Genomic DNA, 54,809 nt, shown 5'->3' with positions numbered 1-54,809 from the left:
CGTGCTTCGCCTACGGCAAGCGCGTCCCCGTGGTCGACACCAACGTGCGGCGGGTGGTCGCAAGGGTCGTGCACGGACGGGCGGACTCGCCCGCGAGCGTGCGCGACCTCGCCGACGTGTCCGCGCTACTGCCCAATGACGCTGACGCACCGCGGTTTTCGGTGGCGCTGATGGAGCTCGGCGCGACAGTGTGCACGGCCCGGTCGCCGCGATGTGGGCTGTGTCCGCTGAGCACGTGCGCGTGGCGAGCCGCCGGATTCCCGCCCGCGACGACGCCAGCGCGTCGGCCGCAGCGCTACGCGGGCACCGACCGTCAGGTGCGCGGGCGCCTGCTGGACGTGCTGCGCGCGGGCGACGGCCCCGTCACGCGCGCACAGCTCGACGTGGCGTGGACGAGTGACACCGCGCAACGGGATCGCGCGCTCGACTCGCTACTGGTCGACGGTCTCGTCGAGCAGACCCAGGATGGCCGGTTTGCGCTCGCGGGTGAAGCGTCGTCACGACCGGGCGAACTCAACTAGCCTTCTGTCCGTGGCTGTGTCGCGGGCACCCCGAACTCGCTACGCGTCGCGTGGTGACCTGGACATCGCCTACCAGGTACTCGGCGACGGCCCAAGCGATCTGATCGTGATGCCTGGTCCATTCATCCCGATCGATTCGATCGACGACGAACCGTCCATGTACCGCTTCTTCCGGCGGCTGGCCTCGTTCAGCCGGGTGATCCGACTCGACCACCGCGGCATGGGCATGTCTTCGCAAATCGGATCCGCGGACACGATCACCCCGTCCTGCTGGGCAGAGGACGTAGTCACTGTCATGGATGCGGTCGGATGCGAACGTGCCACGATCTTCGTATCCGGCGTCACGTCGGTCAGTGCGCTGCTACTGGCCGCCGATCATCCCGAGCGGGTGGCCGGCCTGGTGATCGTGAATGGCACTGCCCGCCCGATGTGGGCGCCGGACTACGACCACGGCTCGCGCTCCAGCCCAGACACCTTCACGACCCAGGCGATCGACCCGGATGCCGTCGAGCAGGGTTTCGACGTGCTCCAGTTGGTGGCGCCGTCGGTCGCCGCCGATCCCGCGTTCCGCACCTGGTGGGACATCGCGGGCAACCGCGCCGCATCACCGAGCATGGCCCGCAAGTCGAATCAGGCCCTGACCGACGCCGATGCGCGCGCCAAGCTGCCTCTGATCACCGCGCCGACGCTGATCCTGCATCGCGCCGACTCCCCGTTCATACTGGCCAGCCACGGCCGCTACCTCGGCCAGCACATCGCGGACTCCCGCTATGTCGAATTGCCAGGCGCGGACTCGTTGTACTGGGTGGGCGACAGCGCCGCGATCCTCGACGAGGTCGAGGAGTTCATCACCGGCGCGCGGGCCGGCTCGGTCATCGAGCGCGTGCTCACCACGATCGTGTTCACCGACATCGTCGGTTCGACCTCACGGGCGGCCACCATGGGCGACGACCGCTGGCGGGACCTGCTCGACAGCCACGACAAGACTGTCCGGCACCAACTCGAACGCTTCCGCGGCCACGAAGTCAACACGGCCGGTGACGGTTTCGTCGCGACGTTCTCCAGTCCCAGTGGCGCCATCGATTGCGCGGAATCGATCGTCGCCGCGGTCCGCGAGCTCGGTATCGAGGTGCGGGTCGGCATTCACGCCGGCGAGGTCGAGGTGCGGGGCGACGACATCGCGGGCATGGCCGTGCACATCGGCGCTCGCGTCGCCGGGTACGCCGGAGCGAGCGAGATCCTCGTCTCGTCGACGGTGAGCGAGATCGTCACCGGCTCCCGTCACACGTTCGACGAACGCGGCGAGTACGAACTGAAGGGCGTACCTGGCAGCTGGCGGCTGTACCGCCTTGCTCGCGCTATGCGGTAGCGGCAACGCTTGATTCGCCGCACGAGAACCGGCGGCGGTAGTCCGACGGAGTCACGCCGATGACCCGACGGAAGTGGTGACGCAGCAGCGTCGCGGTACCGAAGCCGGAGCTGTCGGCCACGCGATCGATGTCGAGGTCGGTCTCCTCGAGCAGCCGGCGGGCGTACAGCACGCGCTGGTCCGTGACCCACTGCATGGGCGTCCGACCGGTCTCCTCGACGAACCGTCGCGCGAACGTCCGCGCCGACATGCTCGCCCGCTTGGCCAGTGTGGCGACGGTGTGCGGGTGCTCGAGGTTGGTCAGTATCCAGTCCAGGTGTGGCGCAAAGCCTTCCGAGCAGCGCACCGGGATCGGCTGATCGATGTACTGACGCTGTCCACCATCGCGTTGCGGCGGGACGACCATGCGGCGGGCGATCTTGTTGGTGACCTCGCTGCCCAGTTCGCGCCGTACCAGGTGCAGGCATGCGTCGATGCCCGCGGCGGTGCCCGCACTGGTGATCAGGTTGCCGTCGTCGACGAACAGCACGTTGCGGTCGACGCGTGCCGTCGGATAGAGCCGGGCGAGCTCGTCGGCGTGCATCCAGTGCGTCGTGCACGGCCGCCCGTCGAGCAGGCCGGCGGCGCCCGCGACGAACGCGCCAGAGCACACGGTCAGGATGATCGCGCCCGCGTCGGCCGCGGCCCGCACGGCGTCGAGTGCCTCCGGTAGGTACTCCGAGCCGCCGATGGCCGGGATGGCCACCAGGTCCGCGCCGACGAGCGCGCTGAAGTCGTGGTCGGGCGTCAGGGAGGCGCCGACGGAGGTGCGCAGCGGCCGCCCGGCTTCGGGTCCACAGACCTTGAAGTCGAAGTTGGGCACGCCGTCTGCGGAGCGGTCGATACCGAACACCTCGCAGAGCACGCCGAACTCGAAGACCGCGAGGCCGTCGAGCGCCAGCGCCGAGACTGATTCAATCATGGCAGTATCTTATCGTAGGGAGTCAGTTCTGCCACTGTTGGCGGAATATGATTGGCCGAATAATTGCTGCCATGAACGTGATACTGACCTTCCTCATCCTCGCGGCCCCCTTCGCCATCGCTGCGGCGCTCAGTTGGGCGTCGCACCGCTCGAACCCGATGCGGTCGTATTTGGCCGGTGTGGCCGACGACCCTGACTGGTATCGCATCCAGCACGACGCAGACGCCGCAAGGACTCGTTTCGAGCAGGCCCCGGCCTGGCCGGTGTCAGGCGTGATGGGCGAACGACGTTAAAAACGTCTCGACAGCGCCGCGGTATTCCTGTGGCGCGTCGTCGTGCACCAGATGGCCGGCACCGGGCACCCGCACGTAGGTAGCCCGGTGACCGGTCTCGTGCATCTGCGCCATCTGCCCCGCGGGCGCCACTGAATTGCCCGCCTCGATCAACAGCGCCGGCGCACTCACGTCGCGCCACTGCCGCCAGTAGTCCCGCGTGCCCCACTCGGCCGCGATCTCGATCCAGCGCTCGGGGCGCCCGTGCAACCGCCACCCCGTCGCCGTCCGATCGAACGCCTCGGAGAAGTAGCGCCCGGCGACGTCCCCGAACTCCGCGAAAATCTCTTCCACAGAACCGAATTCGACGGGCAGCGCGTGCAGCCACGGCTCCCATGGCCCGGTGGTGCGGCCGCGGAAGTCGGGCGCCATGTCCTCCACCACCAGAGCCGCGACGAGTTCGGGCCGCACCGCCGCAAGACACCAGGCGTGCAGGCCCCCCATCGAATGCCCCACCAGGGTGGCCGGCGTGCCCAACGTCGTCACCGCGTCGCCGAGGTCAGCGACGAACCGCTCGGTGGCGATGGGCTGGTCGTCGGCGACGTCGCGGCCACGGTGCCACGGTGCGTCGTAGGTGTAAACGCTGCCATGCCCGGTCAGCCACGGAAGTTGACGCGACCACGTGCTGCCGCGGCCCATGAGGCCGTGCACCAGGACGATGGGCGGGCCGTCGCCGCCGCGCGCCGTCAGCAGTTGGGTGCCCATGCCGCAATCTTGCCGCCTCGGCTGGCAGAGAAGACGGCACGGTAACCTGAACCGCATGGCCGTGGTGAAGATCAATGCGATCGAGGTTCCGTCCGACGCAGGCCCCGAGTTGGAGAAGCGCTTCGCTCACCGGGCTCACGCCGTCGACAATCAGCCCGGATTCCTGGGCTTTCAGCTCCTCCGTCCGGTCAAGGGCGAGAACCGCTACTTCGTAGTGACGCAGTGGGAGTCCGAGGAGGCCTTCCAGGCCTGGGCCAGCGGGCCGGCGATCGAGGCGCACAAGGGGCAGCAGACCAACCCGGTCGCAACCGGTGCGTCGCTGCTCGAATTCGAGGTCGTGTTGGACGTTGCAGGGTCCAGCGCCCAGTAGTAGCGCAAGCCGGGCGCGACGCCGGGCAGCGGGGGTCGCAGCCGTCGTCTCGTTAGTCGTCGCCCTTGCTTGCAGCTGTTCCCCCACCGGTCCGCCGCCTGCTGAGGCCGCCTACGGCGTCCACATCGACACCAACACCCCGCAGGGACTGCGCGCCAAGCAGACCGTCGACATGATCAACTCCGACTGGCCCATCGGCACGGCCAACGTTGGGACGCTGGCCAGCCCCGAACTCGTCGACGCGGTCGCCGGCGCCATGGACCGGCTGTGGTGGGACCGCCCCGTCACGGTGACGGGCATCGACGTCGGCGCGGGTGCGGCCACGCTGCACGTGCTGAACTCCTACTCGGTCGCCCAGGACATCGTGTTGCGTACCAACGACGCCGGGCTGGTCGACCGTTTCGCGGTCAATCTGACGAAGCCGCGCGTGGCCCGGTGGCAGGACGTCGACGCGGAGTTGACCAAGTCGGGCGCGCGCTACTCGTATGCGGCTTCGAAGGTGAACGACGGCAAGTGCACCACCGTCGCGGGAAGCAACATCGACGAATCGCTGCCACTGGCGTCGATCTTCAAGCTCTACGTGTTGCTTGCCGTCGCCGACGCCGTGAACGCGGGCACGCTGAGTTGGACCGACCGGCTGACGATCACCAAGGAAGCCAAGGCCGTCGGCTCTGCCGGTTTCGACGAACTTCAGCCCGGCGCAAGGGTATCCGTGCGGGAAGCCGCACAGCAGATGATCTCGGCGAGCGACAACATGGCCACCGATCTGCTGATCGACCGGCTGGGCCCCGGCGCCGTCGAGCGCGCGTTGGCGGCGGCCCGGCATCACGACCCGGCCGCCATGACGCCCTTCCCCACCGCGCACGAGTTGTTCTCGGTCGGCTGGGGCAAGCCGGATGTGCGCGAACAATGGAAGCAGGCGTCCCCGCAGGTACGCGCCCAACTGCTCGAACAGACGAATTCGCGTCCCTACGAACCAGATCCGGAGCGCACCCACACCCCGGCCTCGCCATATGAGGCCGAGTGGTACGGGAGCGCCGCCGACATCTGCCGCGTGCACGCCGCGCTACAGGCCGCCGCGACGGGTCCCGCCGCACCGGTGCGGGACATCCTCTCCGCGATCCCCGGCATCGAACTCGACAAGTCGAAGTGGCCCTACATCGCCGCCAAGGGCGGAAACCTGCCGGGCGACTTGACCTTTAGTTGGTACGCCGAGGACCGCACCGGCCAGCCGTGGGTCGTCAGCTTCCAATTGAACTGGCCCGCCTATCGCAGCCAGACCGCCGCGTCGTGGCTACTCTCGATCGCGACGCAGTCCTTCGGCCTGCTACCCGCGCGCTGATGGCGCGCGTCATCCCGTGGAGCGCAGCGTCCACGCGTGCCCGCGCAGATGCATCACCGTCCGGCTCGCCGGACTCACGTCGATGCGCCAGAACGACTTCGGCGGCGCGTCGAGCGCGACCAGAACGGACGCCCGGATCACGGCCGGGTGCGTGACGGCGACGATCCGGCCGCGCCGCGTCCCGAGCGAGTCCATCCAGCGCCGGACCCGGACGATCAAACCGACGACGGACTCGCCACCGTGCGGAGCGGCTGCGGGGTCGGTCAACCAGATCGCCAGCTCGGCGGGTGGCACTCCACCAAGCACGTTGCCGCGCCACGTGGCGCAGTCGAGGTCGGCCAGCGCGTCGTCGACCTCGGCGCGCACCCCGAGCAGTTCCGCGGTCTGACGGGTTCGCTTCTCGGGTCCGCACACCGCGGCATCGATCGGTCCTAGCTCGACCGTGGCGTCGAGCTGTCGCTGCCCCAGCGCGTTGAGCGGCTCGTCGATGGGAAATCGTCCGGCTGCGATCGCGTCGGTCATGCCATGTGACACGAAAGTCAGCCGGACGACGTCACTCACGTGGTGAGACTCGCCCCAACGGCGTCACGCCGCTTCCCGCCCAGCAGACGCGAGACCAGTGCTGCGAACACCAATCCGATTGTCGCCCAAATGATCAGCTGTGTCGCGAAGGTGTACAACCGGAATTCGTACATGTCGACCGCCGAGAACCCCGGGAACACGATCACCCCTGCATCGCTGACGATGGGCCCGGGGGTTTCGTCGATCGTGGGCAGGATCAGCATCACGACGAACACGGCAACCAGATACGCCGCGCCGCCGACCAGGGTCGCATTCCAGGCGCCCAGCTTCGGGGCCAGCTGGCGGCCGAGGTACACCGCGGCGACCATGAACAGTGCCGAGAGCCCAACCATCAGTAGGTAGAGCAGAGTCCGCTGCGTGATGGTCTCGTCGAGACTGGTCGCAGGCGGATTCGGCGGATACTTCAGCGCTGGCACGATCCACAGTGAGATCAGCATGCCGCCAGCAACCAGCACGGACACCACCCGCGCCGACACGTTGCCCACGCGTCCGTAGGCGACCGCGAAGACGACGGCGAACAGCGCGCCCATGGCGACGCTGAACAGCAGCACCCCGAAGCCCATGCCGACGGTGGATTGGATTCCGCGGGTGAACAATTCGCCACCCTCCTCGCCGTGGCTGTGGCCACCCGCGGCGACGTCCATCGCTTCGTGCGCGGCAGATGTGCCGTCCTCGAAGTCGATCGCCCGGCCGATTACCGGCTCGAGGAAGATCTTCGCGAAGACGAAGGCGAACAGCCCTGCAAGGGCGCCGGCCAGAATGCCGCGCCCGATGATCTGCTTTTCCATTGTCTCGTCAGCTCCAGGCGCTCAGTGGCAGGGGAAGCCGAGGAGATGGCGGGCGTCATGTACGAACTCGTGGATGTACATGTTGTCGCCGAACACCGACGTCGCGCCCTGATCGACACCGACGAAGTAGAGCAGCACTAGCGCGAGGAACGCCGTCAACGACAGCCAAAGCGCGGCCTTGCTCGCGGAGAAGTCCAGCGCGCGTACAGCGCCCTTCTGAGCCTCTGAAGAAGTCATGTCGATCGTCCTTTCGGGATTTCGCGTCCCGTAGTGGGTGACGGACGTCGGGTCTGACTTTCACAGTGGCGCGACCGCTCTGGACTTGCACCAGATTCCTCTGTCCGTCGAGTACAGCAGCATCCTAAACCTTCGGGCAGCCAATCAGGTGCGGCCAACGCAAAGGGCCCCCGACAGAAGTCGGGAGCCCTTGCGTGTGGTGAGCGTTACTCGGCGGCGGTAGCCGTAGCTGCGCCACCCGCACCGGCGCCGGCCAGGTCGGGCTCGGCGTCGACGACTGGCCTGCGAGCCCCGACGAACGTGAAGACCGCGTCCTCGATGTTTCCGCTCTCGCCGTCCCAGTTGTCGACGTCGACCGTGACGAGCTGACCCGGTCCGACCTCGTCGAACAGGATCTTCTCGCTCAACTGGTCTTCGATCTCGCGCTGGATGGTGCGCCGCAACGGGCGAGCACCCAGCACCGGGTCGAAGCCGCGCTTGGCCAGCAAGGCCTTCGCCTTGTCGGTCAGCTCCATGGTCATGTCCTTGGCCTTGAGCTGCTTCTCGACCCGGCCGATCATCAGATCGACCATCAGGATGATCTCTTCCCTTGTCAGCTGGTGGAAGACGATGATGTCGTCGATACGGTTGAGGAACTCGGGGCGGAAGTGCTTCTTCAGCTCGTCGTTGACCTTCTGCTTCATCCGCTCGTAGTTGTTCTCGCCGCCGCCCTGGGTGAAGCCGAGGCCCACCGCCTTGCTGATGTCGGACGTGCCAAGGTTCGACGTGAAGATCAGCACGGTGTTCTTGAAGTCGACCGTGCGGCCCTGACCGTCGGTGAGCCGACCATCCTCGAGGACCTGCAGGAGGCTGTTGTAGATCTCCTGGTGGGCCTTCTCGATTTCGTCGAACAGCACGACGCTGAACGGCTTGCGGCGCACCTTCTCAGTGAGCTGGCCGCCCTCCTCGTAGCCGACGTAGCCCGGAGGGGCACCGAACAGCCGCGACGCGGTGAAGCGGTCGTGGAACTCGCCCATGTCGATCTGGATGAGCGCGTCGTCGTCGCCGAACAGGAACTCGGCAAGCGCCTTGGACAACTCGGTCTTACCGACACCGGACGGGCCGGCGAAGATGAACGAGCCCGACGGACGCTTCGGATCCTTCAGTCCGGCGCGGGTACGCCGGATGGCCTTGGACACCGCCTTGACGGCGTCCTCCTGGCCGATGATCCGCTTGTGCAGCTCGTCCTCCATGCGCAGCAGGCGCGTGGTCTCGGCTTCGGTCAGCTTGAATACGGGGATGCCGGTCCAGTTGCCGAGCACCTCGGCGATCTGCTCGTCGTCCACCTCGGCGACGACATCGAGATCACCTGAGCGCCACTGCTTCTCACGCTCGGCGCGCTGAGCGACGAGGGTCTTCTCGCGATCGCGCAGGCTGGCTGCCTTCTCGAAGTCCTGCGCGTCGATCGCGGACTCCTTCTCCCGGCGCGCGTCGGCGATCTTCTCGTCGAACTCGCGCAGGTCTGGCGGAGCGGTCATCCGGCGGATGCGCATCCGGGCGCCTGCCTCGTCGATGAGGTCGATGGCCTTGTCCGGAAGGAACCGGTCGTTGATGTAGCGGTCGGCCAGCGTGGCCGCTGCGGCGATCGCACCGTCGGTGATCGAGACGCGGTGGTGCGCCTCGTACCGGTCGCGCAGACCCTTGAGGATCTCGATGGTGTGCTCGACCGTCGGCTCACCCACCTGCACCGGCTGGAACCGGCGCTCCAGGGCGGCGTCCTTCTCGATGTACTTGCGGTACTCGTCGAGGGTGGTGGCGCCGATCGTTTGAAGTTCACCACGAGCGAGCTTCGGTTTCAGGATCGACGCAGCGTCGATCGCGCCCTCGGCTGCTCCCGCGCCGACGAGCGTGTGCAGCTCGTCGATGAACAGGATGATGTCGCCGCGGGTGTTGATCTCCTTGAGCACCTTCTTCAGGCGCTCCTCGAAGTCACCGCGGTAGCGGCTGCCTGCCACCAACGAACCAAGGTCGAGGGTGTAGAGCTGCTTGTCCTTCAGTGTCTCCGGGACGTCGCCGTGCACGATGGCCTGCGCCAGGCCCTCGACGACGGCGGTCTTGCCGACGCCGGGCTCGCCGATCAGCACCGGGTTGTTCTTGGTGCGGCGGCTCAACACCTGCATGACCCGCTCGATTTCCTTCTCGCGGCCGATGACGGGGTCGAGCTTGCCCTCCATGGCGGCGGCGGTCAGGTTGCGGCCGAACTGGTCGAGCACCAGCGAAGTGGACGGGTTGCCCGCCTCGCCGCCGCGGCCGCCGGTGCCGGCTTCCGCGGTTTCCTTGCCCTGGTAGCCACTCAGCAGCTGGATGACCTGCTGACGCACCCGGGTGAGTTCGGCGCCCAGCTTGACGAGCACCTGGGCGGCGACGCCCTCACCCTCGCGGATCAGCCCGAGCAGGATGTGCTCGGTACCGATGTAGTTGTGGCCGAGCTGCAGCGCCTCGCGCAGGCTCAACTCGAGGACCTTCTTGGCGCGTGGGGTGAAGGGGATGTGGCCCGACGGTGCCTGCTGGCCCTGGCCGATGATCTCCTCGACCTGGCTACGGACGCCCTCGAGGGAGATGCCCAGCGATTCCAGCGACTTCGCAGCGACGCCTTCGCCCTCGTGAATGAGTCCAAGGAGGATGTGCTCGGTGCCGATGTAGTTGTGGTTCAGCATCCGGGCCTCTTCTTGGGCCAGGACGACGACGCGCCGTGCGCGGTCGGTAAATCGTTCGAACATCGGTGGTTACCTGCTCTCCATCAAATAGCGCAGCTCGTTGCGCGGCACACCGCGCTCTGCACCTGCCGTCCACTGTAGTGGGCGGTGGCCCGGGCCGCCCCGCCTGTCGTCGTCTTTTGACGACCACGGCAGGGTCCAATCCGCGCTGCAGACGAGCAACGCAGAACTCAGGCCATTCGTTTCCCCAATACCCACGTCGTGATTGCGCCGTGGGCGAACGATTCACGATCACGACCGCAAAGGGTCGCGACCTGGCAACGTGCCTCTACGTTGCCGCGTGGAACGCGTCGATGACGTCGGCCGGAATGCGGCCGCGGGTCGACACATTGTGACCGTTGCGGCGCGCCCATTCACGAATGGCAGCGCTCTGTTCACGATCGATCGACGCACGCCCCCGACCCGATCCCGCCGAACGCCCCCTGCGACGACCGCCGACACGACGGCCCGCTTCGACCCAATGCTTCAGGTCGTTGCGCAACTTCGCGGCATTCTTCGACGAAAGGTCGATCTCATAGCTCACGCCGTCAAGGGAGAATTCGACAGTCTCGTCGGCAGCACCCTCACCGTCGAAATCATCGACCAAGGTAACGGTTACCTTCTTTGCCATTTGACCACACTGACCCTTCTCGCCTGAGCACGTTGTCGGTACTACCCGAACTCCGACCACAATGCTGACATATGAACGCAAATCATTCAACAAGTATGATAACCGAAGAACCGTTCAAACTTGCCTGCGGACAATCGGGAACAAAATCGTCTCCCGAATAGACAGCCCCGTCAGGGCCATCAACAACCTGTCGATACCCATTCCGGTGCCCGTCGTCGGCGGCATCGCATACTCCAATGCAGCCAGGAAATCTTCGTCGAGACGCATTGCCTCGTCGTCACCGGCCGCCGCTGCCCTGGCCTGATCCTCGAATCGTTCCCGCTGTACGACGGGGTCGATGAGTTCGGAATACCCGGTGGCTAGCTCAAAGCGGCGAATGTAGAGATCCCACTTCTCGGTGACGCCTGGAAGGCTGCGGTGACCACGTACCAACGGCGTGGTCTCGACGGGGAAGTCGCGCACGAATGTCGGTGCCCACAAGGTCTCTCCGACGGTGTGTTCCCACAGTTCCTCGACCAGCTTGCCGTGGCCATAACCACGGTCTCGCGGGATCTCGACCCCGAGGCTGGCTGCGATCGCGAGTAGTCGGTCGACGCCGGTTTCGGGCGTGATCTCTTCACCGAGCGCTTCCGACAACGACGGATACATTTGTATCGTCGCCCATTCTCCGTCGAGATCGTATGTGGTGCCATCCGGCAGCGGCAGGCTTCGCGTGCCAATCGCCTCGTCCGCGACCTCTTGAATAAGCTCACGCGTCACGACTGCGGAATCGTCGTAGGTTCCGTACGCCTGATATGTCTCGAGCATCGCAAATTCTGGTGAATGCGTTGAATCCGCGCCTTCGTTTCGAAAGTTGCGATTCAACTCGAACACCTTCTCGAAACCGCCTACCAAGCAACGCTTTAGGAACAACTCTGGCGCGATGCGCAGATACAGGTCGGCATCGAGCGCATTGGAGTGCGTCACGAATGGGCGGGCCGCGGCACCACCTGCAATGGTCTGCAGCATCGGGGTTTCCACCTCCAGAAAGCCCCGCCGTTCCAGCGCGGAACGCACCGCCCGCACGACCGCGATCCGCTGCCTGGCGATGGTGCGCGCCTCGGGCCGGACGATCAGATCGACGTAGCGTTGCCGAACGCGCGACTCCTCGCTCATCTCCTTGTGCGCCACGGGAAGCGGTCGCAACGCCTTGGAGACGATTTGCCAGGAATCGGCAAGCACAGATAACTCACCGCGCCGAGAACTGATCACCTCGCCGTGCACGAAGACGATGTCCCCGAGGTCGACGTCGGCCTTCCACGCATCGAGCGATTCCTGGCCGACGCCATTCAAACTGACCATCGCCTGCAGCTGGGTGCCGTCACCGTCCTGCAGGGTGGCAAAGCACAACTTGCCCGAGTTACGGGCGAACACCACCCTCGCGGCCACCCCGACCACCTGACCGGTCTCGGTGTCGGCGGCGAGGTCGGGGTAGGCCGCTCGCAGTTCGGCGAGCGTGTGAGTGCGAGCCACCTCGACCGGGTACGGGTCGCGCCCCTCGGCGAGCAGTCGCTCCCGCTTGGCCTGGCGGATCCGGAACTGCTCTGGCAGGTCGTCCTGATCGCTGGGGCCGGCCTCGGGGGTATCTGCAGAGCTCACGACGTGCCAGCTTAATGAACCCGGGACCACCCGAAGAAACCGTCCGCTCGCGACCACCGGATCACTCCTATCGATGACCGAGGCTCACCCGGAGCGCGGAACCGACGAAGGAGTGACCATGAAGATCAACCGCACCCGCAACACTGTCGTCGCAGCGCTCACCGCAGGCGCTGCACTGGCCGGCGCGTTTGGCGTGGCCGCACCGGCGAACGCAGCACCCGACATGTACATCGCGCTGTCCTACTCATTCCAGAGCGACGTCTCGGGAATTGCCGTCAGGCCCGACTCGGAGAAGGCCAGGATCGACTCGCTCGCGATCTGCCAGGACGGTGGCGGCAATCACTGTGTAACTTTCGCCATCGAGAAGAACACGTGCGCCGCCATGGCCATCGAGGGTGAGCAGGAGTGGAACACCGCGACGGGCGCGAGCCGCAAGGACGCCGAGGACCAGGCGCTGGCGCAGAATCCGGGCAGCCACGTCGTGGTCTCGGGTTGCACGTCGGGCAGTCCGCGCAAGCCGTTGGATCGCGTGCCGCTGGAGCCGTTCACCGTTCCGCTGGAACCGTTCACGAACTAGTGAACTCGGCGGCGCTAGCGGGCCGACTTCAGCTTGCCGCGTTGGTTGTCGAGGTTGCGTTCGAACACCAGGCGCAGCCCGTCGAGCGTGAGGTACTTGTCGTAGTGCTCGACGCTGTGCAGATCGGGCAATACCAGCGGCGCGGTGTGCCCCGTCGCCACCACCGCGACGTCGTCGCCCGCGAACCCGTCGACGTCCTCCCGAATCCGGTTGACCAATCCGTCCACCAGCCCAGCGAAGCCGAACACCGCGCCGGCCTGCATGCACTCGACCGTGTTCTTGCCGACGACCGAGCGCGGTCGCGTCAGTTCCACGCGGCGCAGCGCGGCCGAGCGGGCCGCTGCCGCGTCCGACGACACCTGGACGCCGGGAGCGATTGCGCCACCGAGGAATTCCCCTTTTGCCGAGACCACGTCCACACAGATGGACGAACCGAAGTCGACGACGATGCATGCGGACTTGAACTGCTGATAGGCCGAGAGGCAGTTGACGATGCGATCGGCACCGACCTCCTTCGGGTTGTCCACCAGCAGCGGAATCCCGGTCCGCACACCGGGTTCGATCAACACGTGCGGCACCGATGGCCAGTACTGCTCGAGCATCAGGCGGATCTCGTGCAGCACCGACGGCACCGTCGAAAGGCCAGTGGCACCGGTGAGGCGCTCGGCGTCGTCACCGATCAGCCCATCGATGATGAGCGCCAACTCGTCCGCGGTGACCTCGGCCTCGGTGCGGATTCGCCAGTTTTGCGTCACCTTGGCGTGGTCACCGGAGCCCGACACCAGCCCGACGACGGTGTGGGTGTTGCGTACGTCGATCGCGAGCAGCACGGGATTACCGCGGGGAGATCAGGTCGGAGACGTCGGCCGGCACGTACGCAGGATCGTGGCCCAAGTCGAGCTGGCGGTTCTGCGCGTCGACGAAGACCACCCGCGGCGCGTACTCACGGGCCTCGGCATCCTCCATCGTGCCGTAGGCGATCAGGATGACAAGGTCGCCCGGGTGCACCAGATGTGCTGCGGCCCCGTTGATCCCGATGACGCCCGAGCCGCGTGCGCCGGTGATCGCGTACGTCACCAGCCGGTTGCCGTTGTCGATGTCGACGATGGTCACCTGTTCGCCTTCGAGGAGGTCGGCGGCGTCCATCAGGTCGGCGTCGATGGTCACCGAGCCGACGTAGTGCAGGTCGGCGTGTGTCACCGTCGCACGGTGAATCTTCGACTTCAGCATCGTGCGTAACATCAATTCCTCCAAGGTAGTTCGTGATTCGCGGCCGAATCGACGCGCGGATGCCCGTCGATGCCGGCGGACGCGCCGATGTCGATGGCGATGTTGTCCAGGAGTCGGGTTCGCCCCAACCGGGCCGCGACCAGCAGCCGGCCCGCCCCTTCTGCGGGTGCGGGTCCAAGCCACGTGTCCCGCACCTCCACGTAGTCGACGTCGATCGCAGGCACCTCGTCGAGCACCGCACGCGCCGCGTCGAGCGCCTCCGAGGTGCCGCGCGCCGCGGCGTACATTCCGGCGAGCAGCGCAGCTGAAAGCGCACCAGCCTGTTCGCGTTCCACCTCGTCGAGGTAGCGATTGCGCGATGACAGTGCCAGCCCGTCGGGTTCGCGCACGATGGGAACGGCGACGATCTGGGTGTCCACGTTGAGGTCCGCCACCATCTGGTTGACGAGCACCAGTTGCTGGTAGTCCTTCTCGCCGAAGAACGCCCGATCCGGTCGGACGATCTGCAGCAGCTTCAGCACCACCGTGAGCATTCCAGCGAAATGGGTTGGCCGCGAATGGCCTTCGAGTTCGGCACCCAGCGCGCCGGGCAGTACCGTCGTCCGCGGCCCGTCGGGATACATGCCGGCGGCGGTAGGCGTGAAGGCCACCTCGACGCCTTCGGCGCGCAGCACGGCAAGATCGTCGTCAAGTGGGCGCGGGTACGCATCGAGGTCCTCGCCGGCTCCAAACTGCAAGGGGTTGACGAAGATCGAAACGACGACCACCGCACCCGGCACCCGCTTGGCCGCCCTCACCAGGGCCAGGTGACCCTCGTGCAACGCCCCCATCGTCGGCACCAGCAGCACCCGACGACCCGTCGTCCGCAGCGCCCGGGACACGTCCGACATGTCCCGCGGCTTGGAATAGACGTTGAGTTCGGTCGGCTCGAACTTCGGCGGTTTGCGCTCGCTCACGGACGTCCCCCTCGGTCGGACGGGCTGGCCAGCACCGCGAATACGTCGTCGGGGGCATGGGCCCGTTGCGCCGTGCGCAGTGAGTTCGCGCGATACGCCTCGGCCAGCTCGGCATCGACCTGTCCTAGCGCGTCCAGGTGACGGGCGACGGCGGTCGCGTCGCCGCGCGCGACGGGACCGGTGAGCGCACCCTGCCCGCGTTGCAGCGCATTCTCCAACGACGCGCGGGCCAGCGGGGCGATGACCCGCTCGGCGAGGCCGCCCGGCGCATCGTCGACCAGTTCCTGTCCCAACAGCTCCTGGCCCGCCAGCGCGGCACGCAACGCCTCGACGGCATCGAGCAGGACGGTGATCACGTGGTTGCCCGCATGCGCCAACGCGGCGTGATAAAGCGATCGCGCGTCCTCCCGCACGCCGAAGGGCTCGCCGCCGATCTCGAGCACCAACGATTGGGCGACCGCGTATCCAATCTCGTCGGCCGCGGTGATGCCGAAGCACGCATCGCGCAGCCGGGCGATGTCCTCGTCGGACCCGGTGAAGGTCATCGCGGGGTGGACGGCCAGCGGTATGCAGCCGAGCTCGGTGAGCGGTGCGAGCACCGAGATGCCATTGGCCCCCGACGTATGCACGACTATCGTGCCCGGACGAACCGCACCCGTGGTGGCCAGACCGGACACCAGCCCCGCGAGTTCTGCGTCCGGAACGGCCAGCAGCAACAACTCGGCGCGCGCCGCGACGTCGGGGACGGGCAGCACCGGGGTGTCGGGGAGCCTGCGCTGGGCCCGTTGCCGGGATGCGTGCGAGATGGCACTGCACGCCACGACGACGTGCTCGGCCCGTTCCAGCGCGACACCTAGTGCAGTACCCACCCGACCTGCGGAGATGACTCCAATGCCGAGCCTGGCCGGACGCAGTCCGTTGGGGGTCCCCATGGAGACGACCTCGCTGACGTCATGAGTTTCATTCGTTCCAGTCCCGCATCGCGGGTACCGGTCGGGCGCCATGAGACTAGCTCAATCCTCGCGGCGTCGGCGACGCCCGCCTCCCGTGGAACCGACCTGCAAACGTGCGAGAAGTTCGGATAGCGGCTGGCCGCCGGCGTGCTGGCCGGAGCTCGGCTCCTGCTCGGGCTCGTCGGCCCCACGGTGCCGTGCCCGCGGCGGTTCTGGGTCCGGGGGTGGCGGCGGCGGCGGCGGCGGCGTGGGCGGCTGAGGTGGGGTGGCCAGGGTGGGCGTTGGTCGGCCAGGGTCCTCCGCGTCGGCGGCCCAGTGCCTGGCCCGGCGACGTGCTTCACTGCCGTTGGCATCGGAGGTCGAGTGGCGGCTGCGCGGCGGTTCGGCGGGCGGCGGGACCATCGCGGGCGACGCGGGTGATACGGGCTCCGGTTCGGCGGGCGGAGGGGCCGGCGTCGATCCGTTGTCGAGCGACGGCGCCGTCCAGTTGCTACCCGGCTCCCCCGCCGGGATGAACTGTCCCTCGGCGGGAGCAGGCTGCCAGTCGGGTACCGCGGGAGCCGGCCTGGCAGGCGGCTCGGGCGACTGCCACGCCGGTGCGGGCGTCGGCGCGGGCGGGGGTGGCGGGGTCGACGCAGCCGCCGGGGGCGGTGCCGGAGCAGGAGCAGGCACCGGAGTCGGTGCGGGCGTCGGCTCGGGCGGCAGCCACGGCAGCCGAACCTCCGGCTTCGGCGGCACGGGATCGCGTGGCCGCGGAGTTGGCGGGGGCGGCGGCTCGGCCGGACGCCACCCCGTCGCGATCGGCTCGCGCTCCGACGGCCTACGGTGCGCGCCACCAAACTCGGGCGCCACCGACCAACCGTGCTCCGGTGGTTGCGGCTCCTCGGGCACGTCGATGATCGGGCTCTCGTCGGTGTTGGGCTCGGGGTCCTCGGCGTCCTCCTCATCGATCCGGCTGCTGATCACCCTGCCGAAGGTGTGCACCGCGGTGCGCTCGGTCTCCAGCGCGGGCCGATGCTGTAGATCGGTGTCGAAGAGGATCTCGAGGTTGGCCCGAAGCGCCGCCAACTCGGCCCGCAAGCTGGCGACCTCGTCGGAGGCCTGGTTCCGCAACTCCGACGTCAGTTCGCGCCGCAACTGGGACTCGACGGACAACTCGTACTCGCGGCGGGCGGAGATCTCCCGGTCGAGCTGTAGGTCGTAGACGAGTTTGAGGTCGCGTGCCCGCGCCTGGTCGACGTCGGCCTGCCGCCGGTAGATGAACGAGATGAACGCCGCAACAACCGCGGCCCACAACGCGATGATGACCGCAAGCTTGAGCAATTCCACCTTGTTGGTGAACACCAGGGCAGAGCTCGCGATGATCGCGAGCACCAGCAACGCCGTCAGCAAGAGCCATCCCGGCCTGCGGTTACTGCGCCTCTGGCGCACTCCGCGGGTCGGTTCGGTCATGGGCTGACTGTACCCGTCACAGGTCACCGAGCGTGTCGACCGGTTCGGCGATTCGGCAGGTCAGGTATGGCATCAGCTACTCCGGGACGCCGTCGGCGCTGTCCGGCGGCTCCTCCGGCGACTTGCAGCAATGCTGAAGCCACAGCGCCGCGACTACCAATGCCAGCGCACTGATCGCGGCCACGACCGCACCCGGGGTGTCCTCGCCCGCGACGCGATACGTGCCGCGGCGCGGAAGCAGGAATGCGAGCACACCGACCCACCACCCGAGCGCCACCGCACCCACCCAGGCCGATGCCTTGGCGACCACGACCGAGCGCGCCACCGCCAGCGGATGCAACCGACCGGCGCCGACTCCGATCTCACCTTCGCTGATCTTCGACCGGACGAAGAATGCCCAGCCGGCCTCCGCTGCGGCGACCACCAACAGCGACAGCCCAGTCCACATCGTGATCGGCGGGAACGAGGCGAAGTACAGGCCGTACGCCAGGGCATAGCTGACGACCGCCACCACGACGATCGCGGCGACGAGATCCCTCTTGCGCGTCGGCCCCATCAGGTCGCCAACACCAGATCGGTGAGCCGGACGCCGTCGCGCTCCCCGGGATCGAGGTCGGCGAGCAGCGCCGTGATCGGACGGGGATCGCCGCCGACCATCAGGGTCGCGGCGGGATCCACCGCCAACCACGGAATCAGCACGAACGCCCGCTCGTGCGCATGCGGGTGCGGCACCGTCAGCTCGTCGTCGCGGCTCATCTCGTCAGCGGCGCCGTTGCGACAGGAGATCACGTCGACGTCGAGTGTCCTTGGCCCCCAATGTTCTTCGCGCACTCGCTCAGCAGCGCGCTCGAACTCTTGGCCGCGATGCAGCCAGCCGCGCGCGTCCAGTTCGGGATCCTGCGCCACCAGCACGGCGTTGAGGAACGGACTCTGGTCGACACCACCCCACGGGTCCGTCTCGTACACGGGCGATACCGCAAGCACCGCCGGGCCGAGTCCGTCGATCACCGATTGAAGGTGAGCCAGCCGGTCCCCCATGTTGGACCCGATCGATAGCACCACCGTCGTCATTTGCCGCGCCTGGACCGACGAGCCACCACCGCGACGTCGTTGAACGTCAAGGGAATTGGCGCGTTGGGCTTGTGCAGCACCACCTCAACGGCATGCACGCGCTCGTCCGTCATCACGCTCTCGGCGAGCTCGGCGGCCACCGTCTCGATGAGGTTGCGCGGCGGTCCCGCGACGACGTCGGCTGCCCGTTGCGCCAGCGCGCCATAGTCCAGCGTGTCGGCGAGGTCGTCGCTGGCCGCGGCGGCGGCGAGGTCCATCCACACCGTCACGTCGACGACGAAGTCCTGACCATCCCAGCGTTCGTGGTCGAAGACCCCGTGGTGGCCGCGAACGGTCAAGCCGCGTAGTTCGATTCGATCAGCCACCCGATAACTCCCACGCCTCGACCACCTTCAGCGCGTCCACCGACGCGCGGACGTCGTGCACCCGCACCCCCCATGCGCCGCCCAGCGCGGCGAGGGCCGAGACCACCGCGGTGGCCGTCTCCCGGCCGTCCGGTGGCCGCGGCGCACCATCGGAATCCGCGAGCAGGGCACCGAGGAACCGCTTGCGCGAAGCGCCGACCAACACCGGGATGCCGGTGGCGACCAACTCGGGCAGCGCGTGCAGCAGCGCCCAGTTGTGTGCGGCCGACTTGGCGAACCCGAGCCCCGGGTCGATGACCAGCTTGGCCGGGTCGACCCCCGCCGACACCGCGGCGTCGACGCTGGCCAGAAGTTCGGCGCGCACGTCGGCGACCACGTCGGCGTATGCGGGCACCTCGTGCGGACGGTCCGCGCCGACCGAACGCCAATGCATCAGCACCCACGGCACGCCCGCGTCGGCGACCACGCGCGCCATGTCCGGATCGGCTCGCCCGCCCGACACGTCGTTGACGATCCTGGCGCCGTGCTCCAGCGCCGCGTGCGCGACCTTGGCGTGCATCGTGTCGATGCTCACCAGGAGTCCTTGAGCGGCAAGGGCTTTGACGACGGGTCGGACACGGCCGGTCTCGATGCCCGCGTCGATTCTGACGGCGCCGGGACGGGTCGATTCGCCGCCGACGTCGATGACGTCGGCGCCATCGGCTGCCAGCGCGAGCCCGTGTTCGACGGCGCGGTCGGCGTCGAGGAACAGCCCCCCGTCGGAGAAGGAGTCGTCGGTGACGTTGACGACCCCCATCACCTGCGTGCGCCTCGCGGGAGGGGGCATGGGGCTGGGTTGGTTCACTTGCGCAGGATCAGATCCAGCGCCTCGGACCGCGATGCCTTGTCGGTCTTGAACTGTCCGCGCACCGCCGACGTGGTCGTGACGGCACCGGGCTTGCGGATGCCGCGCATCGCCATGCAGAGGTGTTCGGCCTCGATGACGACGATGACGCCGCGGGGGTCGAGCTTGCGCATCATCGCGTCGGCGATTTGACCGGTCAGCCGCTCCTGCACCTGCGGCCGTTTGGCGTACAGGTCCACCACCCGGGCGAGCTTGGACAGCCCCGTGATCCGGCCGTCCACGCCGGGGATGTAGCCCACGTGCGCGACACCGTGAAACGCCACCAAGTGGTGCTCGCAGGTCGAGTACATCGGGATGTCCTTGACCAGCACCAGTTCGTCGTGCTGCTCATCGAACGTGGTGTTGAGCACGTCGTCTGGATTGGTGTAGAGCCCGGCGAACATCTCCTGGTACGCCCGCGCGACCCGCGACGGAGTGTCGACCAGGCCGTGCCGCTCCGGGTTCTCCCCGATGGCGATCAGCAACTCACGCACCGCAGCTTCGGCCCGAGGTTGGTCGAACGCAGAAGGGGTGAACGTGGCCGAATCAAGCTGCCGCGTCATCTAATTGGGACTCCGTTCTCGTCAGCCAGGCGGTGGCGCGTCGGGCCGGTCGTCGTGGCCCTTTTCGTCGTGCGGGGTCGGCGCTGGTGCACCACCCTGCGGAACGGGCGCCCCTGGCTGGGGATAGGTCTGATAGGGCGGGTAGTGGCCCGGTTGCGGTTGCGGTGGCGGCGCCCAGCCGTACGGCGGCGGATACCCGCCGCCCTGCGGTGGGTACTGGGCGTAGTGGCCCTGCTGCTGGGGCGGCTGCGGCGGGTACTGACCGGGCGGCGGAGGCGGCCACCCCGGTGCGTGCCAGCCGGCAGGCGCGCCGTAGTCGGGTTGCGTGGAACCGTTCGGGTTCGCGCCGTTTCCGGGCACCGTCGACGTCCCGTTGACGGGAGTTCCGTTGGCTCCGTTGGCGGACCCGTTGGTGCCGTTCTGCAGCGCCTCGACCTGTGCGGCCTTGGAAGCCTCGGCGATGGCGAGCTTGAAGGCAGGCTCCTTGACGGGCGGAGGCCATGGCTCGCCCCGTTCGATCGCGAGCTCACCCGGTGTCTTGATCGGCGGTTTGTCGGACGGCACGCGTCCGCCGAAGTCGTCGAACATCGTCAACCGCGGGCGCTTCTTGACGTCGGCGAAGATCTCGGCGAGCTCGACGCGGTGCAGCGTCTCCTTTTCCAACAGTTCGCCGGCCAGAATGTCGAGCACGTCGCGGTACTCGGTCAGAATGTCCCACGCCTCGGTGTGCGCTGCCTCGATGAGCTTGCGCACCTCGTCGTCGATGATCTGAGCGACCTCGTGCGAGTAGTCGGGCTGCGTGCCCATGGTGCGGCCGAGGAACGGATCACCGTGTTCGGTTCCGTACTTGACGGCGCCCAGCTTGGAGCTCATGCCGTATTCGGTGACCATCGCCCTGGCGATCTTGGTGGCCTGGTCAATATCGGACACAGCACCCGTGGTTGGCTCGCGGAACACCAACTCCTCGGCGGCGCGCCCGCCCATCGCGAAGACCAGCCGCGCGATCATCTCCGACCGGGTCATCAGACCCTTGTCGTCCTCGGGCACCGCCACCGCATGGCCACCGGTGCGGCCGCGCGCCAGAATCGTGACCTTGTAGATGGGTTCGATGTCGGGCATCGCCCACGCCGCCAGAGTGTGACCACCCTCGTGATAGGCGGTGATCTTCTTCTCGTGCTCGCTGATGATGCGGCCCTTGCGGCGCGGTCCACCGACCACCCGGTCCACGGCCTCCTCGAGTGCGGCTCCACTGATGACGGTGCCGTTCTCGCGAGCGGTCAGCAGGGCAGCTTCGTTGATGACGTTGGCCAAGTCGGCGCCCGACATGCCGACGGTGCGCTTGGCCAACCCGTCGAGGTCCGCGTCGGGTGCGATGGGCTTGCCCTGCGAGTGCACCCGCAGCACCGCACGACGGCCCGCGATGTCGGGATTGGACACCGGAATCTGACGGTCGAAGCGGCCGGGCCGAAGCAGCGCCGGGTCCAGGATGTCGGGTCGGTTGGTGGCCGCGATGAGGATGACGCCCTGGCGTTCGCCGAACCCGTCCATCTCGACGAGCAGCTGGTTCAGCGTCTGCTCGCGCTCGTCGTGCCCGCCGCCAAGCCCAGCGCCACGTTGGCGACCGACGGCGTCGATCTCGTCGACGAAGATGATGCAGGGACTGTTCTGCTTGGCCTGCTCGAACATGTCCCGGACGCGCGATGCGCCGACACCGACGAACATCTCGACGAAGTCCGAACCCGAGATCGTGAAGAACGGAACTCCGGCCTCGCCGGCCACGGCGCGGGCCAGCAGGGTCTTGCCGGTGCCGGGCGGTCCGTAGAGCAGCACGCCCTTGGGGATCTTGGCGCCGAGTGCCTGATACCGCGAGGGGTTCTGCAGGAAGTCCTTGATCTCGTACAGCTCTTCGACGGCCTCGTCGACGCCCGCCACGTCCGCGAAGGTGGTCTTGGGCAAGTCCTTGTTGAGCTGCTTGGCCTTCGACTTGCCGAAGCCGAAGCCCATCCGCCCGCCACTCTGCATGCGGGAGAACATGACGAACAGGCCGACGAGCAGCAACACCGGCAGCAGCATCATGAGCCACGAGGTGATGGCGCTGCCCTGGTTGACCACCGTGTTGATCTTGACGTTCTTCGCGGTCAGCGCGTTGAACAGGTCTACGCCGTACCCGGTCGGGTAGTTGGTGATGATCCGGGTCTTGCCCTCGGTGCCGCCGTTGCCGTTCTTCAGGTCCAGCCGCAGCCGCTGTTCCCGGTCGTCGAGCTGGGCGCTGTTGACGTTGTCGGAGTTGATCTGGGATACCGCCACGGACGTGTCGACGGGCGCGTAGTCGCGGGTGTCGTCACCGAGGTAGAAGAGGAAATAACCGAGCAGCAAAACGACCGCGACGGCGATGAGGGTGCGGACGACGTTCTTTCGATTCATTCTGAGCATTGGCCTCGGCGGGCCAGCTCCCTTCCGATCTGCGCAGCTGGTTAGTTCAGGTTACCGCTAGACCAACGTTCGATAGTTCCCGACGGTGCGTTCGCCGAGGTGCCGCGCTGTGCTTGGCTGAGCCCGTGGGCAATCCGACCGAGCGCTTCGTCGACACCAACGGCGTGCGGTTGCGCGTCATCGAAGCGGGCGAACGCGGGGCACCCGTCGTGGTGCTCGCGCACGGCTTCCCCGAACTCGCCTACACGTGGCGCCACCAGATTCCGGCCCTGGCCGACGCGGGCTACCACGTCCTTGCCCCCGACCAGCGCGGCTACGGAGCCTCGTCGAAGCCCGACGCCGTCGGGGCCTACACCGTGGTGGACCTGTCGGCCGACGTGGTCGGACTGCTCGACGACGTCGGCGCTGAGCGCGCCGTGATCGTGGGCCACGACTTCGGCGGCGTCGTGGCATGGGGCGCGCCGCTGCTGCATCCCGACCGCTTCTCCGGAGTCGTCGGCATCAGCTTCCCGCCGGTGCCGCGGCCGCGCATTCCGACCACCGAGGCGTTCCGGCGGATGTTCGGGGACAACTTCTTCTACATCCTGTACTTCCAGGAGCCGGGGCCCGCCGACGCGGAGTTGTCCGCCGACGTCACGACCACGATGCGTCGCATCATGGCGGCCGACCTGTCGGTACCTTCGCTCAACCCGGATCCGCAGGGCTTCCTCGACCGGATCGCCGAGCCCGGCAGTATTCCGCCGTGGCTGGAGCAGGATGAATTCGACCACTACGTAACGGAATTCACCGTCAACGGATTCACCGGTCCGCTGAACTGGTATCGATGCTTCGACCGCAACTGGGAGCTGACGGCCGCGCCCGCGGCGTCCGCGATCACCGCGCCTGCGCTGTTCATCGGCGGGTCGGCGGACCCGACGCTGGCCTACACACCGCGCGACCGCGCGCGCGAAGTCGTCGTCGGCGACTACCGGGAGGTGATGATCGACGGCGGGCACTGGCTGCTCGAGGAACGTCCCGACGACGTCAACGCGGCCCTGCTCGAGTTCCTCGGCTCTCTGTAGGGTGCCTGTATGTCGAATAGAGCGTGGGCGAAGATGCCGACCCGACTCCTCGTGCTCGCCGCCGCGGGACTGACCGTGGCGGGCCTCGCGGCGTGTGACGCGTCGTCCACACCCGCCCCGACCGGCGACGCCAACAGCGTCCGCCAGGTCACCGTCGTCGGCTCGGGCAAGGTGCAGGGCACGCCCGACACGGTCACCGTCAACGCGGCCATCGAGTCCATCGCGTCCGACGCCACCTCGGCGCTGAACCAGACCAACGAGCGCATGTCCGCGGTGATCGACGCGGTGGTGCAGCAGGGCATCGACCGCAAGGACGTCAGCACCACTCAGGTCAACTTGGCGCCCCAGTACGGCGACAACTCAGTCATCACCGGCTACCAGGCGAGTAACTCGATCGCGGTCAAGATCCGCAAGATCGACGCCGCGTCGCCGACGATCACCGCCATTCAGACCGCCGGGGGCAACGCCACCAGGATCAACTCGGTGAACTTCTCGATCGAGGACGATTCGCAGCTGGTCAAGGACGCCCGCAGCCGCGCCTTCAACGACGCCAAGGACCGCGCTGCGCAGTACGCCCAGTTGTCCGGCATGGATCTCGGCAAGGTCATCTCGATCACCGAGGCGGGCGCAACGGTCCCACCACCCACGCCGATGCCGCGGTTCGACGCCATGGCCGAGGCCGCCGTGCCGATGGAGCCGGGCCAGCAGACCGTCGGGTTCTCGGTGACGGTGGTGTGGGAGCTCGGCTGACGAACTGACCCTGACCCGTCAGGACTCTTCGTACACCTTCGGGTCGAGGGTGCCGATGTAGGGCAGGTCGCGGTAGCGCTCCGCATAGTCGAGGCCGTAGCCGACGACGAACTCGTTGGGGATGTCGAACCCGATGAAGTCGATGTCGAGATCGACGCGGACGGCGTCGGGCTTGCGCAGCAGCGTGCACACCTTCAGCGACCGCGGATGGCGGGTGGCGAGGTTGCGGAGCAACCACTTCAGCGTGAGCCCGGAGTCGACGATGTCCTCGACGATCAGCACGTCGCGGTCGTTGATGTCGCGGTCGAGGTCCTTGAGGATGCGCACGACGCCGGACGACGACGTCGACGACCCGTACGAACTGACGGCCATGAACTCCAACTGGGTGGGCAAGGGGATGGCCCGAGCCAGGTCGGTGACGAACATGACGGCGCCCTTGAGCACCGTGACGAGCAGGAGGTCTTGGCGGTCCTGGACGGCGTCGCGGTAGTGCACGCCCACCAGGTCGCCGAGTTCGGCGACGCGAGCCTGCACCTCTGCCTCGGAGAGCAGCACCGACTTGATGTCGCCGGGGTAGAGCTCGGCAGCGGAATGCGCAGGCACGGCATCAGCGTGCCATGTCCAATGCGGCACGACCAAGGCGAGGCCCTAGGCGACGGGTTCGCGTGTCAGCACTAGCCTGCCGTCGCGACGTCCCGCGAACAGGCGCCAATCTCGCATGGGTGATGCGACGGCGACCCCGCCCTGCCCGCGCCAGGTCGTCACCAGTGCGTCGACGGCCCTCAGCTGTTTGTCGGTGAGCCCGCTGGCGCCGCCATCGAGCAGCCAGCCGCGGATGATCCTGCGTCGGACGGCGGCGGGCAGTGGCACCAGCGCAGCGACCTCCAGTTCACCGCCGGACAGCAGGGCGCCAAGCGCGCGGGCGGCTTGGTCGTCGAGCGCGTCGGTGTCCTCGCGCAGCGCGGCGGCGGTGCGGGCCAGCGCTTCGGCCACGCCGCCGCCAAGCACGTCCTCCAGCAGCGGCAACACTTCGTGACGCAGCCGCGCCCGCGTGAACCGTGCGTCGGCGTTGTGCGGGTCATGCCACGGCGTCAGCCCAAGTTCGGCGCAGCCGGCATGGGTGGCCGTCCTGCGCACGCCGAGAAGCGGTCGGCACCACGGCGGATCGTGTGCCCGCATGCCTGCGATCGAACGGGGGCCGGAGCCGCGGCCGAGCCCGAGCAACACCGTCTCGGCCTGGTCGTCCAACGTGTGCGCAAGCAGCACGGGCGCACCATCGCGGGCGGCGTCCAACGCCGCGTAGCGGGCATTGCGGGCAGCCGCCTCCGGGCCACCGTCCGAGCCGACGTCGACGGAAAGCACCTGAGCGTCAACGCATCCCACGTCAAGGGCTTGCCGACGCGCGGTTTCGGCGACGCGGGCCGAGTCGGCCTGCAGCCCGTGGTCGACGATCAGTGCGGTCGTGCGGCGCTCCCCGACGGCGACGGCCGCGAGCGCCAGCGAGTCCGCACCGCCGGACAGCGCGACGCACCAGCGTTCCTCGCCTGGCAGGTGAGTACGGGCGAAGTCGGCGACCGCCTTGCGCAGGGTCGCTACAGAACCCGGTCGATCCATCGCTGCGGTTCGTCGACTTCCGTTGGAAGCGGAAGGGTTTCGGGGCCGGTCCAGACGGTGTTGAAATTCGCCATGCCGACCTTGGTGACGACGTGATCGACGAAGGCCTTGCCGCGCGTGTACTGGTTCATCTTGGCGTCGAACCCGAGCAGCGCTCGGATGACGCGCTGCAGTGGCGGCTGCTTGCGTTGGCGCCGTTCGTTGAACCGGCGCCTGATCGTGGCCACCGATGGCACCACCGCGGGCCCGACGGCGTCCATCACGTGATCGGCGTGGCCCTCCAGCAGCGTGCCGAGCACAAGCAGCTGGTCGAGCGCCTTGCGCTGCGGCTCCGACTGGATCGCTCGCATGACGCCGAGTATGCCCTCCGAATTCGGTTCGGCCGCAACACCGTTGCGCCGACTCCGGACGAGCTCGCTCAGCCGTCCGACCATCGCGGCGACGTCTTGGTCGGCGTCGTCGGTGACCACCGCAAGCGCGCTCGACATGTGGTCGGCGAGCCACGGGTTGGCCTTGAACTGGACGCGGTGGGTGACCTCGTGCAGACACACCCACAGCCGAAAGTCCGCGGGGTCTACCCGTAGCTGCCGCTCGACGGCGATGACGTTCGGATAGACCAGCAGGAGCTCGCCGCCGTTGGTCGCGAACGGGTCGTACTGGCCGAGGATGCCCGAAGAGACGAACGCCAGCACCGCCCCGGTCTGGGCTCCGGTGACGCGACCGGCGAGAAAGCCACCGGACTCCCCGGCCGTGCCACCCGTCATGATGCGCATGGATTCGGTTGCGGCGCGTACCCATTCGGCGCGGTCGATGACCCGGGCCTCGGCGACCGCGGCGCCCTCGTTGAGCAACGTGACGTCGCGGACGGGAAGTTCGGCCTTGCGTGACGATTCCGCGAGCTGCTCGATCGCCTGTGCACGGGTGTAGTCGGTGGCGGGTGGGGCCGGACGGACGAGTTTGGTGCCGACGGTCGCGGCGAACGCCCAGTCGACGGTGCGCCCCACGGTCGGGGTCGAGGCCGCGCTCACGTGCCGCATCCGCATGAGCGAAGGGTGGCGGCCAGCGCGTCGATCGACGTGCGCCCCGTCGGACCCGCGTTGTTCGAGATCAGCGAGAACGTCAACACCCGGCCGCTGGCATCGGTGACGATGCCGGCTAGGGCGTTGGTCCCAGTCAATGAACCCGTCTTGGCGCGAAGGAAACCCGCGGCGGCCTTGCCCGCGTCGGTGTCGAGGTAGCGATTGGACAGGGTGCCGCTGCCGCCGGCGATCGGCAGCAGGTCCACCAAAGGACGAAGTTTGGGAGTGTCGTCGCCTGCGGCCACGTTGACCACCTCGTCGAGTGTCAGGGCGGTCAGTCGATCGTCGACCGACAGTCCGCTGGAGTCGACCAGCGTCGCCCCCGACGTATCGATGCCCGCGCTGCGCAACTGGCCAAGCACGGCCTGCACCGCGCCGTCGAAGCTCTGAGGACGATCGAGTGCCGCGGCGACTTCCCGGCCGGTCGACTCGGCCATCACGTTGTCGGACTCGTTCATCATCTGACGCAACCGCTCGATCAGAGGCGGCGAGTGCACCTCGGCGACCTGCTTGGCGGTGGCCGGCGTAGTCCGCAGCAGTGTCACGGTCGCCGGGTCGACGCCGAGCGCGCTCGCCAGCGCGCGGCCTGCGTCGAGCGCCGGGGTGTCGGACCGCCACGATTCGACGCTGACCGGCTGGGTGCGCCCGCCGTCGAGCATCACCGACTCCATCGGCGCGATATCGCCGTTCTTGATGTCGAGCGGATCCCAGCCCGGCGCCATCGTCGGGCCGCTATAGGCGCTGACGTCCACCTTCACCGACGTGACGGCAAGGCCCGCGTCGCGGACCTGCTGCACGAGATCGCTGATCCGCGCTGCGCCGCGGTACCACGTCGGCTTGCCGGGCGCCGCGGCGGACAACGTGGGATCACCGCCGCCCTTGAGGATCACCAACCCCGGGTTGTCCGGGTCGGTCAGCACGGTGGTGTCCAGCGTCGCGTCGCGGTCGAGCGTCAGCAGCGCCGCCGCCGTGGTCAGCACCTTGTTGACCGACGCGGGCTGCATCGGCACGTTCGCCCCCTGCGCCCACAGCTGAGCACCCGTCAGCGCGTCGGTGATGCGTCCGGTGAGGAGCCCGAGGTTTGGATCGGCGACGAACGGGGCGAGCACGGCGGCCAGCCGGTCCGGCGTCGGCTTCGGCGCGGTGGCCGCGAGCGTGGCGACGCCCGGCGCAGATGTGGCGAGCGGGGGCTGCGGTGCGATGGGCTCCGCGGCGCTGGTGGACGGCCCGCCGGACGTGACGAACGCGGCCACGGCAACTACCGCGGCGACGGCCAGCAACACCGCCACGCCGATCAACACATGCGTGGACCGGCGCCACCTCGTGGGCCGCATGACTCTCCTGGGACGTTCGCCGGATTGGGCTGCCGAGCAACCCGTATAGGCCAGCGTATCGCTCGTCTATGGTGGAGCCGCGTTCGTCGTCCCGACGAGCACGAGACATGAAGGAGCCGCGGCGGTGGAGTTCGAGGTCGTCATCGAGATCCCGAAGGGTTCACGCAACAAGTACGAGGTGGACCACGAGACGGGCAAGGTCAAGCTCGACCGCTACCTCTACACGGCGTTCGGCTATCCGGCCGACTACGGCTTCATCGAGAACACGCTCGGCGAGGACGGCGATCCGCTGGACGCCCTGGTGCTGCTCCCGGAGTCGCTCTTCCCGGGCGCGGCGCTCGACGCCCGACCGGTTGCGATGTTCCAGATGACCGACGACGCGGGCGGCGACGACAAGGTGCTGTGCGTTCCTGCCGGTGATCCCCGCTGGGACCACATCCAGGACATCGGCGACGTCTCGACGTTCGAGCTCGACGCGATCAAGCACTTCTTCGTGCACTACAAGGACCTGGAGCCGGGCAAGTTCGTGAAGGCCGCTGACTGGACCGGACGGGCCGAAGCGGAGGCGGAGGTAGTGCGGTCGCTGGAACGGTTCAAGTCCTCCGGACACTGACTGATGAGCGCTTGCGCGAAGAAGCAAGCGGAATTATTACCGTCGTAACACGGGGTAACGCGTTCGCCCCTTCAGCCTTCGATCATGGCTTCTGTGTTGATGCACCAGGGGATCGGCCTCGACGCGTTCAACGCGTTGTCCGAACGCAAGGCAGTACACGCGCTGTACGAGTGCGCCAACAGTTACACGCTGGCGCGCGACCTCGCGCGCGGGCGGGCCTACGTCGACCACGATGCGCTGTTCCGCCGGGCTGACACGCTTCTGTTTGCACTGTCCGAGGACGCCGTCGACCAGATCCTCGAGACGTGCCCGCACGTCGGGCGCCGACCGCGCAGCGCCAAGTCCGCGGCCGAGCAGTGCTCGATCTGGGACGACGACCCGGCGGTCATGGGCGAGCTCAGTGAGGCCGCGCAACGGTACGCAGAGACGTACGGCTTTACCTTCGTGATGCACGTCGGGGGGCTGTGCGCCACCGACGTGCTGGCCGCGATCGCCGACCGCATGCACCACGACGTCGAGATGGAGCGCAAGGTCTTGCGCAACGAGCTCGCCAAGATCAACCGCACCAGGCTCGAGCGCATGCTGGGACCCGAAGGCGGTTACCACAACTGGTAGGCCACGCCTGCTCGCTTAGGCTCTACTGAGTGAGCACCCCATCCGAGCCGAACCGGGCGCATTCGCACTTCTTGTCGTTACCCGATCTCGCCGCCCGCCCGGCCGGTGGCGCCGTGTTGTGGGCCAACGATGATCTGTTCGCCGAGAAAGAGAACCTGATCAAGCCCGCGCCCGCCGAGTTCCGGCCTGCGACGTTCGGCCACAAGGGTCAGGTGTACGACGGCTGGGAAACCCGGCGGCGGCGCGGGGCGACGAGCGATTCCCACGATTCGGCGATCGTTCGGCTGGGCGTGCCCGGCCTCGTGCGCGGCGTCGTGGTCGACACGGCGTGGTTCACCGGCAACTATCCCCCGACGATCTCCGTGGAGGCGGCCTACGTCGAGGGCTACCCGACGCCAGAGGAGCTCGTCGACAAGGTCACGTGGACGACGATCGTCGAGCGCACCGGCGTCAACGGCGATACCCGAAACCCGTTCAAGGTCAACTCATCTCAACGCTGGTCGCACGTCCGGTTGTCGATCTACCCAGACGGCGGCGTCGCGCGCTTCCGCGTACACGGCGAGGGGCTGCTGAACCCGGACTTCGCCGAGGACATGACGCTGGACCTCGCGGCGATGGAAAACGGTGGCCGAATCACCGCATGTTCCAACATGTTCTACGGTTCCCCGAACAATCTGCTGCTCCCTGGGACGGCGAGGACGATGGGTGAGGGCTGGGAGACGTCGCGCCGGCGCGACACCGGAAACGACTGGGTGCAGATGCATCTTGCCGGTCACGGATTGCTGGACGCGGTGGAACTGGACACGTCGTACTTCGTCGGCAACGCACCAGGTGCCGCGCGGCTGTCCGGCCGCGACGACAGCGATCCCTCGGCCGAGTGGTTCGAGCTCCTGCCGACCATCGAGTTGCAACCCGATACGCGCCACCGGTTCCGCGTGCACGACGAGCGTCCGATCACGCAGGCGCGGTTGGACATTCATCCCGATGGCGGCATGGCGCGGGTCAGGCTGTTCGGCAAGCTGACGGCCGAGGGGCTTCGTGACATCCGGGCGGCCTGGACCGCCAGCAGCTGATCCGTCAGAACGCCCAGGCGCCGAACCGGCCCCACGCGACGACCAGCGCCAGAATCAACAGCACCAGGGCCGGAACTGATTCCTTGAGCTCCTTGCGGCGCAGATGAAAGACGACTGCTCCGGCCATCACGATGGCCACCCCGACCGCCGCGATCGGAACGAGCACCGGCGCAATGTTGACCAGCGCGGGTACGACGAGCCCGATGCCGCCGAGCACCTCGAGGGTGCCGATGCCCTTGATCGCCGCGGCAGGCAGGTCATCGAGGGTCATCCCCTTGGCCGCCAGGCCCTCCTTCGGCGTCACCAGTTTCATCGAACCTGCGCCGAGCATGGCCACCGCGAGTATGCCGGCCACGATCCACAACACCACGTTCATGACGGTCCTTCCTTCACTCCTTGACTTGAAGTGTCAACTCACCGTAGACCTCCGTGACTTGAAGCGTCAACTCATCGCCGGTACCGTACTCGGGATGGCGGACACTGGTGAACCGCATTGGCTCAGTGCACGAGAACTCGACGCGTGGAAGGCGCTGATGGCCGTGTTGCTCGTCCTGCCAGCGAGGCTCGACGCCCAACTGCGGAAGGACGCGCAGCTGCGGCTGTACGACTACCACGTCCTGGCGGCACTGTCTGATCAGCCGTCGCGCTCTATCGGGATGAAAACGCTGTCCGGGATGACGAACGGGTCGATGTCGCGACTGTCGCACGTGGTTTCCCGACTCGAAGAACGCGGGTGGGTGACGCGCCGACCGCATCCAGCCGACGGCAGGCTCACCGAGGCACACCTCACTGCAGAGGGCCATCGACAGCTCGTCGACGCCGCACCCGGGCATGTCGCAGTCGCGCGCGCGCTCGTCGTCGACCGACTGAAACCAGAACAGATTTCGCAGCTCTTCGACATCTGCTCCACCATTGCCGTCGGACTCATCGACGACGCCGAGCTCACGCCGCACCGGCGGTCCACGCCCACCTCGTAGTCAGACATTGCGCAATAGCCGACCCGGCCCCGCGTCGACCGGCGCATGATGGGCGCGTGAACGACGCGCTTGCGGGCCATTGGGACGCCCGTTTCGACAAGGTGGCCGACGCGCTCGGCCAGGCCATTTCCGACGGCGAGGAGGTCGGCGCCGCCATCGCCATCGACATCGACGGAGAGAACATCGTCGATGTCTGGGGCGGGCACGCTGACGCCGCGCGCACGAAACCCTGGACCGCGGACACCATCGTCAACGTGTGGTCGTCCACCAAGACGGTGACGGCACTCGCCGGGTTGATGCTCATCGACCGCGGGCTCATCGAGGCCGGCACCCCGGTCGCCACGGTCTGGCCGGAGTTCGCCGCCAACGGCAAGGACCTGGTCGAGTTCCGGCATCTGCTCACCCACTCGTCGGGGGTGTCCGGGTGGGATCAGCCCGTCGTCGTCGAGGACATCTACGACTGGGAGAAGTCGACGGCCATGCTGGCAGCCCAGGCGCCGTGGTGGGAGCCGGGCACCGCGTCGGGCTATCACGCGCTGACCCACGGGCACCTCATCGGTGAGGTGCTTCGCCGCGTCACGGGAACCACGCTGAAGCAGTTCGTCGCCGACGAGATCGCAGGACCGCTCGGCGCGGACTTCCAGATCGGCGCACGACCCGAGGATGCCGGCCGCATCGCGGAGATCATCCCCGCGGCGGACCCGATGGAGGGCGTGCCGCCGATGGATCAGTGGACCGAGCAGATGCTGAAGACGTTCACCGGTCCCGCGCCGGACCCCACGGTGGCCAACACCGACGGCTGGCGGGCCGCCGACATCGGGGCGGCCAACGGTCACACCAACGCCCGGGGGTTGACGAGGATCCTCTCGTCAATCTCGTTGGGCGGCAGCGTCGCTGGTGTACAACTGCTCCGGCCGGAGACCATCGAGCGGATCTTCGAGGTGCAGTGCGAGGGGCCCGATCTGGTGCTCGCGCAGCATCCGATTCGATGGGGGCTGGGCTTCGGGTTGCCCAACGAGTCCATCCCGTACGTCCCCGACGAGAAGATCTGCTTCTGGGGCGGCTGGGGCGGCTCCTGGGAGACCATGAACCCGGACCGGCGAACGACGATCGCCTACGTGATGAACCGGATGGGCGCGGGCATCGAGGGCTCCGAACGCACCGACAGGTACTTCCGGCTGATCTACGACGCCCTGTCCTGACCGGTCGCCAGGTCGGCGATCCGTCGCCCGATGGGTAGCGCCGCCGTCGCCGCCGGGGACGGCGAGTTGAGCACGTGGACCATCCGCTCGGTCCGCTCGATGACGAAGTCGTGCACCAAGGTTCCGTCCCGGCGCACGGCTTGGGCTCGGATGCCCGCTTCCCGCGGCAGCAGGTCGGCCGCAGTGAGCGCGGGTGCGTACTTGCGTACTTCGCGGAGATAGCTGCTCTTGGACAACGAATTTCGGATCTCGCGCAGCCCCGTCCGGATGTTGGCGCGCGCCACCCGCCACAGTCCAGGAAAGGCGGCCATCCGACCGGCGTCGCGCACGTCGAAGGAGAACTTCGGGTAGCCCTCGCGGGCGAGCCCGAGCACGGCACTGGGTCCGACGGTGATCGCCCCGTCGATGGTGGGGCTCAAGTGCACGCCGAGAAAGGGCAGCTCCGGATCGGGGACCGGGTAGATCAACCGCCGGACGAAACCCGCTCGCCCAGAGGGCAATTGGAAGTACTCGCCACGGAACGGAACGATCTGGACGTCGGCGCGCAGCCCCGCCATCTCGGCCAGCCGATCGGCCTGCAACCCGGCACACACCACCAGCCGGTCGCAGCGCAACGATCCGGACTCGGTCGAGACCGTCACCCCCGACGCGCCCTCGACGATGCCAACGACCCGCGAATCCGTGCGCAGCTCGCCGCCCGCTGCGGTGACGAGCCCGGCGAGTCTTCGGGCGACCAAACGGTAGTCGACGATGCCGGTGGCCGGAAGGTGAAGCGCCTGCAGCCCTGCGACGTTGGGTTCGAGCTCGCCGAGCTCACCGCGGTCCACTGGTCGGCAGGTGATGCCGTTGAGCTCGGCGCGCTGTTGGAGTCCGGCCATTCGATCGACCTCGGCGGCGTTGGTCGCCACGATGAGCTTCCCGCACTCCTCGTACGCGATGCCGTACTCGGTACAGAAGTCCTTGGTCGCCCGCTCGCCCGCCTTGCACAGCGTCGCCTTGAGACTGCCTGGCTCGTAGTAGATCCCCGAGTGGATGACGCCACTGTTGTGCGCCGTCTGGTGGGCGGCGACGTCGGACTCTCCTTCGAGGACGACGACGGAGGAGTCGGGCTGCGCCGAGAGCAGGTGATGCGCCGTCGAGAGCCCGACGATTCCGGCCCCGATCACGCAGTAGCGATACCGATCCATTGCACCGCACTGTACAAAGTCGGACGCAGGGTCAGGCTGCCACCACGGCCTTGGGCGCCCGCAGGCGCTTGGCGTAGTTCATCGCGGGCTTCTCGACGAGGTAGTAGGTGATGCTGGCGAACAGCACCGTCACGGCCAGCACGAGCACGATGTTCGCAAGCATGCCGGGCAGCGTGTCGCCCGCCATCCACCCGAGCCGTCCGAGCAGCAACAACACCGGGAAGTGCCACAGGTAGGCCGACAGCGAGATCTCGCCGACGAACCGGATGGGCTTGAAGTCCAGCGCGGTCGCCAGTCTCGACTTCCGGTGCTGTGCCAGCGGAACCACGATGACGAGGACCATGAGTGCCGCCACGACTCCGACGCCGGCCGTCACGAACTGAACGGCGACGATGAGCAGCACCCCCGATGCCAGCAGCACCGGCAGGATCGCGAGGACGCTCACCAGCCGGATGCGACGGGTCACCCGCTCGGGCAGTGCGCCGCGCTCGATGGCGACGAACAGGATCGCCGCGGCCATTCCGAGCGCGAAGTTGTCCGCGTTGGTCAGGAAGCTCTTCGTGAAGACGGCGGCCCAGTTCGGACCCCAGTTGAGCAGCATGAAGTCAGTGGTGCCCGCATGCGCGTTGACCAGCGGGACGAGGGCGCGGCCCGCCAATCCGAGCACCATTAGCGCGGCAGGTACCAGGCTCGCGAGCAGGTACGGGTTGATGTTGACCCGCTTCCGCAACTTGAACACACCGAAAAAGAGCAGCGGCAACGACGCATAGAACGCGTACTCGAGCGTCAGCGACCACGACGGATTGATTCCGGTCTGAATGTAAGCCGGGAAATACGACTGGGTCAGCGTCAAATTTGCAAGTAGTTGGCCGGGGTTGGTGATCATCCCGGTGCCCTGGTCCGTACCGACGGGCTGCAATGCGGGATTCTCGACGTAAACCAGACGAAGTGCGTAGTTGCAAATCAGGAAGATCACGAGGTACGCAGGCATGATTCTGGCAAGTCGATGGACGGTGTAATCCGTCACATTTGGCATGACCGACGACGTGCGGTCCTTGATCACATTCTTGATGAACGGCAACGACAGCAGAAAACCGCTCAGCACGAAGAAGTAGACGAGTGAGAAGCCGAAGAGGTTGGTCTTCCACACGCCCGCGGTGATCGGCGAATAGTGGCCAGTCACGTGGGTGATCGCAATGCTCAGGCACAAGATCCCTCGGACGCCGTCCAGTCCGATGATGCGGACGCGGGCGGGCCGGGTGGCCGCGGCTACCTGCTGTTCTGGATCCGGCTTCGCGGGCGGGGCGCTGGTGAGCTCCTGCGTCATGCGGCGTTGTCACCTCGTGGTTCGTCGGTGTCGTCATTCAGTTTCGCCGGCCGTCTGAGCGCAGCAAAACCAAGCCAGTCGTCGTACGATTCGGTCGGATTCGACCGTGCACATGGTCGCAGGATTCAGCGATCAAGGCTCGACTTTTGGACCTGATATTTGGCCGTCAGATACCGTTTAGTCGCGCCAGAAAAGGCTATCTGACGGGTGTCTTTTTTGCACGTCTGGAGCGTTTTTTAGGTGCTCGAATATTTGGCAAACTAAATAGTTTTCCGGAACGCGTTCCGTGGCTAACGACAGAAAACTGCGGCACCGTCAGTGACGTGCTGATTCAGCTCGATAAGCGGACTTATGGCTATGTTCCGTGGAACGCGAGTGACGGCGCGGTGCGAACACGCTGCCGACAGCGTCAATTGACTTCGTCGATAGCGGAGGCAACAGGCGGGCCACGGTGGGCTACGTCGATCACCGCGCGACGACGTTGCGCAGCGCCTCACCACGCGCCAGCCTGCCGATGTTGTCGGCGATGTCGCGGGCACGCCCGATGAACGTATCGGCCGTCACGCCCGACGAGTGCGGCGTCATCAGGACGTTCGCCAACTCGTGGAACGGGAAGTCGCTGGGGGCAGCCGGTTCGCCGCCCCCAGCCGGGTAGCGGTACCAAACGTCGATCGCCGCGGCGCCGATGGCCCCATCACGCAATGCTTCGTAGAGCGCCCGTTCGTCGACGATTGGCCCACGGCCGACGTTGACGAGCACCCCGTCCGGGCCGAGCGCCCGCAGCTCGGCCGCGCCGATCATGCCCGTGGTCTGCTCGCTCAGCGGGGCGGACACCACGACGACGTCGGATTCTCGCAACAGCTCCTGCAGCCGCGTCGTGTCGCCTGCCCAGGCCAGGTGGTGCGCTGCCGCGTCGACGCGCCCGGAACCGGTCACCGCGGCACCGGAGCAACCGATGCCACGCAGCAAGTCCCAGGAGAACTGTCCGATGTGGCCGAACCCGACGAAGCCGACGCGGGCGCCGCGCGTGGTGCGCGGTTGCGGGATCGAGTCGTCGTAGACCGAAGTCGCCCACACGCCGCGGCGCAGCGCTCGGTCCTGACCGAGGAAGTCGCGGGTGAGCATGATCGCCGCCGCCAGCACGTACTCGGCGATCGAGGCTTCATGGTGAAACGTGTTGGCCACCAGCACATCTTCGGGCAGGGCAGTGAAGTCGACCCGGTCGGTGCCTGCGCCGACGACGTGCACCAGCCGCAGCTTCTCCGCGACGTCCGCCATGTCGGCGGTGAACCGGCCCCCGACGTAGACCTCGGCGTCACGGAGGTCGTCGAGCAACGACGCGTGGCCGGCTCCGACCCGCCACTTCACGTCGACGCCTGCGGGCAGCGCCGCGGTGAACCGTTCGCGGTGGGGCAGCAGGTTGGCGTCGGTGACGATGATCCGCACGGCGCTACGCCCGGTGCAGCGCAGGGCGCTTGGAATCGAATGTCCAACCGGGGATCAGGTATTGCATGGCGACGGCGTCGTCGCGGACGCCGAGCCCCTCGGCGAGGTAGAGCTCGTGCGCTGCCGCGACGGCGTCCTCGTCGAGTTCCACCCCCAGGCCTGGCGCGTCGGGAACGTCGAGGTAGCCGTCGACGATCTGGTACGGCCGCTTGGTGATGCGCTGCCCGTCCTGCCATATCCAGTGAGTGTCGATGGCGGTGACGTCGCCCGGCGCGGCGGCCGCGACGTGGGTGAACATCGCCAGCGACACGTCGAAGTGATTGTTGGAGTGCGACCCCCACGTCAGGCCCCAGGCATCGCACAGCTGCGCCACGCGCACCGAGCCAGCCATCGTCCAGAAGTGTGGATCGGCCAGCGGGATGTCGACGGCGCCGGCGCGGATCGCGTGGCCCAGTTCGCGCCAGTCGGTGGCGATCATGTTGGTGGCCGTTGGCAGCCCCGTGGCGCGCTTGAACTCCGCCATCACTTCGCGTCCCGAGAACCCGCCCTCGGGACCGACGGGGTCCTCCGCGTACGCGAGGACGCCGGTCAGTTCGCGGCACGTCGTGATCGCATCGGCGAGCAGCCATCCACCGTTGGGATCCAAGGTGATTCGCGCGTCAGGGAAGCGATCGGCTAGCGCGATGACGGCCTTGGCCTCGTCGGCTGCGGGCAGCACCCCGCCCTTGAGCTTGAAGTCGCGGAATCCGTAGCGCTCCCGGGCGGCCTCGGCGAGCCTGACGACGGCCTCGGGGGTGAGCGCCTCGTCGTGGCGGATGCGGAACCATTCGTCGGCCGAAGGATCCTCGTCGGCGCCAGACCGGTAGGCGAGGTCGGTCTTGGTGCGGTCGCCGACGAAGAAGAGGTAGCCGAGCGCCTGCACGCGATCGCGCTGCTTGCCGTCGCCGAGCAGGGCCGCGACGGGCACGTCGAGGTACTGGCCGAGCAGGTCGAGAAGGGCGGACTCGACGGCGGTGACGGCGTGAACGGTGACGCGCAGGTCGAACGTCTGGGCGCCGCGGCCGCCGGCGTCTCGGTCGGCGAACGCGCGTCGGATGTCGGTCAGCACCGCGTGGTAGTCGCCGATGGGCCTGCCCTCGACGATGGCGCGGGCGTCCTCGAGCGTGCGCTGGATCGGACCGCCGCCGGGCACTTCGCCGACACCGGTGCGTCCGTCGGAGTCCTTGAGGATCACCAGGTTTCGGGTGAAGAACGGGCCGTGGGCACCGCTGAGGTTGAGCAGCATGGCGTCGTGTCCCGCGATGGGGACGACCCGCAGCTCCGTGACGACCGGGGTGCGATGCTGGGTCATGGCTTCCGTCTCCAAACGCTCGTTGATGGTTGTCGAACTGCTCGTCACTGCGCGAACCACTTGTCGCCGTTGGCGACGGGCCGCAGCACGCGAGTCACCTTGTCCCCCACCATGCACAGGGCCTCGACGATGTCCCGTTCGCGCTCGGGGGTCAGCCGCGCGACCGGGATCGACGCGCTGATCGCATCCTGCGCAGGCCGGGTGTAACGCAGTGCGACGGCGAAACAGCGCAACCCGTCGGTGTTCTCCTCGTCGTCGGTGGCGTACCCGCGTACCCGGGCGGTCTCGAGCGCCTCGGTGAGTTCGGCCTCGTCGACGATCGTGCGCGGGGTGAGCGCCTGCAAGGACTCCGGAACATGACGGGCGAGCTCGGGGCCGAAGCGTTCGGCGAGCAGCGCCTTGCCCAGCGCCGTGGCATGCGCTGGCAGCCGGCGTCCGACCCGGTTGGTCGTGCGCTGGTACTGCCGGGACTCGCGGGTGGCGAGGTAGACGATGTCGGAACCGTCGAGTCTGCCCACGTGGAACGTCTCGTCGAAGTCCCGGCGCAGGTCGTCGAGGAACGGCGTGATCAGCGGCAGGTAGGGATCGCTGTCGAGGTAGCTCGTGCCGACGAGCAGCGCCCGGATCCCGATGCCGTAGAGCGCTCCGGAGTCGTCGGAGCGCACCCAACCCTGCGCCATCAGCGTGCGCAACAACGCGTGGGCGCTGCTACGCGGCATGTCGAGTGCGGCGCTGATCTCGCGGATGCGCGCCGGACGGTCCTGGCGCGCGGCGAGGTACTCGAGGAGCTCGACGGTGCGCACGGCCGACTTGACGCCCGCCCGCGAGGAGGACGACAGCTCGGTCACAACACACCTACCTCACGCACGATCAACGCGGTGGCACCGACGGCCGACACGACGATGGCCGTCCAGCGCTGCCGCGGTGCGGTGAGAAGTCGGTTGGCCCAACGGGACAACGCGTAGCCGCCGATCGTCGCGGGGATCAGGAACGCGAACGCGCGGAAGGTCTCCGAGTCGACCGCTCCCGTCAGGGCCAGCATCGCGATCGACATGACCGAACCGATGAGGAAGAAGCCGCTCATCGTGCCGCGCAGTTCCGCCCCGCTGCTGCGTTGCCAGATGAGCGCCATGGGCGGCCCGCCGATCGAGGTCGCCGTCCCGAGCACGCCCGACGTCGCGCCTGCGAGCATCAGGTTGCGTCGGCGCAGCACCGGAATCCATCCCACGCTCGTCACGGCCACCCCGACGAGTACGACGCACGCGATCAGAATCGCCAGTGCGCGTTCGGGTATCGCGGCCAGAAGCAGCGCCCCCGCGATGGTGCCGGGCACCCGCCCGACGAGCGCCCAGCCGGTGCCCCTCACGTCGATCGCCGTGCGCTCACGGATCACCACCAGCAAGGTGACGAGCGTCGCCAGCATGATGAGGGTGCCGGGGATGAGGCTCGGGTCGATCAGCGCGACAACGGGTGCGGCGAGCATCCCCATGCCGAAGCCGATCGAGGCCTGCAGGCACGACGCCAACAGGACCGCGACCGCGATCACGGTGTAGTCGGCCACGCCCAAACCGCTCATGCCGTGCGAGACAACGCAGGCTCGTGCTCCGTCAGCGGATGGTGGCATCCGGCGGAGTGCCCAGTCACCTTGAGATCGAGTGTCACCGGCGGCCTTTCCTGCGCGCACACGTCGGTGGCCTTCCAGCACCTGGTCCGGAAGCGGCAGCCCGACGGCGGGTTGACGGGCGACGGCACCTCACCCTTCAGCAGGATGCGCTCGCCGCGCTGTGCCGCGTCCAGTTTCGGGGCGGCCGACACCAGGGCGGCGGTGTACGGATGCTGCGGCGTGTCGAAGACCGCCTCCGTCGCCCCGTTTTCGATGATCCTGCCGAGGTACATGACCGCGACGTGATCGGCGACGTGACGCACGACCGACAGGTCGTGGGAGATGAAGACGTAGGAGATCTTCAGCTCCTGCTGCAGTTCGTTGAGCAGGTTGAGTACCTGCGCCTGGATCGAGAGGTCGAGCGCAGACACCGGTTCGTCGCAGATGATCACGTCGGGGTCGAGCGCAAGCGCCCTGGCGATGCCGATGCGCTGACGCTGCCCGCCGGAGAACTCCTGGGGGTACTTGTCGGCGGCCTTGGCGCCGAGCCCGACCAGATCGAGCAGGCCCCGCACGCGCATGTCGCGGTCGCGCTTGGACTTGTACAGCCCCTTGTGGGTTCGCCACGGCTCGCCGATGATGTCGCCGGCCGTCATCCGACTGTTCAATGACGCGTAGGGATCCTGGAACACCATCTGCACCCGCCTGCGGAACTTCAGCAGGTCCTTGCCGCGCAGCGCGAACGGGTCGATACCGTCGAAAGTCACCGTGCCCGCCTCGGGGCGCTCCAGCATCATCAGCGTGCGCGCCAATGTGGACTTGCCACAACCCGATTCGCCGACAAGCCCAAGCGTCTGTCCGCGAGCCAGGTCCAGGTCGATCCCGTCGAGTGCGCACAGCTTGCCCTTGCTTCCGGGTACCCGGAAGGACTTGGTCAGGCCGCGAACGGACAGCAGTTGTTGTTCAGACATTGGTGACCTCCTCGGGGAAGTGGCATGCCGACTTGCGCCTGGCGCCGACGGGCGCAAGGGTGGGCCGCGTGCTGCGGCAGACGTCGCTGGCCAGCGGGCAGCGCGCCTGGTAGACGCAACCCTCCGGAATGGAGTGCAGGTCCGGCGGGGCGCCGCCGATCGACTTCAGGTGCGCGCCGCGTTCGGCGTTGACGGGGACCGAGTTGAGCAGCCCCTTGGTGTAGGGGTGCTTCGGGTTGGCGAATACCTCGGCCACCGAACCGGTTTCGACGACATTTCCCGCGTACATCACCGCGACGCGGTCGGCTTCCTCGGCCACCAGTGCCAGGTCGTGGGTGATGAGTACGACGGCCATGTCGTACTCGGTGCGCAGGCTCTTGAGCAGCGCCATGATCTGCGCCTGCACGGTGACGTCCAACGCCGTCGTTGGTTCGTCGGCGATCAGCACCCGGGGGTTGAGCGCGACCGCCATCGCGATCAGCAGGCGCTGCCGCATGCCGCCGGAGAACTGGTGGGGGTAGGAGTTCATCCGCTCCTGTGGCTGCGGAATCCCCACGCGCGCCATCAGTTCCACGGCCTTGCGCTTGGCCTCCTTGGCCTTCATGCCGTGGTGGATGCGGAACGGCTCGGCCAGCTGGGTACCGACGGTGTACAGCGGGTTGAGCGCGGTGAGCGCGTCCTGGAAGACGATGGCCAGCTCGGTGCCCGCCATCTGCCTGCGCTTCTTGCGGTCGAGGGCCAGCAGGTCTGCCGTTTCGTTCCGGCCGGCGAGCTCTGCCGTTCCCGAGGTCACCTCGGCGACAGGCTCGAGCAGCCCGACGAGCGCGGTGGCGGTCATCGACTTGCCGCAACCGGATTCGCCCAGCAGTGCCAGGGTTTCGCCGCGGTGGGCCGCGAACGTCACGTGGTCGACGGCGCGCACGGTGCCGGAGATGGTGCGGATGTCGACGGTCAGATCCTCGACCCGAAGGGCGGGGTCGGCGTCGACGCGTTCGGCGGACGGGTGTTCGGCGACAGCGGTCACTAGATGGCCTTTCCGGTCTTGGTGAAGCGGGACAGACGCTTCTGGGGAACCGTGAGCCTCCACCGCTGGGCTGGGTCCGTCGCAATGCGGGCCCACGCGGCGAGGATGGTGGCCGACACCGTCGTGATGACGATGGCCAGGCCGGGGAAGAACGACAGCCACCAGGCGGTGTGCAGGTAGGTGCGGCCCTGCGCGACCATCAGACCCCAGCTGACGTCCGGCGGCTGGATGCCGATGCCCAGGAAGCTCAAGGAGCTCTCCGCCAGCATGACGTAGCAGAAGTCGAGCGTCGCGACGGTCAGCAAGGTCGGCAGCACGATCGGCAGTACGTGCCGCGTGATGATCGAGGTGCCGCTGGCACCGAACGTCCTTGCGGCGTCGACGAACACCCGACTGGACAGTTCGGCCGACTCGGCACGTGCAGTGCGCAGGTAGACCGGGATGCGCGTGATCGCCAGCACCAGAACGATGTTCGCGGCGCTCGGGGAGAACACGTAGAGCACCACCACCGCGAGCAGCAGCGATGGGAAGCTCATGATGACGTCGGCCACCCGCATGGCGATCGTCTCCCGCCAGCCGCGGTAGTAGCCGGCCCACATCCCGATCACGGAGCCCACCACCCCTGAGATGACGACCGCGGGGATGGCCACCGACAACGTGGTCTGGCAGGCGACGATGAGCCGGGCCAGCATGCTGCGTCCGAGCGGGTCGGTACCCAGCACGTTGGCCCATCCATGCGCCAAGGTGAACGGCGCCTGATTCGAGTTGTCGAGGTCGATGTGAGTGGCCAGGTTGCCCATCACCATCGGGCCGATCAGGGCGGTGAGGAAGACCAGTGCCAGTACGGCCGCGGCGCAGGCGGCCACGCGATCGTTGATCAGCATGCGGAACCAGAGCGAGCGGCCGGACTTGCGCTGACCGGCGTCGTCCGCCCCGACGATGGCGGTCGTCGGCTTGACCGGGATCAGATCGATTTGAGTACTCATTCTTCTGTCTCCCTTAGACCTTCGCCGGTTCGCGGACACGGGCATCGAGCAGCGCGTAGCAGGCGTCGATGGCGATGTTCAGCACGAAGATGCTGACGGCGGTGAGCAGCACGGCGGCTTGGAGGACCGCGAAGTCGCGTTGCAGAATCGCGTCGATCATCAGCTTGCCGATGCCGGGCCATCCGAAGATCGCCTCGACGACCACGGCGCCGTTGATCAACCCGACGGCCAGATCGCCCGCGACGGTGAGCGCAGGCGCCGCGGCGTTGCGCAGCGCGTGGTGGGTGACGACCCGAAGGTCGCTGGCGCCCTTGCTGCGCGCCAGTCGCACGTAGGGCGCGGACAGCGCGGACACCATCGCCCCTCGAACCACCTGGGTGAGCACGCCGAGTGGACGGATCATCAGGGTGGCGATCGGAAGGATCCAGGACAGCACCCCGCTGTCGACTCCCGACGTCGGAAGGACGCCGAGCAGGACCGCGAAGAGCCACACACCGGTGATCGCGAACCAGAAGTCGGGGATGCTGGCGGCGGTCATCGACAGCAGGCTGGAGAACCGGTCGGCCAGCGAGTTGGGCCGGTAGGCGGCCCAGCACCCGATGACGATGGCACCGACGATGGCGAGAAGCATTGTGGTGAAGGCGAGTTGAAGCGTGGCAGGGAAGGCGCGGAACGCCATCTCCGATGCCGACTCGCCGGTACGCATCGACGTGCCGAAGTCGAGGTGGATGACACCCTTGAAGTAATCAACCATCTGCGTGAACAACGGCTGGTCGAAGCCATTCTTGGCGGCGAAGGCCGCGCGCTGGTCCGGGGTCGCAGACTCGGGCAGATAGAGGTTGGTGGGATCACCGGTGAGCCGGGCCAGCAGGAAGACACCCAATAGCACGATGATCAATGGCAGTGCGCTGGTGTACATCCGGCGGCGAACGAACGAAAACATGGGCTACGGCCTCCCGTTTGTCACTGCTGGTCGGTGCGGTCGGCGGACGCGAAACGCATCTCGGAGAGACGCATCTCGTCGCCGGTCGCGGAGTTGGGCTGATAGTCGACGCGCGCCGACTTGGCGAGCACACCGTTCATGTGCGCGATGTACGCGAACTGCGCGACCTCGTTGGGTTCCTCGGCGAACAGCTTGGCGTATGCGTCCTGCCGCTGTTGACCGGTGAGTTCTCCCGCCGCTTCGATCTCGCGGTCGAAAGCAGGTGTGCCGTAGCCGTTTTGCGCGCCGTCGGTGCGCATGTACTGGTCGACGCTGAACGCTGCATCACCGGCCTGGTTGCCGTGCATGATCAGCGCCACGAACGGGCCGCTGTTGTCCGGGAAGGGCCGCAGTTGATATTGCAATTGGCCCGCCGTGTCCATCATTTCGATCTTGACGTTGAGTCCGGCCTGGCTCAGCTCGTTCTGGATGACCTCCATGGTCTCCGTGATCTTCGGGAACTGTGCGGTACGTCCGATCAGTCGGATCTGCTTGTCGACGGGCACACCGGCGGCCCGCGCCTCGTCGACGAGCTGTTTGGCCTTCTCCGGATCATGCGGCCACAGCTGCAGATCCGAGTTGTAGCCGACGACCCCTTCGGGAATGAGTTGCGCGGCCGGCTCACCCATCCCCCGGAACAATGCCTTCACGATGCCGGTGCGGTTGATCGCGTAGTTGATGGCCTGGCGGACGCGGATGTCGTTCAGCGGCGCTTCGGTGCCCGTGATGCGCAGCGCGGTTGTTTCGTTGTTGGGGAACGCCACGCCGAGGTCGCCTGCCCCGTCCTCCGGACCGAGCAAGGTGCCGATGTCTGCTTCGTCGTTGACGACCATCGCTGCGCGCACACTTCCCTCGCTGCGCCACTGGTATTCGGCGTGGGCGAACTCGGGCTTCTTGCCCCAGTAGGTGTCGTTGCGCACCAGGCGCAGCTTCTGGCCGTACTCCCAGTCTTGGATGGCGTAGGGGCCGGTGCCGATCGGCTCTCGCACCTTCTGTGTGGTGCTCGTCGAGCGCGGCACGATCTCGACGAACGAAATCCGCAGCGGCAGAATCGGATCGACCTTCTCGGTGCCGACCGTCACGGTGGTGTCGTTGGGTGCGGCCACCACGAGCTTCTCGTCGCCGAACACGTATCCGTCCACGTTGCACTGCAGGTCGGAATTCACCGCGCGGTCGATGGAGAATGCGGCGTCGGCGGCGGTGAAGGGTGATCCGTCGGAGAAGGTGACGCCCTTGCGGATGTCGAAGGTCCATTCGGTCGGCGAGCTCTGACGCCACCCCGTGGACAGAAGCGGTTGCAGGTCACCGCTTTTCGGATCCCGTTCGACGAGCGGTTCGGTGATGTTGGAGCGGACGACGACGCCGGTCGACGTCAGCGAGCTCTCGCACGGCTCGAGGGTCGGCGGTTCCTCCTGCAGCACGATGCGCAGGGTGTTGACGTCGTAGCCACCGTGGCCCGAGTTGGCTACGGTGCAGCCGCTGGCGGCAACCGCGAGTCCGGCGAGGACTAGGGCCGCCGTGATGCGGCGGCGCCGCGGGATGCGTGCTGCGGGGCTCATGGATCCTCCGGGCTGCTGTTGTTACGTCCACGTATGTAGATGGAGCGTGTGATCGCAGACACACGGTAAGGACGGCGTCGAGAGAGCGTCAACCCCAGCGAAATGGCCCAAAACCGGCTCGGACCATTGCTGCCAGACCTGCTTTAGCGCGCTGAAAATGGCGACTGACCTGGGGGTTCGGACTTGACTCTGGATCGGCGATACCGTGCAGGCACTACGAAATGCATAGTCATGCCGTTTCGCTATAAGTCCATACCAATTCGGAGTTGGACGGGTATTCGCAGGTCGTCGTAGCGTGGTGCTCATCATGAGTACCGAACACGACACCCCGCAGGCTCGATCCGTCCTGCAAGTCGGGCCGCTCAAGCCGTCCCTGTCGCAGACCCTGATGGCCGAATACGGGGCCAGCGTGCTGCCCGACGAACCCGCCGCGCGCGACGCGTTCCTGTCGTCTCACGGCCGGGAGGTCGGCGTGGTGGTGACGTCGGGTCGAACGGGGGTGGACGCCGCATTGATGGCGGCACTGCCGAACCTCGGCGCCGTCGTGAACTTCGGAGTCGGATACGACACCACCGACGTGGACGCCGCCGCGGCGCGCGGGATCGGCGTCAGCAATACCCCCGACGTCCTGACCGACTGCGTGGCCGACACGGCCGTCGGGTTGACGATCGACGTGATGCGGCAGTTCTCCGCCGCGGATCGGTACGTGCGGGCGGGCCGTTGGCCTGCCGAGGGCAACTACCCGCTGACTCGGCAGGTGAGCAACACCCGCGTCGGGATCATCGGACTCGGCCGGATCGGAGGCGCTATTGCGCTGCGCCTCAAGGCTTTCGGTTGCACGATCTCGTACCACAATCGGCGTCCGGTCGACGGCTCGCCGTACGAGTACGTGTCGTCGCCGGTGGAGTTGGCGGAGCGCGTCGACGTGCTGGTCGTGGCCGCCGCCGGCGGCGCAGGCACGCAACGGCTCGTCGATCGCGACGTCATCGCGGCGCTCGGCGCGGAGGGGTTTCTGGTCAACATCGCGCGCGGCAGCGTCGTCGACGAGGTCGCGTTGGTGGAGGCACTCGAAGCGGGCCTGCTGGCCGGGGCCGGACTCGACGTGTTCGCCGACGAGCCGAACGTGCCCGAGGCGCTGTTGACGATGGACAACGTCGTGGTGCTACCGCACGTCGCGAGCGGCACCGTCGAGACGCGCGCGGCGATGGAGGACCTCACGCTGCGCAACCTCGACCGCTTTCTGCGTACCGGGGACCTGGTCACCCCGGTGCCGATGCCCGTTTCGACGTCCGGCTAGGGCGTCAGCTCACCTGACGTTGCAGCCGCTGGCCATGTTGTGGCAGTGCCCGCTCTGGCAGGTACCGCAGTTGCAACCGCACGCGACGTGCGCCTGTGGCGCGGGGCGCGGCGGCGGCTGCTGGATGTAGACGTCCCTGTCGCGGTCTTGTCGGTGTCGTCCCATGTCAACTCCCTAGAACACTGTCCATCCGACGCTAGCCCTGCATTCTTGCCACACAAGCGCTTTCGCCGTGTTCGTCGATGCGGATCAGCGGCCGCCGAAGAGCAGTTCGGTCAGCGCACGTTCGGCCAGCTCCTGCGGATCGTCGGTGATGCCGACGTGGGCAAAGTCGCTCCCGATGGCGAGCGTCGCGATTCCGTGGATCAATGACCACACCGGACCTGCGATCTCGCGCGGATCGCCGGCGGGCAGGAGGTTCGCCCGCTGACAGGCAGCGATGGCGCCCAGTAGGTCGTCGAAGGCGCGCTCACCCGCGATGAGCAGCTCGGGGTTGTGTACCTTGTCGAGCTCGGCGCCGAACATCACCTGGTAGTAGTCGGGGTGGGTGACCGCCCAGCGCACGTACGCCCGGCCCATGTCGAGCGTCTGCCGGACCAGGTCGGACTTCTCAGCGGCGACGGCGTCGAGCGCGTCGTGAAGCTGGATGAAGCCGGCAGTGGCGACCGCAGCCACCAGCTGAGCCTTGTCCGAGAAGTGGCGGTACGGCGCAGCGGGACTGACTCCGGCGCGCCTGGCGACCTCTCTGAGCGTGAAGCCCTTGGGCCCCTTCTCCGCGACCAGACCCAACGCCGCCTCGGTGAGCGCCCGCTTCAGATCGCCGTGGTGATAGGTGTTCCGCTGCTCGTCCGAGCGCTCGGGAAGCTTCTCTCGACGAACCATGTTATCGATGTTAACATCAACTTATGTGAACGTCGTCAACATCAATCAGGAGGGTTCGAACATGTCGAAGAAACAGGAAGCCGGCTGGGCCGTAGTGACCGGCGCGAGCTCGGGCCTTGGCGCATTGTTCGCCGAGAAGCTCGCCGCGCGCGGTGTGCCACTGGTGCTGGCCGGACGAGACGAAGTGCGCCTGACGGAGGTCCAGCGGCGGGTTCGGCAGCTGGCTCCTGGCGTCGACGTCGAGGTGGTCGTCGGCGACCTCGGCAGTGCGACTGGGGTGGACGCCCTCGTCGGCGTGCTCGGCGGGCGCACGGTCGACGTCCTGGTCAACAATGCGGGCTTCGGCACCTACGGCCCGCTGCAGGAGATCGACCCGGCCAGGGACCGCGACCTGATCGCCGTCAACGTCGACGCGTTGGTGCGTCTCACGCACGCGGTGCTGCCGGGAATGCTGGCCCGCGGCCATGGGCGGATTCTGAACGTCGCTTCGACCATCGCGTTTCAGCCCGGGCCGTACCAGGCCACCTACGGGGCATCCAAGGCGTTCGTCCTGTCGTTCAGTCAGGCGTTGTGGGCCGAGACGCGAGGCACGGGCGTCACCGTGACCGCGCTGTGCCCAGGTGCCACGCGCACCGGGTTCGTCGACGCACTGGAGGCGGACGTGTCGCAGACCGCGATCTACCAGCGACTCGCCGCACCCGAACCCGTTGTGGCCGCAGGACTTCGAGCGATGGACCGCGGCCGGCCGATCGTCGTGCCGGGACTGCGGAACCGGTTGCTGGCCACCGGCTCACGGCTCAGCCCCGGGTGGGTCGGTGCGCTCATCAGTGGCCGGATGCTGCGCCCCGCCCGAGCGCCTCGATCCGTCGCCGCAACGAAATGACCACCGGCAGCGTGGCGGACGTGGCCGGGCGCATGGTCGCCGAGGTGCGCGACGACCCCGCGGCTCGGATCCGACTTGCCGCCGACACCTACGCGTTTGGCCGCCGACGGTATCGGCCCTACCGGAAGGCAGTGGTCGCCTTCATGCGATGGCAGCAGGCGCGTGGGGTGCTCAACGCGATGGACGCCGACGCGCCCGGCAGCCCGTGGTGGCGCGCGGTCAACGAGGACCTGCTGCGCGACGCGGTCGAAGCGAAACTCCTCGTCCAGCGCGGCGGCGGGAGTCCATCGCGACCGACGGTCGGACGCTGGGTCGCGTTCTTCGAATCGCCGTCCGCACGGTCCTGGTACGGCGCACACAACGCGAGCGTCGTGGCCGGCTACCTGGCGCACTCGGCACTGGCCGCGCTCGAGTCGCCCGTCGAGCGCTTCTTCATGAACGTCGTCCTGATGCGGGTGTTGTACGCCCACGCGCTGGTGCTCGACGGCGCCCTCGCGCTGGGGCGGTTGTCGTTCCTCGCCCGGCTGATCGGTCATCCCAGGGCGCGCGGCCCACAGGCGTTGCTTTCGCTGAAACACGTACTGCCCGATCGCTATCCGATCGTCGGCCTTGGCGTGGCCGACGTCATCGAGCTCGAGAGCAAGATGGGCCGACTGATCGACCACGGGGTGATCCGCGCCAGGATCGACGACCTCTACACCTCGTCCGCGCGGGCGCTGAGCGAGCCACTGCTGGCCGACTTGATCCGGTATGGCGAGCCGGCCTACGCATGGCCGGTGAGTCAACAGAGCGTGTGGAGGCCACGGCGTCGGGGTTGGTTGACGCCGCTGCTCGAGTTCGCGACCCGTCCGGCACCTGCCGTCGCGTGACTTGCCCGCTAACCGACGACGTCCTCGACCAACTCGTCCGTCGTCCATTCACGTTGCGGCAGGACGTCTCTCAACAAGCGAAGCAACGCGGGGTTCGAGCTGTCGCCGCGCCACACCGCGTCGAGCTCCACCGGACGCTCCCGGAAGGCCCCGATCGAACGGAACACGACGCCGTCGGGATGAAGCGTCGCCGCCGACGCGGGCACCAGTGCCAGTCCGATCCCCGACCGGACGAGCACCAGCATGGTGTGCACCTGCGTGACGTACTGCACGTAGCGCGGTGTCGCGCCCGCGATGGTGAACGTGCTGATCAACAACTCGTTGAAGTACCTGGCCTGCACCGGCGAGTACATGATGACGTCCTGGCCGTCGAGGTCGCCCAGCGTCAGCTGCCGAGTGAGCCCTGCCAGCGGATGGTCCTGCGGAAGCGCGGCGATGAGCTGTTCGTGCAGCAGCGGCCGGGACACCAGGCCGGGCCGGTTCAGGGGCGGGCGCGCCATGCCGAGGTCCAGTTCGCCCGTCATCAGCCCTTCGATCTGCACGGCCGTGACCATCTCGCGCAGTTCGAGCTTGACGTCGGGCAGCTTCTCGCGCGCCCGCTCCAACAGGCGGGGCAGCACCGCGTGGGCCGACGCTGCCGTGAAACCGACGACGACGGTGCCGAGATCCCCTGCGGGGATGCGCTTCACGGTCTGCGCCGCCCCCTCGGCGAGCTGCAGGATGCGGCGGGCGTCGGGCAAGAAGGCCACCCCGGCCGGGGTCAGCATCACCGTGCGCGTGGTGCGATCGATGAGTTGCACGCCGAGTTCGCCCTCGAGCTGCTGTATCTGCCGACTGAGCGGCGGCTGAGTCATGTGGAGCCGTTCGGCGGCCCGTCCGAAGTGCAGTTCCTCAGCGACGGCGACGAAGCACGACAGCCTGGCCAAGGAAAACACCGATGCACTCCCAGTATGAGTCGGCGCGTCCGTCGCACCGATGGTGCATGAGTGTAGCTACCAGCGTGGGCTGACGGCCTCGAAATCCGGGTTGATGCCCTTCATGTAACCGGTGTCGTCCCGGTCGCGTAGTCCGCACTTGACGTACTGCTCGTGCAGCGCCGCGAGCGCGTCGTCGTCGAGCTCGATGCCGAGCCCGGGCGTCGTCGGGACGGCGACCGAACCGTCCCGGAACTCGAGCACGCCTGGTTTGACGACGTCTTCGGTCTTCCACGGCCAGTGCGTGTCGCAGGCGTAGGTGAGGTTCGGGGTGGCGCCCGCGAGGTGCACCATTGCGGCCAGGCTGATGCCCAGGTGGGAGTTCGAGTGCATCGACAGGCCGAGCCCGAATGTATCGCAGATGCCGGCCAGCAACCGCGAGCGCTGAAGGCCGCCCCAGTAGTGGTGGTCGGAAAGCACAACGCGCACCGACTGTTTGGCGACAGCGGGCGCCAGCTGATCGAACGCGACGACGCACATGTTCGTGGCCAACGGCATCGGTGACTGCGAAGCGACCTCGGCCATGCCCTCGAGGCCGGGAGTCGGATCTTCGAGGTACTCGAGGATCCCCGCGAGTCCGGAGGCCACCTTGATCGACGTCTGTGGCGTCCAGGCGGCGTTGGGGTCCAGCCGCAGCGGGTGGCTGGGAAACGCGTCGTGCAGCGCCTCGATGGCCTTCATCTCCTCGTCGGGCGGGAACACGCCGCCCTTGAGTTTGATTGCGGTGAAACCGTATTCGCCGATCATGCGCTGAGCCTGGGCGACTATGCCTGCCGGATCGAGGGCCTCCCCCCACGGATCGGCCTCACGGCCGGGATGGGCGGCCCACTTGTAGAACAGGTACGCGCTGAACGGCACGGACTCGCGGACGAGTCCGCCGAGCAGATCCGACACCGGACGGCCGGTGGCACGGCCCTGTACGTCGAGGCAGGCCACCTCGAACGGCGAGAGCACCTGGTCGACGGCACTCGCCGAGGTGATCATTCCGGCGGTACCCACGGCGGCGTCGTCACCGCGAAGCCGGTCGGCGATCGCCGCGCGGATCGCGTTGAGCGCGAACACGTCCAGCCCGGTGATCGCGTCGGCGGCGGATTGCAGTCGGCCCAGGTGCCGGGCGTCGGCGTAGGTCTCTCCGAGCCCCACCAGCCCCGCATCGGTGTCGAGTTGGATGATCGCCCGCAGCGCGAACGGCTGGTGCACGCCGACGGTGTTCAGCAGTGGCGGGTCGACGAACGCGACGGGCGTGATCCGCGCCCCCGTGATGCGAATCCGGCTGGCGCCCATCAGGATCCTCTGTTCTTCGCGCAAGCGCTCATCACCGCACGGCTGCCAGTTCGTCGGCGATCACCGCACGGCCCGCCGCCAAGATCTGCGCGAGTTCGGCGAGATCCTCCGGCGACGGCATGATCAGAGGCGCCCGGACCGGGCCTGCGTCGATGCCCTCCATCGTTACGCCGGCCTTGATCAGCGACACGGCGTAGCCGGGCACGGTGTCGCGCAGCCTCACCAGCGGGTGGAAGAACTCGCGCAGCAGCGCCGCGGTGGTGGCTTCGTCGTTGCGTTCCAATGCTTCGTAGAACGCCAGCGCCAGTTCGGGAGCGAACGCGAAGGTGGCCGACGAGTACAGCGTGACGCCGATGGCCCGATACGCCTGCTGGGACACCTCGGCGGTGGGCAGCCCGTTGAAGAACTGGAACGGCTTACCCGACGGCACCAGGGCATCCGTGACGGCCCGCACGATCCGGGCGACCCGGTCGATGTCACCCGTGCCGTCCTTGAACCCCACGACGTTGGGGAACTGCGCCACCTCGACGGCCGATGCTTCGGTGTAGCGGGCGTTCGCACGGTTGTACACGATCAGCGGAAGGTCGGTGGCGTCGGCGACCTCACGGGTGTAGTCGACCAGCCCCTGCTGAGGCATCGTGACGAGGTAGGGCGGAAGCAGCAGCAACCCGTCGGCGCCGGATTGCGCCGCCACCCTGGCGAAGACCTTGGCTTGCGCGACGGACCCACCCGCCCCTGCGTAGACCGGTACCCGGCCGCCGGTCGCCTCGACGGCGGTCGCGACGATCTCGCCGAACTCACCGGCCTCCAGCGCGTGGAATTCGCCTGTGCCACAAGCGACGAACACTCCACCGGGTCCGGCGTCGACGCCGTTGGCGACGTGCTCGACCAGCTTGGCCAGGTCGACGTCGCCCGACTCGGTGAACGGGGTGACGGGGAAGAACAGTACGCCGTCAAGCATGTCGTGGAGCTCCTCGCTGGGTTGGGTGAGAGTCAGTCTTTGGTGAGTTGGCCGTCGATGCGACGCCAGAGCCCGTCGGGGTTGCCGTCGGCAATCACGCTGGGCAGCAATGCCTTCGGCACGTCCTGGTAGGCCACCGGCCGAAGGAAGCGCTCGATGGCGCGTGCTCCGACGGAGGTGGTGCGCGAGTCCGACGTCGCCGGATGGGGTCCGCCGTGGACCATCGCATACCCGACCTCGACGCCGGTGGGCCAGCCGTCGAACAGGATGCGCCCGGCCTTGGTCTCGAGAGTCGGCAGCAGCCGGGCCGCCTCGGGGTAGTCGGACTCGTCGGCGTGGACGGTCGCCGTCAACTGCCCTTCCAAAGCGGCTGCCACGACGTTCATCTCGTCGGCGTCGGCGCATCGGACCACCAGGCTCGACGCCCCGAACACCTCGGCCTGCAACACTTCCGAGCTCCGGAAGGATGCGGCGTCGGTGCTGAACAACGCGGCGCGGCAGGCCGTGGCATTGTCGCCGGCGTCGCCGCGGACGAGCAGATCGGCCTCGGCACTCAGCGCGCCGACACCAGCGGCATAACTCTCGGCGATCGTCGGGGTCAGCATCGGGGTGGCCGCCGACCCGGCCAGCGCATCGCGCGCCGCGGTGACGAACGCGTCGAGGCCGGGGCCGTCGACGGCGATGACCAGTCCGGGGTTGGTGCAGAACTGGCCCGAACCCATCACGAGTGAGGCGACGAATGCGCGTCCGAGGTCGGCGCCCCGCGTCGTAAGCGCTCCGTCGAGCAGGAACACCGGGTTGATCGAGCTCATCTCCGCGTACACCGGGATCGGCTCCGGCCGGGCTGCGGCGGCCGCGACGAGCGCCGTTCCGCCGGACCGGGATCCGGTGAACCCGACGGCCTTGATTCGTGGGTCGGTGACGAGTGCGGTGCCAAGCCCAGGACCCGAACCGAAGAGCAGTGAGAACGTCCCGGCGGGAAGCCCTTGGGCGGCCACGGCGTCGGCGATGGCGTGGGCGACCAGCTCCGACGTGCCCGGATGGGCATCGTGCGCCTTGACCACGACGGGGCAGCCGGCGGCCAGGGCCGATGCGGTGTCGCCTCCGGCCACAGAGAACGCCAGCGGGAAGTTGCTCGCGCCGAACACGGCGACGGGTCCCAGCGGGACGGCGCGCTGGCGAATATCGGCTCGCGGCAAGGGAGTTCGATCGGGCTGGGCGGGGTCGATGCGCGCACCCGTCCAACTACCCTCGCGCAGCACGGCCGCGAAGAGCCTGAGTTGACCGGTGGTACGGCCAACCTCACCGGTGATGCGGCCCTCGGGCAGACCCGTCTCTGCGACCGCGCGGGCGATGATGGTGGCGGCGCGGGCTTCGATGTTGGCGGCGACGGCTTCGAGGAACTGGGCGCGCTGCTCGGAGGTGGTCGACCGGTAGGCGGCGAACGCGGCGGCCGCTGCGGCACATGCCGCCTCGACGTGTGAGGCGTCGCCGTGGCGGTAGGCGGGCTCCAAGACGACGCCCGCGGCGGGGTCGAAGCCACGAATCTGCTCACCCGTGCCCGAGACGGGAACTCCGGCGATGATCATCTGCCCGGTCAGCTGGCTGGAATCGGGGATCGTTGCTGTCACCTGGCCAACGCTATGGCCCCAATCCATACGTGTCCAAGACCGATTTTCCGGTCATTGATAGCGAAAGTGAATTAGTCGACGACCTTGCACGTGCCGAAGGTTTGGTTAGCCTAAGTTCAAGCCGCCGTCTTCCTCGACAACCCGGTACACCGGGCGTACGCGAAACCGTCCGACGTCGTCGACGCCATCGGCCTCAAGGGCGACGAGCACGCCCTGGAACTCGGACCCGGCCCGGGTTTTACAGCACCGAGTTGGTCCGCCGGCTGACGACCGGTCGGCTCGAGCCGTTCGACGTGCAACCCGAGATGCTCGAGAAGGCGCGTCGCAACCTCGAACGCGCTGGCTACGTCGACGTCGGCTTCCACGCAGGTGAAGCGGGCGCCCCGTTCCGTTGCGAGTGAGTGATCTTTAGTGGTCACGCGACTCGCACCCCATCTCGGGGTTGGTCGGCAGCCGTGCGGCTGCGTCCCTTCCGCGCTTCATCGCCACCTGCCGGGCGTGGCCCGGTCTTACGGTCGGCTCCACGCTTGACGGCGGCCCCGACTGGGCCGACGACGCTAGATGTTTCCTCGTAGCGTGC

58 protein-coding genes and 1 riboswitch (2 of these 59 cut by a window edge) are annotated in these 54,809 nt (G+C 67.6%); of the genes, 17 read left to right on the top strand and 41 right to left on the bottom strand.

Going from position 1 to position 54,809, the window contains the following annotated elements:
• Positions 1-521 carry the 3' portion of an A/G-specific adenine glycosylase gene (locus tag SLQ33_RS16015; RefSeq protein WP_319454851.1) on the top strand. Its footprint begins 397 nt before the window's first position, so only the last 521 of its 918 coding nucleotides appear in the window; its start codon lies beyond the left edge, outside the window; its stop codon occupies positions 519-521.
• A 16-nt stretch (positions 522-537) separates the two neighbouring features.
• Positions 538-1,890: an adenylate/guanylate cyclase domain-containing protein gene (locus tag SLQ33_RS16010; RefSeq protein ID WP_319455158.1), complete on the top strand. Its 1,353-nt coding sequence runs from the start codon at positions 538-540 to the stop codon at positions 1,888-1,890.
• Here SLQ33_RS16010 and SLQ33_RS16005 read toward each other — a convergent pair.
• The gene (locus tag SLQ33_RS16005) at positions 1,880-2,851 is read right to left on the bottom strand and encodes a GlxA family transcriptional regulator (protein ID WP_319454850.1); all 972 of its coding nucleotides are present in this window, start codon (positions 2,849-2,851) and stop codon (positions 1,880-1,882) included. The genes SLQ33_RS16010 and SLQ33_RS16005 overlap by 11 nt on opposite strands.
• Positions 2,852-2,922: 71 nt before the next feature.
• Here SLQ33_RS16005 and SLQ33_RS16000 point away from each other — a divergent pair, with 71 nt between their 5' ends.
• A complete protein-coding gene (locus tag SLQ33_RS16000; protein ID WP_319454849.1) occupies positions 2,923-3,144 on the top strand; it encodes a hypothetical protein in 222 nt (73 codons plus the stop codon).
• Here SLQ33_RS16000 and SLQ33_RS15995 read toward each other — a convergent pair.
• Positions 3,118-3,888, bottom strand: a complete 771-nt coding sequence (locus SLQ33_RS15995) for an alpha/beta hydrolase (protein WP_319454848.1) — start codon at positions 3,886-3,888, stop codon at positions 3,118-3,120. The two genes, SLQ33_RS16000 and SLQ33_RS15995, sit on opposite strands and share 27 nt — an antisense overlap.
• A gap of 55 nt (positions 3,889-3,943) precedes the next feature.
• On the opposite strand from SLQ33_RS15995, the gene mhuD reads away from it, so the two are divergent.
• Complete coding sequence (gene mhuD, locus SLQ33_RS15990; RefSeq protein WP_319454847.1) at positions 3,944-4,258, top strand: mycobilin-forming heme oxygenase MhuD; 315 nt, start codon at positions 3,944-3,946, stop codon at positions 4,256-4,258.
• Positions 4,236-5,600: a serine hydrolase gene (locus tag SLQ33_RS15985; protein ID WP_319454846.1), complete on the top strand. Its 1,365-nt coding sequence runs from the start codon at positions 4,236-4,238 to the stop codon at positions 5,598-5,600. The genes mhuD and SLQ33_RS15985 overlap by 23 nt, the downstream gene beginning before the upstream one ends.
• Before the next feature lie 9 nt (positions 5,601-5,609).
• On the opposite strand, the gene SLQ33_RS15980 is transcribed toward SLQ33_RS15985, so the two are convergent.
• From SLQ33_RS15980 to lysS, 6 genes are all read right to left on the bottom strand, one after another.
• Positions 5,610-6,161, bottom strand: a complete 552-nt coding sequence (locus tag SLQ33_RS15980; protein WP_319454845.1) for a histidine phosphatase family protein — start codon at positions 6,159-6,161, stop codon at positions 5,610-5,612.
• Complete coding sequence (locus SLQ33_RS15975; RefSeq protein ID WP_319454844.1) at positions 6,158-6,970, bottom strand: CbtA family protein; 813 nt, start codon at positions 6,968-6,970, stop codon at positions 6,158-6,160. The genes SLQ33_RS15980 and SLQ33_RS15975 overlap by 4 nt, the downstream gene beginning before the upstream one ends.
• A 21-nt stretch (positions 6,971-6,991) precedes the next feature.
• Positions 6,992-7,168, bottom strand: coding sequence for a CbtB domain-containing protein (locus SLQ33_RS15970; RefSeq protein WP_319455157.1), 177 nt, complete (start codon positions 7,166-7,168; stop codon positions 6,992-6,994).
• Positions 7,160-7,341: riboswitch (cobalamin riboswitch) on the bottom strand. It overlaps the preceding gene by 9 nt.
• A gap of 72 nt (positions 7,342-7,413) precedes the next feature.
• Positions 7,414-9,966 carry an ATP-dependent protease ATP-binding subunit ClpC gene (gene clpC1 / locus SLQ33_RS15965; protein ID WP_319454843.1) on the bottom strand — a complete coding sequence of 851 codons (2,553 nt, stop codon included), beginning with the start codon at positions 9,964-9,966 and terminating at the stop codon, positions 7,414-7,416.
• A gap of 265 nt (positions 9,967-10,231) precedes the next feature.
• On the bottom strand, positions 10,232-10,573 hold the full coding sequence (lsr2, locus tag SLQ33_RS15960; protein WP_319455156.1) for a histone-like nucleoid-structuring protein Lsr2: 342 nt from the start codon (positions 10,571-10,573) through the stop codon (positions 10,232-10,234).
• A 114-nt stretch (positions 10,574-10,687) separates the two neighbouring features.
• Positions 10,688-12,211 carry a lysine--tRNA ligase gene (gene lysS, locus SLQ33_RS15955; protein ID WP_319455155.1) on the bottom strand — a complete coding sequence of 508 codons (1,524 nt, stop codon included), beginning with the start codon at positions 12,209-12,211 and terminating at the stop codon, positions 10,688-10,690.
• A gap of 118 nt (positions 12,212-12,329) precedes the next feature.
• Here lysS and SLQ33_RS15950 point away from each other — a divergent pair, with 118 nt between their 5' ends.
• A complete protein-coding gene (locus SLQ33_RS15950) occupies positions 12,330-12,788 on the top strand; it encodes a DUF4189 domain-containing protein (RefSeq protein WP_319454842.1) in 459 nt (152 codons plus the stop codon).
• Positions 12,789-12,802: 14 nt separating this feature from the next.
• On the opposite strand, the gene SLQ33_RS15945 is transcribed toward SLQ33_RS15950, so the two are convergent.
• The 11 genes from SLQ33_RS15945 to ftsH form a co-directional block, all read right to left on the bottom strand.
• Positions 12,803-13,618 carry a type III pantothenate kinase gene (locus SLQ33_RS15945; RefSeq protein WP_319454841.1) on the bottom strand — a complete coding sequence of 272 codons (816 nt, stop codon included), beginning with the start codon at positions 13,616-13,618 and terminating at the stop codon, positions 12,803-12,805.
• 4 nt (positions 13,619-13,622) lie between these two features.
• Entirely contained in the window at positions 13,623-14,030 is a 408-nt protein-coding gene (gene panD / locus SLQ33_RS15940) for an aspartate 1-decarboxylase (RefSeq protein WP_319454840.1), read from the bottom strand.
• Complete coding sequence (gene panC, locus SLQ33_RS15935; RefSeq protein WP_319454839.1) at positions 14,030-14,974, bottom strand: pantoate--beta-alanine ligase; 945 nt, start codon at positions 14,972-14,974, stop codon at positions 14,030-14,032. Before panC ends, panD begins: the two co-directional genes overlap by 1 nt.
• Positions 14,971-15,906, bottom strand: a complete 936-nt coding sequence (locus SLQ33_RS15930; protein WP_319454838.1) for a Rossmann-like and DUF2520 domain-containing protein — start codon at positions 15,904-15,906, stop codon at positions 14,971-14,973. The genes panC and SLQ33_RS15930 overlap by 4 nt, the downstream gene beginning before the upstream one ends.
• A gap of 81 nt (positions 15,907-15,987) precedes the next feature.
• A complete protein-coding gene (locus tag SLQ33_RS15925) occupies positions 15,988-17,379 on the bottom strand; it encodes a DUF6779 domain-containing protein (RefSeq protein ID WP_319454837.1) in 1,392 nt (463 codons plus the stop codon).
• 76 nt (positions 17,380-17,455) lie between these two features.
• On the bottom strand, positions 17,456-17,935 hold the full coding sequence (locus SLQ33_RS15920; RefSeq protein ID WP_319454836.1) for a DUF3180 domain-containing protein: 480 nt from the start codon (positions 17,933-17,935) through the stop codon (positions 17,456-17,458).
• Positions 17,935-18,450, bottom strand: coding sequence for a 2-amino-4-hydroxy-6-hydroxymethyldihydropteridine diphosphokinase (gene folK / locus SLQ33_RS15915; RefSeq protein ID WP_319454835.1), 516 nt, complete (start codon positions 18,448-18,450; stop codon positions 17,935-17,937). The genes SLQ33_RS15920 and folK overlap by 1 nt, the downstream gene beginning before the upstream one ends.
• Complete coding sequence (gene folB, locus SLQ33_RS15910; RefSeq protein WP_319454834.1) at positions 18,447-18,815, bottom strand: dihydroneopterin aldolase; 369 nt, start codon at positions 18,813-18,815, stop codon at positions 18,447-18,449. Before folB ends, folK begins: the two co-directional genes overlap by 4 nt.
• Positions 18,808-19,641, bottom strand: coding sequence for a dihydropteroate synthase (gene folP / locus SLQ33_RS15905; RefSeq protein WP_319455154.1), 834 nt, complete (start codon positions 19,639-19,641; stop codon positions 18,808-18,810). Before folP ends, folB begins: the two co-directional genes overlap by 8 nt.
• Before the next feature lie 14 nt (positions 19,642-19,655).
• Positions 19,656-20,261 (bottom strand): GTP cyclohydrolase I FolE, encoded by a 606-nt coding sequence (gene folE / locus SLQ33_RS15900; protein WP_319454833.1) that lies wholly within the window; start codon positions 20,259-20,261, stop codon positions 19,656-19,658.
• Between the two features lie 21 nt (positions 20,262-20,282).
• Positions 20,283-22,685 (bottom strand): ATP-dependent zinc metalloprotease FtsH, encoded by a 2,403-nt coding sequence (gene ftsH, locus SLQ33_RS15895; RefSeq protein ID WP_319454832.1) that lies wholly within the window; start codon positions 22,683-22,685, stop codon positions 20,283-20,285.
• Between the two features lie 134 nt (positions 22,686-22,819).
• On the opposite strand from ftsH, the gene SLQ33_RS15890 reads away from it, so the two are divergent.
• Positions 22,820-23,755, top strand: a complete 936-nt coding sequence (locus tag SLQ33_RS15890) for an alpha/beta hydrolase (protein WP_319455153.1) — start codon at positions 22,820-22,822, stop codon at positions 23,753-23,755.
• 9 nt (positions 23,756-23,764) lie between these two features.
• A complete protein-coding gene (locus SLQ33_RS15885; RefSeq protein WP_319454831.1) occupies positions 23,765-24,505 on the top strand; it encodes an SIMPL domain-containing protein in 741 nt (246 codons plus the stop codon).
• Positions 24,506-24,523: 18 nt separating this feature from the next.
• Here the strand turns inward: SLQ33_RS15885 and hpt are convergent, their stop codons facing one another.
• The 4 genes from hpt to dacB are packed head-to-tail and all read right to left on the bottom strand — an operon-like array spanning position 24,524 to position 28,532.
• Positions 24,524-25,108, bottom strand: coding sequence for a hypoxanthine phosphoribosyltransferase (hpt, locus tag SLQ33_RS15880; RefSeq protein ID WP_319454830.1), 585 nt, complete (start codon positions 25,106-25,108; stop codon positions 24,524-24,526).
• A gap of 45 nt (positions 25,109-25,153) precedes the next feature.
• A complete protein-coding gene (gene tilS, locus SLQ33_RS15875) occupies positions 25,154-26,119 on the bottom strand; it encodes a tRNA lysidine(34) synthetase TilS (RefSeq protein ID WP_319454829.1) in 966 nt (321 codons plus the stop codon).
• Positions 26,098-27,156, bottom strand: coding sequence for a zinc-dependent metalloprotease (locus SLQ33_RS15870; protein WP_413467718.1), 1,059 nt, complete (start codon positions 27,154-27,156; stop codon positions 26,098-26,100). The genes tilS and SLQ33_RS15870 overlap by 22 nt, the downstream gene beginning before the upstream one ends.
• Positions 27,144-28,532, bottom strand: a complete 1,389-nt coding sequence (dacB, locus tag SLQ33_RS15865; RefSeq protein WP_319454827.1) for a D-alanyl-D-alanine carboxypeptidase/D-alanyl-D-alanine-endopeptidase — start codon at positions 28,530-28,532, stop codon at positions 27,144-27,146. The genes SLQ33_RS15870 and dacB overlap by 13 nt, the downstream gene beginning before the upstream one ends.
• 124 nt (positions 28,533-28,656) lie before the next feature.
• Between dacB and SLQ33_RS15860 the strand changes: the two genes are divergently transcribed.
• The 3 genes from SLQ33_RS15860 (at position 28,657) to alc (ending at position 30,833) form a co-directional block, all read left to right on the top strand.
• On the top strand, positions 28,657-29,145 hold the full coding sequence (locus SLQ33_RS15860; RefSeq protein ID WP_319454826.1) for an inorganic diphosphatase: 489 nt from the start codon (positions 28,657-28,659) through the stop codon (positions 29,143-29,145).
• A gap of 84 nt (positions 29,146-29,229) precedes the next feature.
• Positions 29,230-29,760, top strand: coding sequence for a 2-oxo-4-hydroxy-4-carboxy-5-ureidoimidazoline decarboxylase (locus tag SLQ33_RS15855; protein ID WP_319454825.1), 531 nt, complete (start codon positions 29,230-29,232; stop codon positions 29,758-29,760).
• 29 nt (positions 29,761-29,789) lie between these two features.
• Complete coding sequence (alc, locus tag SLQ33_RS15850) at positions 29,790-30,833, top strand: allantoicase (protein ID WP_319454824.1); 1,044 nt, start codon at positions 29,790-29,792, stop codon at positions 30,831-30,833.
• Between the two features lie 4 nt (positions 30,834-30,837).
• On the opposite strand, the gene SLQ33_RS15845 is transcribed toward alc, so the two are convergent.
• Positions 30,838-31,209, bottom strand: a complete 372-nt coding sequence (locus tag SLQ33_RS15845) for a DoxX family protein (protein ID WP_319454823.1) — start codon at positions 31,207-31,209, stop codon at positions 30,838-30,840.
• Positions 31,210-31,303: 94 nt separating this feature from the next.
• Here SLQ33_RS15845 and SLQ33_RS15840 point away from each other — a divergent pair, with 94 nt between their 5' ends.
• Positions 31,304-31,810, top strand: coding sequence for a MarR family winged helix-turn-helix transcriptional regulator (locus SLQ33_RS15840; RefSeq protein WP_319454822.1), 507 nt, complete (start codon positions 31,304-31,306; stop codon positions 31,808-31,810).
• A gap of 56 nt (positions 31,811-31,866) precedes the next feature.
• On the top strand, positions 31,867-33,012 hold the full coding sequence (locus tag SLQ33_RS15835; protein ID WP_319454821.1) for a serine hydrolase domain-containing protein: 1,146 nt from the start codon (positions 31,867-31,869) through the stop codon (positions 33,010-33,012).
• On the opposite strand, the gene lhgO is transcribed toward SLQ33_RS15835, so the two are convergent.
• The 11 genes from lhgO to SLQ33_RS15780 form a co-directional block, all read right to left on the bottom strand.
• Complete coding sequence (gene lhgO, locus SLQ33_RS15830) at positions 32,994-34,199, bottom strand: L-2-hydroxyglutarate oxidase (protein ID WP_319454820.1); 1,206 nt, start codon at positions 34,197-34,199, stop codon at positions 32,994-32,996. The two genes, SLQ33_RS15835 and lhgO, sit on opposite strands and share 19 nt — an antisense overlap.
• 31 nt (positions 34,200-34,230) lie before the next feature.
• Entirely contained in the window at positions 34,231-35,526 is a 1,296-nt protein-coding gene (locus SLQ33_RS15825) for an acyltransferase (RefSeq protein ID WP_319454819.1), read from the bottom strand.
• A gap of 465 nt (positions 35,527-35,991) precedes the next feature.
• Positions 35,992-36,972, bottom strand: a complete 981-nt coding sequence (locus SLQ33_RS15820; protein WP_319454818.1) for a 2-hydroxyacid dehydrogenase — start codon at positions 36,970-36,972, stop codon at positions 35,992-35,994.
• Positions 36,973-36,976: 4 nt separating this feature from the next.
• Complete coding sequence (locus SLQ33_RS15815) at positions 36,977-38,323, bottom strand: enolase C-terminal domain-like protein (protein WP_319454817.1); 1,347 nt, start codon at positions 38,321-38,323, stop codon at positions 36,977-36,979.
• A gap of 44 nt (positions 38,324-38,367) precedes the next feature.
• Positions 38,368-39,171: an IclR family transcriptional regulator gene (locus tag SLQ33_RS15810; protein ID WP_319454816.1), complete on the bottom strand. Its 804-nt coding sequence runs from the start codon at positions 39,169-39,171 to the stop codon at positions 38,368-38,370.
• Positions 39,168-39,899, bottom strand: a complete 732-nt coding sequence (locus SLQ33_RS15805; protein ID WP_319454815.1) for a sulfite exporter TauE/SafE family protein — start codon at positions 39,897-39,899, stop codon at positions 39,168-39,170. The genes SLQ33_RS15810 and SLQ33_RS15805 overlap by 4 nt, the downstream gene beginning before the upstream one ends.
• Entirely contained in the window at positions 39,896-40,897 is a 1,002-nt protein-coding gene (locus tag SLQ33_RS15800) for an oligopeptide/dipeptide ABC transporter ATP-binding protein (protein ID WP_319454814.1), read from the bottom strand. Before SLQ33_RS15800 ends, SLQ33_RS15805 begins: the two co-directional genes overlap by 4 nt.
• Positions 40,890-41,921: an ABC transporter ATP-binding protein gene (locus SLQ33_RS15795; protein ID WP_319454813.1), complete on the bottom strand. Its 1,032-nt coding sequence runs from the start codon at positions 41,919-41,921 to the stop codon at positions 40,890-40,892. The genes SLQ33_RS15800 and SLQ33_RS15795 overlap by 8 nt, the downstream gene beginning before the upstream one ends.
• Entirely contained in the window at positions 41,921-42,907 is a 987-nt protein-coding gene (locus tag SLQ33_RS15790) for an ABC transporter permease (RefSeq protein ID WP_319454812.1), read from the bottom strand. The genes SLQ33_RS15795 and SLQ33_RS15790 overlap by 1 nt, the downstream gene beginning before the upstream one ends.
• Positions 42,908-42,920: 13 nt before the next feature.
• Positions 42,921-43,850 (bottom strand): ABC transporter permease, encoded by a 930-nt coding sequence (locus tag SLQ33_RS15785; protein ID WP_319454811.1) that lies wholly within the window; start codon positions 43,848-43,850, stop codon positions 42,921-42,923.
• 20 nt (positions 43,851-43,870) lie between these two features.
• Positions 43,871-45,448 (bottom strand): ABC transporter substrate-binding protein, encoded by a 1,578-nt coding sequence (locus SLQ33_RS15780; RefSeq protein ID WP_319454810.1) that lies wholly within the window; start codon positions 45,446-45,448, stop codon positions 43,871-43,873.
• A 307-nt stretch (positions 45,449-45,755) separates the two neighbouring features.
• Between SLQ33_RS15780 and SLQ33_RS15775 the strand changes: the two genes are divergently transcribed.
• On the top strand, positions 45,756-46,745 hold the full coding sequence (locus SLQ33_RS15775) for a 2-hydroxyacid dehydrogenase (RefSeq protein ID WP_319454809.1): 990 nt from the start codon (positions 45,756-45,758) through the stop codon (positions 46,743-46,745).
• A 249-nt stretch (positions 46,746-46,994) separates the two neighbouring features.
• Here SLQ33_RS15775 and SLQ33_RS15770 read toward each other — a convergent pair whose 3' ends face one another.
• Positions 46,995-47,627, bottom strand: coding sequence for a TetR/AcrR family transcriptional regulator (locus SLQ33_RS15770; protein ID WP_319454808.1), 633 nt, complete (start codon positions 47,625-47,627; stop codon positions 46,995-46,997).
• 61 nt (positions 47,628-47,688) lie between these two features.
• Between SLQ33_RS15770 and SLQ33_RS15765 the strand changes: the two genes are divergently transcribed.
• On the top strand, positions 47,689-48,510 hold the full coding sequence (locus SLQ33_RS15765; protein WP_319454807.1) for an SDR family oxidoreductase: 822 nt from the start codon (positions 47,689-47,691) through the stop codon (positions 48,508-48,510).
• Positions 48,507-49,379, top strand: a complete 873-nt coding sequence (locus tag SLQ33_RS15760; RefSeq protein WP_319454806.1) for a hypothetical protein — start codon at positions 48,507-48,509, stop codon at positions 49,377-49,379. The genes SLQ33_RS15765 and SLQ33_RS15760 overlap by 4 nt, the downstream gene beginning before the upstream one ends.
• An 8-nt stretch (positions 49,380-49,387) precedes the next feature.
• Here the strand turns inward: SLQ33_RS15760 and SLQ33_RS15755 are convergent, their stop codons facing one another.
• Genes SLQ33_RS15755 through SLQ33_RS15740 form a run of 4 tightly spaced genes read right to left on the bottom strand, consistent with a single transcriptional unit; the run spans position 49,388 to position 54,256 of the window.
• Entirely contained in the window at positions 49,388-50,314 is a 927-nt protein-coding gene (locus tag SLQ33_RS15755; RefSeq protein WP_319454805.1) for a LysR substrate-binding domain-containing protein, read from the bottom strand.
• A 57-nt stretch (positions 50,315-50,371) separates the two neighbouring features.
• Positions 50,372-51,637: a glucarate dehydratase family protein gene (locus SLQ33_RS15750; protein ID WP_319454804.1), complete on the bottom strand. Its 1,266-nt coding sequence runs from the start codon at positions 51,635-51,637 to the stop codon at positions 50,372-50,374.
• Positions 51,638-51,668: 31 nt separating this feature from the next.
• A complete protein-coding gene (locus tag SLQ33_RS15745) occupies positions 51,669-52,634 on the bottom strand; it encodes a 5-dehydro-4-deoxyglucarate dehydratase (RefSeq protein ID WP_319455152.1) in 966 nt (321 codons plus the stop codon).
• Positions 52,631-54,256 carry an aldehyde dehydrogenase (NADP(+)) gene (locus SLQ33_RS15740; RefSeq protein ID WP_413653752.1) on the bottom strand — a complete coding sequence of 542 codons (1,626 nt, stop codon included), beginning with the start codon at positions 54,254-54,256 and terminating at the stop codon, positions 52,631-52,633. The genes SLQ33_RS15745 and SLQ33_RS15740 overlap by 4 nt, the downstream gene beginning before the upstream one ends.
• A gap of 224 nt (positions 54,257-54,480) precedes the next feature.
• Between SLQ33_RS15740 and SLQ33_RS15735 the strand changes: the two genes are divergently transcribed.
• Positions 54,481-54,630 (top strand): hypothetical protein, encoded by a 150-nt coding sequence (locus tag SLQ33_RS15735; protein WP_319454802.1) that lies wholly within the window; start codon positions 54,481-54,483, stop codon positions 54,628-54,630.
• A gap of 14 nt (positions 54,631-54,644) precedes the next feature.
• Here SLQ33_RS15735 and tnpB read toward each other — a convergent pair whose 3' ends face one another.
• A protein-coding gene (tnpB, locus tag SLQ33_RS15730) for an IS607 family element RNA-guided endonuclease TnpB (RefSeq protein WP_319454801.1) crosses the window boundary here: on the bottom strand, positions 54,645-54,809 show its final stretch. Its footprint extends 1,215 nt past the window's final position; only the last 165 of its 1,380 coding nucleotides appear in the window; its start codon lies beyond the right edge, outside the window; it ends in the stop codon at positions 54,645-54,647.

The sequence above is a fragment of the Mycobacterium sp. RTGN6 genome, from assembly GCF_033804605.1.
In the GTDB taxonomy this organism is placed as follows: Bacteria; Actinomycetota; Actinomycetes; order Mycobacteriales; family Mycobacteriaceae; genus Mycobacterium.
This window is presented reverse-complemented; position numbering and strand designations above follow the sequence as displayed.

What these genes read in the sequence shown, in the direction of transcription:
- SLQ33_RS15840 (WP_319454822.1), top strand. Translation starts at nt 31,304, where the DNA reads ATGGCGGACACTGGTGAACCGCATTGGCTCAGTGCACGAGAACTCGAC.
- dacB (WP_319454827.1), bottom strand. Translation starts at nt 28,532, where the DNA reads ATGCGGCCCACGAGGTGGCGCCGGTCCACGCATGTGTTGATCGGCGTG.
- SLQ33_RS15855 (WP_319454825.1), top strand. Translation starts at nt 29,230, where the DNA reads ATGGCTTCTGTGTTGATGCACCAGGGGATCGGCCTCGACGCGTTCAAC.
- SLQ33_RS15825 (WP_319454819.1), bottom strand. Translation starts at nt 35,526, where the DNA reads ATGACGCAGGAGCTCACCAGCGCCCCGCCCGCGAAGCCGGATCCAGAA.
- SLQ33_RS15775 (WP_319454809.1), top strand. Translation starts at nt 45,756, where the DNA reads ATGAGTACCGAACACGACACCCCGCAGGCTCGATCCGTCCTGCAAGTC.
- SLQ33_RS15950 (WP_319454842.1), top strand. Translation starts at nt 12,330, where the DNA reads ATGAAGATCAACCGCACCCGCAACACTGTCGTCGCAGCGCTCACCGCA.
- SLQ33_RS15925 (WP_319454837.1), bottom strand. Translation starts at nt 17,379, where the DNA reads ATGACCGAACCGACCCGCGGAGTGCGCCAGAGGCGCAGTAACCGCAGG.
- lsr2 (WP_319455156.1), bottom strand. Translation starts at nt 10,573, where the DNA reads ATGGCAAAGAAGGTAACCGTTACCTTGGTCGATGATTTCGACGGTGAG.
- lhgO (WP_319454820.1), bottom strand. Translation starts at nt 34,199, where the DNA reads ATGGATCGGTATCGCTACTGCGTGATCGGGGCCGGAATCGTCGGGCTC.
- folK (WP_319454835.1), bottom strand. Translation starts at nt 18,450, where the DNA reads ATGACGACGGTGGTGCTATCGATCGGGTCCAACATGGGGGACCGGCTG.
- folE (WP_319454833.1), bottom strand. Translation starts at nt 20,261, where the DNA reads ATGACGCGGCAGCTTGATTCGGCCACGTTCACCCCTTCTGCGTTCGAC.
- SLQ33_RS15995 (WP_319454848.1), bottom strand. Translation starts at nt 3,888, where the DNA reads ATGGGCACCCAACTGCTGACGGCGCGCGGCGGCGACGGCCCGCCCATC.
- SLQ33_RS15920 (WP_319454836.1), bottom strand. Translation starts at nt 17,935, where the DNA reads ATGGGGCCGACGCGCAAGAGGGATCTCGTCGCCGCGATCGTCGTGGTG.
- mhuD (WP_319454847.1), top strand. Translation starts at nt 3,944, where the DNA reads ATGGCCGTGGTGAAGATCAATGCGATCGAGGTTCCGTCCGACGCAGGC.
- tilS (WP_319454829.1), bottom strand. Translation starts at nt 26,119, where the DNA reads ATGGATCGACCGGGTTCTGTAGCGACCCTGCGCAAGGCGGTCGCCGAC.
- SLQ33_RS15740 (WP_413653752.1), bottom strand. Translation starts at nt 54,256, where the DNA reads ATGGATTGGGGCCATAGCGTTGGCCAGGTGACAGCAACGATCCCCGAT.
- ftsH (WP_319454832.1), bottom strand. Translation starts at nt 22,685, where the DNA reads ATGAATCGAAAGAACGTCGTCCGCACCCTCATCGCCGTCGCGGTCGTT.
- SLQ33_RS15770 (WP_319454808.1), bottom strand. Translation starts at nt 47,627, where the DNA reads ATGGTTCGTCGAGAGAAGCTTCCCGAGCGCTCGGACGAGCAGCGGAAC.
- SLQ33_RS15780 (WP_319454810.1), bottom strand. Translation starts at nt 45,448, where the DNA reads ATGAGCCCCGCAGCACGCATCCCGCGGCGCCGCCGCATCACGGCGGCC.
- folP (WP_319455154.1), bottom strand. Translation starts at nt 19,641, where the DNA reads ATGCCCCCTCCCGCGAGGCGCACGCAGGTGATGGGGGTCGTCAACGTC.
- SLQ33_RS16005 (WP_319454850.1), bottom strand. Translation starts at nt 2,851, where the DNA reads ATGATTGAATCAGTCTCGGCGCTGGCGCTCGACGGCCTCGCGGTCTTC.
- SLQ33_RS15975 (WP_319454844.1), bottom strand. Translation starts at nt 6,970, where the DNA reads ATGGAAAAGCAGATCATCGGGCGCGGCATTCTGGCCGGCGCCCTTGCA.
- SLQ33_RS15805 (WP_319454815.1), bottom strand. Translation starts at nt 39,899, where the DNA reads ATGAGCGGTTTGGGCGTGGCCGACTACACCGTGATCGCGGTCGCGGTC.
- SLQ33_RS15845 (WP_319454823.1), bottom strand. Translation starts at nt 31,209, where the DNA reads ATGAACGTGGTGTTGTGGATCGTGGCCGGCATACTCGCGGTGGCCATG.
- SLQ33_RS15815 (WP_319454817.1), bottom strand. Translation starts at nt 38,323, where the DNA reads ATGACCCAGCATCGCACCCCGGTCGTCACGGAGCTGCGGGTCGTCCCC.
- SLQ33_RS15790 (WP_319454812.1), bottom strand. Translation starts at nt 42,907, where the DNA reads ATGAGTACTCAAATCGATCTGATCCCGGTCAAGCCGACGACCGCCATC.
- SLQ33_RS16000 (WP_319454849.1), top strand. Translation starts at nt 2,923, where the DNA reads ATGAACGTGATACTGACCTTCCTCATCCTCGCGGCCCCCTTCGCCATC.
- SLQ33_RS15800 (WP_319454814.1), bottom strand. Translation starts at nt 40,897, where the DNA reads ATGTCTGAACAACAACTGCTGTCCGTTCGCGGCCTGACCAAGTCCTTC.
- SLQ33_RS15870 (WP_413467718.1), bottom strand. Translation starts at nt 27,156, where the DNA reads ATGCGGCACGTGAGCGCGGCCTCGACCCCGACCGTGGGGCGCACCGTC.
- SLQ33_RS15750 (WP_319454804.1), bottom strand. Translation starts at nt 51,637, where the DNA reads ATGGGCGCCAGCCGGATTCGCATCACGGGGGCGCGGATCACGCCCGTC.
- SLQ33_RS15760 (WP_319454806.1), top strand. Translation starts at nt 48,507, where the DNA reads ATGACCACCGGCAGCGTGGCGGACGTGGCCGGGCGCATGGTCGCCGAG.
- clpC1 (WP_319454843.1), bottom strand. Translation starts at nt 9,966, where the DNA reads ATGTTCGAACGATTTACCGACCGCGCACGGCGCGTCGTCGTCCTGGCC.
- SLQ33_RS15930 (WP_319454838.1), bottom strand. Translation starts at nt 15,906, where the DNA reads ATGGGGACCCCCAACGGACTGCGTCCGGCCAGGCTCGGCATTGGAGTC.
- SLQ33_RS15765 (WP_319454807.1), top strand. Translation starts at nt 47,689, where the DNA reads ATGTCGAAGAAACAGGAAGCCGGCTGGGCCGTAGTGACCGGCGCGAGC.
- SLQ33_RS15785 (WP_319454811.1), bottom strand. Translation starts at nt 43,850, where the DNA reads ATGTTTTCGTTCGTTCGCCGCCGGATGTACACCAGCGCACTGCCATTG.
- panD (WP_319454840.1), bottom strand. Translation starts at nt 14,030, where the DNA reads ATGTTACGCACGATGCTGAAGTCGAAGATTCACCGTGCGACGGTGACA.
- SLQ33_RS15885 (WP_319454831.1), top strand. Translation starts at nt 23,765, where the DNA reads ATGTCGAATAGAGCGTGGGCGAAGATGCCGACCCGACTCCTCGTGCTC.